44 protein-coding genes are annotated in these 46,366 nt (G+C 62.8%); 20 read left to right on the top strand and 24 right to left on the bottom strand.

Going from position 1 to position 46,366, the window contains the following annotated elements; translation table 11 throughout:
- Positions 1-19 precede the first annotated feature (19 nt).
- Positions 20-232: a DUF3077 domain-containing protein gene (locus ACQZ2L_RS15680; RefSeq protein WP_340612699.1), complete on the top strand. Its 213-nt coding sequence runs from the start codon at positions 20-22 to the stop codon at positions 230-232.
- A 52-nt stretch (positions 233-284) separates the two neighbouring features.
- Here ACQZ2L_RS15680 and ACQZ2L_RS15675 read toward each other — a convergent pair whose 3' ends face one another.
- Together ACQZ2L_RS15675 and desA are read right to left on the bottom strand one after the other, a co-directional pair.
- Positions 285-1,262: a GGDEF domain-containing protein gene (locus tag ACQZ2L_RS15675; protein ID WP_430326872.1), complete on the bottom strand. Its 978-nt coding sequence runs from the start codon at positions 1,260-1,262 to the stop codon at positions 285-287.
- A 138-nt stretch (positions 1,263-1,400) separates the two neighbouring features.
- Entirely contained in the window at positions 1,401-2,582 is a 1,182-nt protein-coding gene (desA, locus tag ACQZ2L_RS15670) for a delta-9 fatty acid desaturase DesA (protein WP_101322580.1), read from the bottom strand.
- 145 nt (positions 2,583-2,727) lie between these two features.
- On the opposite strand from desA, the gene dibA reads away from it, so the two are divergent.
- A complete protein-coding gene (gene dibA / locus ACQZ2L_RS15665) occupies positions 2,728-4,623 on the top strand; it encodes a phosphodiesterase DibA (RefSeq protein ID WP_430326871.1) in 1,896 nt (631 codons plus the stop codon).
- Positions 4,624-4,686: 63 nt separating this feature from the next.
- On the opposite strand, the gene ACQZ2L_RS15660 is transcribed toward dibA, so the two are convergent.
- From ACQZ2L_RS15660 to tcyJ, 9 genes are all read right to left on the bottom strand, one after another.
- A complete protein-coding gene (locus tag ACQZ2L_RS15660; RefSeq protein WP_101322578.1) occupies positions 4,687-5,331 on the bottom strand; it encodes a methionine ABC transporter permease in 645 nt (214 codons plus the stop codon).
- Entirely contained in the window at positions 5,321-6,430 is a 1,110-nt protein-coding gene (locus ACQZ2L_RS15655) for a methionine ABC transporter ATP-binding protein (protein ID WP_430326870.1), read from the bottom strand. The genes ACQZ2L_RS15660 and ACQZ2L_RS15655 overlap by 11 nt, the downstream gene beginning before the upstream one ends.
- 1 nt (position 6,431) lies before the next feature.
- A complete protein-coding gene (locus ACQZ2L_RS15650; RefSeq protein ID WP_181089013.1) occupies positions 6,432-7,232 on the bottom strand; it encodes a MetQ/NlpA family ABC transporter substrate-binding protein in 801 nt (266 codons plus the stop codon).
- A complete protein-coding gene (locus ACQZ2L_RS15645; protein ID WP_430326869.1) occupies positions 7,225-8,619 on the bottom strand; it encodes an LLM class flavin-dependent oxidoreductase in 1,395 nt (464 codons plus the stop codon). Before ACQZ2L_RS15645 ends, ACQZ2L_RS15650 begins: the two co-directional genes overlap by 8 nt.
- A complete protein-coding gene (locus ACQZ2L_RS15640) occupies positions 8,619-9,809 on the bottom strand; it encodes an SfnB family sulfur acquisition oxidoreductase (protein ID WP_430326868.1) in 1,191 nt (396 codons plus the stop codon). The genes ACQZ2L_RS15645 and ACQZ2L_RS15640 overlap by 1 nt, the downstream gene beginning before the upstream one ends.
- 129 nt (positions 9,810-9,938) lie before the next feature.
- On the bottom strand, positions 9,939-11,180 hold the full coding sequence (locus ACQZ2L_RS15635; RefSeq protein ID WP_430326867.1) for an SfnB family sulfur acquisition oxidoreductase: 1,242 nt from the start codon (positions 11,178-11,180) through the stop codon (positions 9,939-9,941).
- A 387-nt stretch (positions 11,181-11,567) separates the two neighbouring features.
- Positions 11,568-12,323, bottom strand: coding sequence for an L-cystine ABC transporter ATP-binding protein TcyN (tcyN, locus tag ACQZ2L_RS15630; protein WP_430326866.1), 756 nt, complete (start codon positions 12,321-12,323; stop codon positions 11,568-11,570).
- 2 nt (positions 12,324-12,325) lie between these two features.
- Positions 12,326-12,994: a cystine ABC transporter permease gene (tcyL, locus tag ACQZ2L_RS15625; protein ID WP_101322571.1), complete on the bottom strand. Its 669-nt coding sequence runs from the start codon at positions 12,992-12,994 to the stop codon at positions 12,326-12,328.
- Positions 12,991-13,785 (bottom strand): cystine ABC transporter substrate-binding protein, encoded by a 795-nt coding sequence (gene tcyJ / locus ACQZ2L_RS15620; RefSeq protein ID WP_430326865.1) that lies wholly within the window; start codon positions 13,783-13,785, stop codon positions 12,991-12,993. Before tcyJ ends, tcyL begins: the two co-directional genes overlap by 4 nt.
- 452 nt (positions 13,786-14,237) lie before the next feature.
- Here tcyJ and epsC point away from each other — a divergent pair, with 452 nt between their 5' ends.
- The gene (gene epsC / locus ACQZ2L_RS15615) at positions 14,238-15,170 is read left to right on the top strand and encodes a serine O-acetyltransferase EpsC (protein ID WP_430326864.1); all 933 of its coding nucleotides are present in this window, start codon (positions 14,238-14,240) and stop codon (positions 15,168-15,170) included.
- 207 nt (positions 15,171-15,377) lie between these two features.
- The gene (gene betT / locus ACQZ2L_RS15610) at positions 15,378-17,384 is read left to right on the top strand and encodes a choline transporter BetT (RefSeq protein WP_430326863.1); all 2,007 of its coding nucleotides are present in this window, start codon (positions 15,378-15,380) and stop codon (positions 17,382-17,384) included.
- A 36-nt stretch (positions 17,385-17,420) separates the two neighbouring features.
- Here the strand turns inward: betT and tauD are convergent, their stop codons facing one another.
- From tauD to tauA, 4 genes are read right to left on the bottom strand one after another with little or no spacing between them, the layout of a single operon-like run.
- Positions 17,421-18,254, bottom strand: a complete 834-nt coding sequence (tauD, locus tag ACQZ2L_RS15605; protein WP_430326862.1) for a taurine dioxygenase — start codon at positions 18,252-18,254, stop codon at positions 17,421-17,423.
- Between the two features lie 47 nt (positions 18,255-18,301).
- Positions 18,302-19,132, bottom strand: a complete 831-nt coding sequence (tauC, locus tag ACQZ2L_RS15600; protein WP_430326861.1) for a taurine ABC transporter permease TauC — start codon at positions 19,130-19,132, stop codon at positions 18,302-18,304.
- The gene (gene tauB, locus ACQZ2L_RS15595) at positions 19,129-19,923 is read right to left on the bottom strand and encodes a taurine ABC transporter ATP-binding subunit (RefSeq protein ID WP_101322565.1); all 795 of its coding nucleotides are present in this window, start codon (positions 19,921-19,923) and stop codon (positions 19,129-19,131) included. The genes tauC and tauB overlap by 4 nt, the downstream gene beginning before the upstream one ends.
- A gap of 13 nt (positions 19,924-19,936) precedes the next feature.
- A complete protein-coding gene (gene tauA / locus ACQZ2L_RS15590) occupies positions 19,937-20,908 on the bottom strand; it encodes a taurine ABC transporter substrate-binding protein (protein WP_430326860.1) in 972 nt (323 codons plus the stop codon).
- Between the two features lie 601 nt (positions 20,909-21,509).
- On the opposite strand from tauA, the gene ACQZ2L_RS15585 reads away from it, so the two are divergent.
- The 8 genes from ACQZ2L_RS15585 to ACQZ2L_RS15550 all read left to right on the top strand — a co-directional run bounded on the left by ACQZ2L_RS15585 (position 21,510) and on the right by ACQZ2L_RS15550 (position 28,716).
- On the top strand, positions 21,510-22,841 hold the full coding sequence (locus tag ACQZ2L_RS15585; RefSeq protein WP_430326859.1) for an OprD family porin: 1,332 nt from the start codon (positions 21,510-21,512) through the stop codon (positions 22,839-22,841).
- 158 nt (positions 22,842-22,999) lie between these two features.
- A complete protein-coding gene (locus ACQZ2L_RS15580; RefSeq protein ID WP_101322562.1) occupies positions 23,000-23,638 on the top strand; it encodes a peroxiredoxin in 639 nt (212 codons plus the stop codon).
- Between the two features lie 364 nt (positions 23,639-24,002).
- Positions 24,003-24,596, top strand: a complete 594-nt coding sequence (gene ssuE, locus ACQZ2L_RS15575) for an NADPH-dependent FMN reductase (RefSeq protein ID WP_430326858.1) — start codon at positions 24,003-24,005, stop codon at positions 24,594-24,596.
- Between the two features lie 81 nt (positions 24,597-24,677).
- Positions 24,678-25,643, top strand: coding sequence for a sulfonate ABC transporter substrate-binding protein (locus ACQZ2L_RS15570; RefSeq protein ID WP_314874821.1), 966 nt, complete (start codon positions 24,678-24,680; stop codon positions 25,641-25,643).
- 60 nt (positions 25,644-25,703) lie between these two features.
- The gene (gene ssuD, locus ACQZ2L_RS15565) at positions 25,704-26,852 is read left to right on the top strand and encodes an FMNH2-dependent alkanesulfonate monooxygenase (protein ID WP_430326857.1); all 1,149 of its coding nucleotides are present in this window, start codon (positions 25,704-25,706) and stop codon (positions 26,850-26,852) included.
- Positions 26,853-26,862: 10 nt separating this feature from the next.
- Positions 26,863-27,660: an aliphatic sulfonate ABC transporter permease SsuC gene (gene ssuC, locus ACQZ2L_RS15560; RefSeq protein ID WP_101322558.1), complete on the top strand. Its 798-nt coding sequence runs from the start codon at positions 26,863-26,865 to the stop codon at positions 27,658-27,660.
- Complete coding sequence (gene ssuB / locus ACQZ2L_RS15555; protein WP_430326856.1) at positions 27,657-28,469, top strand: aliphatic sulfonates ABC transporter ATP-binding protein; 813 nt, start codon at positions 27,657-27,659, stop codon at positions 28,467-28,469. Before ssuC ends, ssuB begins: the two co-directional genes overlap by 4 nt.
- Positions 28,470-28,500: 31 nt before the next feature.
- Positions 28,501-28,716 carry a TOBE domain-containing protein gene (locus ACQZ2L_RS15550; protein ID WP_101322556.1) on the top strand — a complete coding sequence of 72 codons (216 nt, stop codon included), beginning with the start codon at positions 28,501-28,503 and terminating at the stop codon, positions 28,714-28,716.
- A gap of 129 nt (positions 28,717-28,845) precedes the next feature.
- Here ACQZ2L_RS15550 and ACQZ2L_RS15545 read toward each other — a convergent pair whose 3' ends face one another.
- The 4 genes from ACQZ2L_RS15545 to ACQZ2L_RS15530 all read right to left on the bottom strand — a co-directional run bounded on the left by ACQZ2L_RS15545 (position 28,846) and on the right by ACQZ2L_RS15530 (position 33,910).
- On the bottom strand, positions 28,846-29,472 hold the full coding sequence (locus ACQZ2L_RS15545) for a TetR/AcrR family transcriptional regulator (protein ID WP_312387853.1): 627 nt from the start codon (positions 29,470-29,472) through the stop codon (positions 28,846-28,848).
- Positions 29,472-31,049, bottom strand: a complete 1,578-nt coding sequence (gshA, locus tag ACQZ2L_RS15540) for a glutamate--cysteine ligase (RefSeq protein ID WP_430326854.1) — start codon at positions 31,047-31,049, stop codon at positions 29,472-29,474. The genes ACQZ2L_RS15545 and gshA overlap by 1 nt, the downstream gene beginning before the upstream one ends.
- 153 nt (positions 31,050-31,202) lie before the next feature.
- Entirely contained in the window at positions 31,203-31,589 is a 387-nt protein-coding gene (locus tag ACQZ2L_RS15535; protein WP_314874808.1) for a PaaI family thioesterase, read from the bottom strand.
- Positions 31,586-33,910, bottom strand: coding sequence for a Tex family protein (locus ACQZ2L_RS15530; RefSeq protein WP_430326853.1), 2,325 nt, complete (start codon positions 33,908-33,910; stop codon positions 31,586-31,588). Before ACQZ2L_RS15530 ends, ACQZ2L_RS15535 begins: the two co-directional genes overlap by 4 nt.
- A 230-nt stretch (positions 33,911-34,140) precedes the next feature.
- Between ACQZ2L_RS15530 and ompR the strand changes: the two genes are divergently transcribed.
- Together ompR and ACQZ2L_RS15520 are read left to right on the top strand one after the other, a co-directional pair.
- Positions 34,141-34,881, top strand: a complete 741-nt coding sequence (ompR, locus tag ACQZ2L_RS15525; protein WP_103435320.1) for a two-component system response regulator OmpR — start codon at positions 34,141-34,143, stop codon at positions 34,879-34,881.
- Between the two features lie 118 nt (positions 34,882-34,999).
- Entirely contained in the window at positions 35,000-36,313 is a 1,314-nt protein-coding gene (locus tag ACQZ2L_RS15520) for an ATP-binding protein (protein WP_178080802.1), read from the top strand.
- A gap of 148 nt (positions 36,314-36,461) precedes the next feature.
- On the opposite strand, the gene rimK is transcribed toward ACQZ2L_RS15520, so the two are convergent.
- A complete protein-coding gene (gene rimK / locus ACQZ2L_RS15515) occupies positions 36,462-37,367 on the bottom strand; it encodes a 30S ribosomal protein S6--L-glutamate ligase (protein WP_314874798.1) in 906 nt (301 codons plus the stop codon).
- Complete coding sequence (locus ACQZ2L_RS15510; RefSeq protein WP_314875494.1) at positions 37,364-37,813, bottom strand: ATP-dependent zinc protease; 450 nt, start codon at positions 37,811-37,813, stop codon at positions 37,364-37,366. The genes rimK and ACQZ2L_RS15510 overlap by 4 nt, the downstream gene beginning before the upstream one ends.
- 142 nt (positions 37,814-37,955) lie before the next feature.
- Between ACQZ2L_RS15510 and ACQZ2L_RS15505 the strand changes: the two genes are divergently transcribed.
- The 6 genes from ACQZ2L_RS15505 to ACQZ2L_RS15480 all read left to right on the top strand — a co-directional run bounded on the left by ACQZ2L_RS15505 (position 37,956) and on the right by ACQZ2L_RS15480 (position 42,304).
- The gene (locus ACQZ2L_RS15505; protein WP_430326852.1) at positions 37,956-38,357 is read left to right on the top strand and encodes an RNA-binding S4 domain-containing protein; all 402 of its coding nucleotides are present in this window, start codon (positions 37,956-37,958) and stop codon (positions 38,355-38,357) included.
- Positions 38,358-38,458: 101 nt separating this feature from the next.
- On the top strand, positions 38,459-39,361 hold the full coding sequence (gene hslO, locus ACQZ2L_RS15500) for an Hsp33 family molecular chaperone HslO (RefSeq protein WP_430326851.1): 903 nt from the start codon (positions 38,459-38,461) through the stop codon (positions 39,359-39,361).
- A 179-nt stretch (positions 39,362-39,540) separates the two neighbouring features.
- Positions 39,541-41,085: a phosphoenolpyruvate carboxykinase gene (locus ACQZ2L_RS15495; protein WP_430326850.1), complete on the top strand. Its 1,545-nt coding sequence runs from the start codon at positions 39,541-39,543 to the stop codon at positions 41,083-41,085.
- 191 nt (positions 41,086-41,276) lie between these two features.
- Positions 41,277-41,561: a type II toxin-antitoxin system Phd/YefM family antitoxin gene (locus tag ACQZ2L_RS15490; protein WP_430326849.1), complete on the top strand. Its 285-nt coding sequence runs from the start codon at positions 41,277-41,279 to the stop codon at positions 41,559-41,561.
- Positions 41,527-41,835: a Txe/YoeB family addiction module toxin gene (locus tag ACQZ2L_RS15485; protein ID WP_430326848.1), complete on the top strand. Its 309-nt coding sequence runs from the start codon at positions 41,527-41,529 to the stop codon at positions 41,833-41,835. The genes ACQZ2L_RS15490 and ACQZ2L_RS15485 overlap by 35 nt, the downstream gene beginning before the upstream one ends.
- Before the next feature lie 34 nt (positions 41,836-41,869).
- Positions 41,870-42,304: an acyl-CoA thioesterase gene (locus tag ACQZ2L_RS15480; RefSeq protein ID WP_430326847.1), complete on the top strand. Its 435-nt coding sequence runs from the start codon at positions 41,870-41,872 to the stop codon at positions 42,302-42,304.
- Between the two features lie 69 nt (positions 42,305-42,373).
- Here the strand turns inward: ACQZ2L_RS15480 and ACQZ2L_RS15475 are convergent, their stop codons facing one another.
- From ACQZ2L_RS15475 to fdhD, 3 genes are all read right to left on the bottom strand, one after another.
- The gene (locus ACQZ2L_RS15475; protein WP_430326846.1) at positions 42,374-42,856 is read right to left on the bottom strand and encodes a glycine zipper domain-containing protein; all 483 of its coding nucleotides are present in this window, start codon (positions 42,854-42,856) and stop codon (positions 42,374-42,376) included.
- Positions 42,857-43,078: 222 nt separating this feature from the next.
- A complete protein-coding gene (locus ACQZ2L_RS15470; RefSeq protein ID WP_430326845.1) occupies positions 43,079-45,418 on the bottom strand; it encodes an FdhF/YdeP family oxidoreductase in 2,340 nt (779 codons plus the stop codon).
- On the bottom strand, positions 45,415-46,254 hold the full coding sequence (gene fdhD / locus ACQZ2L_RS15465) for a formate dehydrogenase accessory sulfurtransferase FdhD (protein ID WP_430326844.1): 840 nt from the start codon (positions 46,252-46,254) through the stop codon (positions 45,415-45,417). Before fdhD ends, ACQZ2L_RS15470 begins: the two co-directional genes overlap by 4 nt.
- Positions 46,255-46,366: the final 112 nt, after the last annotated feature.

Genomic DNA, 46,366 nt, shown 5'->3' with positions numbered 1-46,366 from the left:
GGGCGCGCAGGATCAATGTCTGGCGTTGTTTGCCGTACAGGGCGATGTGCCGTTCGAGCAGGCGTTTTCGGAGTTGTCGGTCATGCTCGGCTGCATCCGTCATCTGACCACCGAGGCCGAGATGGAAAATGACCGGCAGGCGGGCAGTGCGGCGCGCATTCTCAGCGGTTTGGCCAAAGCACTGATCGACGATATGGAGCTGGGGCTGCGCAAGGCAGTGACCACGCGCTGACTGTGTCGGCCCATCTCGGCTGTACGCTGCGATGGGCTGGCAGACAGCTAGGTCAGCCGCAAATGATCTGATTCTTGCCCATCCGCTTGGCCTGATACATCGCCGCGTCCGCGCGGGCGAACAGGCTGTCCAGGCTGAGGTCTTCGTCGCGCAGGCTGGTCAGGCCCTGGCTGATGGTCACGCCGAAACGTTCCTCGCCATGGCTGAAGCTCAAGCGCTGAATCTCGCGCTGCAGGCGTTCGGCGATCTGCTCGGCGACCTCGGCTTCGCAGCCGGGGAACACCGCAGCAAACTCCTCACCACCAATCCGCCCGAACACGTCGCCGCGGCGCAGCACGGCCTTGCCGCTGTCGGCGATGTGCTGCAGCACCTGGTCACCTTGCTGGTGGCCGTAGGTGTCGTTGATCAGTTTGAAGTCATCGATGTCCAGTAGCAGAAACGACAGCGGCGTGCCGTCTTCGCGGGCGGCGGTGAAGGCCTGGTTGGCACACTCGAAGAAGTGCCGGCGGTTGCTGCTCTGGGTCAGCACGTCGGTGGTGGCCAGGCGCTGCAGTTCGCTTTCGAGCTGCTTCTTTTCGGTGATGTCTTCGGCGATGCCGACCACGATCACGCGGTCGCCGTCTTGCTGCTGGTTGATGTAGCACTTGTCGCTCAACCAGCGGATTTCGCCGGCTGCGTTGATGATGCGGTACTCGCGGTCTTCGACGGCGCCCTGTAGCAGCACCTGGGCCAGGCTGCGCTCGGCGTACTCGAGGTCGTCGGGGTAGATGCTGTCGCGCCATTCATTGAAGTCGGCCAGCACCCGGCTGACCTGGCGGCCGAAGATACGCTCGAAGGCGGGGCTTACATAGAGCACCTGGCGGGTTTCCCAGTCGAACGCCCAGAGCACCGCGTTGACGGTTTCGAGCAGGGAACTGAACAGCTGCTCGCGCTCGCTCAGGCGCGCCACTTCACCTTGCGCATGAAACAGCGCGAGCAGGGTTTGCGCAGCGGCAGGTGGCGGGTCGCGGGGCTGTATGGGTTTGGCCATGTGCACGGAGCGATTCTCGGCTGAGGGCGTGCGGCCACGATCCGGCCCGCCACGCGGGCGATGTGCGGGTTTGAGTAAGCAGGTGGGGTGAAGTTCCGCTCGGCACGCCCCAGAACAGGGCGTGCCGATCAACGGGGATCAGGCGGTTGGGCGCAGCGAGTAGGTTTTCAGCTGGCTGGCAAAATCGCGCAGCGATTGGATACCACTGGCCTCGGCTTCGTGGACCCAGTCTTTCATCGCGGCGAGCATGTCGTGGCCATTGGCGCTGGTGCGGGCCCAGATCTGCTGCAGCGCCAGGCGCTTCTCGTAGATGGTCTTGAGTGCCTGGCTGTGGGCGAGCATCGACTCGATCCGCACGTGGTGGCGGTCCTGCAGCAGGCTGGTTTCCCGCGAGAGCAGACGCTTGGCGCGGCGGAAGCGATGGCGCAGCGAGGCGTCGACCACGTCCAGCTCCTGCTTGACCAGTGGCGCGATGACCAGCTTGCGGTACTGGGCCATGATCTGGAAGCGGTTGTTGAGGATCGCCATGGCCGTGTCCATGTCCAGGCTGGCTTTGCCCTCAACGCGGTGGGCAATCGGCGCGACCCGTTGCACCTTGGCCAGGCGCAGCAGGCTCAGCACCCGTATCCACGCCCAGCCCATGTCGAACTCCCAGCGCTTGACCGACAGCTTGGCCGAGTTGGGGTAGGTGTGGTGATTGTTGTGTAGCTCTTCGCCGCCAATGATGATGCCCCACGGCACCAGGTTGGTGGCGGCGTCGCGGCATTCGAAGTTGCGGTATCCAACGGCGTGGCCAAGGCCGTTGACCACGCCTGCGGCCCAGAACGGGATCCACATCATCTGGATCGCCCAGATGGTGATGCCGATGGTGCCGAACAGCAGCAGGTCGAGCACTGCCATCAAGGCAATGCCGCCCAGTTTGTAGCGCGAGTAGAGGTTGCGCTCGATCCAGTCATCCGGGCAGTTCTTGCCGTAGATGCGCAGGGTTTCGGGGTTTTGCGCCTCTTCGCGGTAAAGCTCGGCGCCTTTGCGCAGCACGGTGCTCAGGCCTTTGATGACCGGGCTGTGCGGGTCATCGACGGTTTCGCATTTGGCGTGGTGTTTGCGGTGGATGGCGGTCCACTCGCGGGTGTTCTGCGCCGTGGTCAACCACAGCCAGAAGCGGAAGAAGTGTTTGAGGCCGGCGTTCAGCTCAAGCGAGCGGTGCGCCGAATAGCGATGCAGGTAGATCGTGACGCTGATGATGGTCACGTGGGTCATCAGCAGGGTGACCGCGACCAGTTGCCAGGCCGACAGATCGAGTAAGCCGTAGTACCACATAAATGTAAAAGCCCTCGGAAACGCGGGGGGGAACTGCGCTTTGCATTATCCATTGACCGGGAAATAAAACCAGAGCGGGAATGCATCAAGACATGTTTCGAGCCGTATAATGCCCCACTTTTTTTTAAGGGCATTAGTACCCGACATGACTGGTTCTGTTCGCGACGCCTTGCGCATGGCCGCGCTATACGTGGTGTTATCGATCCTGTGGCTGGTGCTCAGTGAGCAGCTGTTGCAACAGTTGTCCGATGATCCGCTGGCGTTGTACCTGGGGCGCTGCATCAATGTGCTGGTGTGGGTGCTGCTCAGTGCGCTGGTGATTTTTATCTCACGGGCGCGCCTGCTCAACTTCATCGGTATCGGCGCGCGCCTGCGCAGTGAGGACCGCGAGCGCCTGCGCATGGCGGCGGCGGTGTTCGACAGCACCCTGGAGGGTGTGCTGGTGACGGACCGGCAGGGCCTGATCGTGCACGTTAACCGCGCGTTCATGCGTATCACCGGCTATCAGCAGGACGAAGTGATCGGCCAGCGCCCGAGCAAGTTCAAGTCGGGGCGCCATGGGGCGGACTTCTATCAGCAGATCTACGCCACCTTGCGCGAGCAGGGGCAGTGGAGCGGCGAGATCTGGAACCGGCGCAAAAGCGGCGAAATCTACCCGCAATGGCAGACGATTTGCGCCGTACGCGACGACAGCGGCGAGCTCAGCCATTACGTGGCGGTGTTCAGCGATATCAGTGCGATCAAGCATTCCGAGCAGGAGCTGGCCTACCTCGCCCACCACGACCCGCTGACCGGTTTGCCCAACCGCCTGCTGTTCAACGACCGCGCTGAGCAGGCCCTGGCCGCGGCGCAGAGCCACAAGCGCGGCTGTGCGCTGTTGCTGCTCGACCTGGATCACTTTCAAAGCATCAACGATGGACTTGGCCACCCGGTTGGCGACCAGTTGCTCAAATTGGTCGGCGAACGCCTGCGTGCGGCCTTGGGCAAGGGCCTGACCCTGGCTCGGTTGGGCGGCGACGAGTTTGCCGTGCTGCTGGAGAACTGCCAGCAGGTCGGCCAGGCGGCGACTCTGGCGCAGACGCTGATCGAGCAGATGCGCGAGCCGTTCAGTTGCGAGGGGCACAGCTTGTTCATTGGGGTGAGCGTCGGCATCAGCCTGTTCCCCAGCGATGCCCTGAGCGCCGCGCAGTTGCTGCGCAATGCCGATGCTGCGCTGTTCAAGGCCAAGAGCAACGGCCGCGGTGGTTATGCGTTGTACACCGAAGAGCTGACTGCTCATGCCCAGCAGCGAGTGGAGATTGCCACTGAGCTGCGCCGCGCCCTGGAGCAGGAGGAACTGCGGCTGTTCTTCCAGCCGGTGCATGACCTGGCCAGCGGCAAGATGGTTGGGGTTGAAGCGCTGGTGCGCTGGCAGCACCCCGAGCGCGGGCTGGTGCCGCCGGGTGAGTTCATCCCGGTTGCCGAGGCCAGCGGGCTGATTGCCGAGATCGATGGCTGGGTCCTGCGCCAGGCGTGTCGGCAGATGGTCGAGTGGCAGGCCGCGGGGCAGTTGCTGGACTTTATTGCGGTGAATATCTCCAGCCGGCTGTTTGCTCAGCGGGATTTGTACCTGCAAGTGGCCAGGGTGCTGCACGACACCGGGCTGGACCCGGCGCTGCTGGAGTTGGAGGTGACCGAGAGCGCGGTGATGGAAGATCCCGAGGTGGCGCTGGAGCAGCTGCATCGCTTGCGCGAGCTGGGCTTGCGTTTGGCGATTGATGATTTTGGTACGGGGTATTCGTCGTTGCTGCGGCTCAAGCGGCTGCCGGTGCAGAAACTCAAGATCGACAAGGGATTTGTCTCGGGATTGCCGCAGGATGAGGACGATGTGGCGATTGTGCGGGTGATCATCGCCCTGGCTCGGAGCATGGGTATGCAGGTGCATGCTGAAGGGGTCGAACAGGCGGAGCAGGCGCTGTTTTTGCTGGCGCAGGAGTGTCAGTTGGGGCAGGGCTATTGGTTTGGGCGGCCGGTGCCGGCTGCGGATCTGGGGTGGGGTTGAGATTTTTGGGCCCGCTTTGCGGGCCTTGTGTCGCGAAAGGGCTGCAAAGCAGCCCCAATCCGATCACCGCTTATTCAAGCCACGCGCCAACCGATCCCCGCCCAGCTGGATCACCGCCACCAACACCACCAACATGGCAATCACGGTCAACATCACCTGGCTGTCAAACCGCTGATAGCCATAGCGATAGGCAATATCGCCCAACCCTCCAGCACCAATCGCGCCGGCCATGGCCGAAGAGTTGATCAACGCCACCACGGTGATGGTGAACCCGCCAACAATCCCCGGCAGCGCCTCGGGCAGCAATACATGCCAAACGATATGCCAGCGCCGGCAGCCCATCGCCTGCGCCGCTTCGATCAAGCCATGGTCAACCTCGCGCAAACTGACCTCGGCAATCCGCGCAAAAAACGGTGTGGCGGCAATGGTCAGCGGCACTACGGCAGCCCACACGCCATAGGTGGTGCCGACCACCAGCCGGGTGAAGGGGATCAACGCCACCATCAGAATCAGAAACGGGATCGAGCGGAACAGGTTAACGAAAGCGCCCACCACCCGGTTGAGCAACGGCGCCTGGTAAATCCCGCCCTTGTCGCTGGTAACCAGCAGCACCGCCATCGGAATACCCAGCAGCAACGCCACCAGCGATGACACGCCCACCATCAGCAAGGTGTCCCACAAGCCTTGCAGCAATCGCTCAGTCCACATAGCCCAGTACCTCCACATCATCCGCCCAACGCCGTGCGCGTTCGAGCACGCCATGGGTGTCATGCACTGAACCGCGCACTGACACGATCAACCGCCCCAGCGCATGTTCACCGATGGTTTCAACGCCGCCCTGGAGCAGGCTGACCTGGCCTCCAAGGTCGGCGAACAAGCCAGATAACTGCGGCTCGCCAAACACCACCAATTTGAGTACCAGGGCCGCATCGCGGCTGCTTGCAGTCGACAGCAAACTGCCTTGCAATGCTGCCGGCAACTTGCCCTGCAACGGCGCGAGCAAGGTGCGGGTCACGGCATGCTGCGGGCTGCCGAACACCTGCCAGACTTCACCTTGCTCAACGACCTGGCCGCGCTCCAGCACCACCACGCGCTGGCAGATATCACGGATCACTGCCATTTCATGGGTGATCAGCACTACGGTGAGGCCAAGGCGCTGGTTGATGTCGCGCAGCAGTTCGAGGATCGACGCGGTGGTTTCCGGATCGAGGGCCGAGGTGGCTTCATCACACAGCAGAATTTCCGGGTCATGCACCAGCGCCCGGGCGATGCCCACGCGCTGTTTCTGCCCGCCGGACAGTTGCGCCGGGTACACCTGATGCTTGTCGGCGAGGCCGACCAGATCGAGTAACCCACGGACCTTGCGCTGGCGTTCGGCCTTGGCCACGCCGGCGACCTTGAGCGGCAGCTCGACGTTGTCCCACACGGTCTTCGCCGACATCAGGTTGAAGTGCTGAAAGATCATGCCGATGCGCCGACGCAGGGCGACCAGGCGGTCTTCATCGAACGGGGCGATGTCGACCTGATCGATCAGCACCCGGCCCTGGCTCGGCTGTTCCAGGCGGTTGATGGTACGCAGCAGCGACGATTTGCCGGCGCCGCTGCGGCCAATGATGCCGAAGATCTCGCCCCGGCGGATGTTCAGGTCGATGCCTTGCAGGGCAGGCTGCGCCTGGCCGGGGTAGGTCTTGCCCAGGCCGATGAAGCGCACATGGGCCTGATTGACCTCGGGCCGCAACGCCTGCTCGCGGGCGGGCGCCGGTACGGCTGGGGCAGTGGGCACCCTGAGGGCGCTGGCGCTGCTCATGTCAGCCTTCCCAACCGGCCTGGTAGAGGCTGCCGTGAGCCTTGTCCAGCGCAGCTTTTACGGCAGGCGAGTGCTGGTAGATATCAACGAACTTGGCCAGGCGTGGGTCGTCCTTTTCCTGCGGGCGGATGACGAACTGGATCACGTATTCCTTGTTTTCCAGGCCATCGAACAGCAGCGCCGAGGTGGCATCGAAGGTGTTCGCCAGGCGGATATAGGCCGGGTAGCCCTGGACCAGATCGGCATCGTCGTAAGCGCGCACCAGCTGCACCGCTTCAACCTGCAGAATCTTCAGTTTTTTCGGGTTGGCGACGATGTCGTCTTCGGTGGCCTTGTAGCCAACGCCGGGTTTGAGCGTGATCAGCCCGGCCTTGGCCAGCAGCTGCAAACCACGGCCGCTGTTGATCGGGTCGTTGGCGATGGCCACGCTGGCGCCGGTCGGCAGCTCGGCGAAGCTTTTGTACTTTTTCGAGTACAGGCCAACGTTGTTGATGATCCCCGGCTTGTACGGCACCAGGTCAAAGCCGGCTGCGGCCTTGGCGTTTTCCAGGAATGGGATGTGCTGGAAGTAATTGACGTCGATATCGCCGCTGTTGAGGCTGACGTTGGGCGCGATCCAGTCGCTGAACTCGATCAGCTTCACTTCCAGGCCTTGCTTGTGCGCCTCTTCGACAGCGGCTTCAAGCGGAATGGCAAAGGCTGCAGTGGTGCCGACCTTGAGCGGCTCGGCAGCGAACACGTTGGCGCTGATGGCCAGTGACAGTACGGCGGCCGCGACGGGCCGGAACAGTTTATCAAGCATGGTGCAGGGCTCCAGTCGGGGCAGGGGTTGGGTGGGTGTTGCGATAGCGGGCGCCGGGGTGGTCGGCGGGCAGGTGCGGCAGGTCGCTGGCGAACAGCTTTTCGCGCAGGCTGCCGTCCTGGTAAGCGGTCTTGTAGCGGCCGCGGCGTTGCAGTTCGGGGACGACCAGGTCGATGAAGTCTTCGAAGCTTTCCGGGGTGACGGTGCGGGTCAGGTTGAAGCCGTCGAGGCCGGTTTCGTCGATCCAGGCGATCAGCTCATCGGCGACCTGTGCGGCGGTGCCGATCAGGGTCACGTAGCGCCCGCCGAGGGAGTGCTGATCGAGCAGGCGACGGCGGGTCCAGGCACTGTCCTGCAACTGACGGGTTGCGGACTGGATGGCGTTGCCCTTGGCGAAGCCGATCGGCTCGTCCAGCTCGAAGGCGGCAAAGTCGATCCCGGTCGAGCTGGCAAAGTGGGCGACGCCGGCCTCGGGGCTGGCGTAGCGCACATATTCGGCATGCTTGGCCTGGGCTTCGGCTTGGCTGGCGGCGACGATCACGGTAATGCCCATGAACACCTTGATGGCCTGCGGATCACGCCCGGCCGCCTTGGCTGCGGCACGCACCTTGTCGACTTGAATACGGGTGGAGGCTTTGTCCTGGCCGCTGATGAACACGCATTCGGCGTGGTTGCCGGCAAAGCTCAGGCCCCGCGGTGAGCTGCCAGCCTGGAACAGCACCGGCGTGCGCTGCGGCGAGGGCTCGCAGAGGTGGTAGCCCTCGACCTTGTAGAACTCGCCGTGGTGCTCGACCTTGCGCACTTTGTCGGGGTGGGCGTAGACCCGCTGCTCGCGGTCGGCGACCACTGCGTCGTCATCCCAGCTGCCTTCGAGCAGCTTGTACAGCACCTGCAGGTATTCATCGGCCTGGTCGTAGCGGCGGTCGTGCTCGGGCTGTTGCTCCAGGCCCATGGCGCGGGCGGCGCTGTCGAGGTAGCCGGTGACGATGTTCCAGCCGACCCGGCCGTTGCTCAGGTGGTCAAGGGTCGATAGCCGGCGGGCGAACAGATACGGCGCCTCGTAGGTGAGGTTGGCGGTCAGGCCAAAACCTAGGTGGCGGGTGACGGCAGCCATGGCCGAGACCAGCAGCAGCGGGTCGTTGACCGGCAGCTGGATCGACTCCTTCAGCGTCACATCGACCGACTGGCCATAGACGTCGTAGGTGCCGACGATATCGGCGATGAACAGGCCATCGAACAAGCCGCGCTCGAGCAGCTTGGCCAGGTCGGTCCAGTAGGCCAGCGTCTTGTACTGGGTCGAGGTGTCGCGTGGGTGAGTCCACAGGCCATGGTTGATATGGCCGACGCAGTTCATGTTGAAGGCGTTGAGGAGGATCTGCTTGCTCATCAGATCGTCCCCCGGCGCGGTGGGTTGATGTCGTTGAGGTAGTAGTTGCCGATGGCGTGGTACTTCCAGCGCACCGGGTCGTGCAGGGTGTGCACGCGGGCGTTGCGCCAGTGGCGGTCGAGGTTGTGCTCGGCCAGGGTGGCCTGGCTGCCGGCCAGCTCGAACAGCGTGGTGCTGGCGGCGAGGGCAATTTCGGTGCTGATGGCGCGGGCTTCGGCGACGGCAATCGAGGCTGCGGCCACTCGCTCGGCGGCTATCTCCGGCGTAGCTGCCGCGGCCTGGTCGAGGAATTCGCCAGCACGTTCCAGCAGTGCTTCGCTGGCATGCAGGCGGATCGACAGTTGGCCGAAGCTCTTCAGGGTCAGGGGGTCGTCGACGGCCTTGTCGTGACCCGAGTCGACCCACGGCCGGCTGCGGGTACGGACGAAGTGCAGGGCGTCTTCGAAGGCGGCGCGGGCGATGCCGGTGTCGATTGCAGCGTGGAGGATCTGCGCCAGTGGGCCAACCGGTGTCGGCCGCTCGAATGCGCTCTGGAATGCCACCACGTCAGCAGCGGCTACCCAGACGTTATCGAACACCACCGAGCCGCTACCAGTGGTGCGCTGGCCAAAGCCGCTCCAGTCGTCGATCACTTGCAGGCCTGGCGCATCGGCCGGCACGAAGGCCAGCCGCTGGATGCCGTCGTCATCGATCACCGAGGTCGGGATGCGCTGCGCATACAGCGCGCCGGTGGAGTAGAACTTGCGGCCGTTGATGCGATAACCGTCGCCGTCGCGGCTGAGCCGGGTGGTGCGGTCGTGGGCGGTCTTGGTACCGAGTTCGGCCAGGGCATTGCCGAAGCGCCGCCCGGCCAGTACTTCGGCGTACAGCCGCTGCTGTTGCTCGGGCGTGCCGTTTACCCGCAGCACTTCCAGGGCGTAGAAGTGGTTCTGCGGGATCTGCCCCAGCGAGCCGTCGGCCTGGGCAATCCGGGCGATGACCTGAGCCAGGGTGACATACGATACGCCGGCGCCACCAAAGGCCTTGGGCACGCTGATGGCCCACAGCCCGGAGCGGCTGAACAGCTCCAGCTCGGCGTGCGGCAGGCGCCGTTCGCGGTCGCGCAGGGCGCTGTCGCGGCGCAGGTGCTTGGCGAGTTCGTCGGCGACGGCCAGGGCCTCGCCGTCGGTGCGGATGACAGTTGCGTTCATGTTGTTCTCCGGGGCCTTTGGGGCCGCTTTGCGGCCCTTCGCGGGTAAACCCGCTCCCACAAGGTTCAGCGCTATTCCCTGTGGGAGCGGGTTTACCCGCGAAGGGCTGCAGAGCAGCCCCAGAGGCGCTCAAATCCAGGAATGTCGGGCGGGCCGGGTGCCGTTGAGGTGCCAGGCGCCTACGGCGTGGTACTTCCAGCGCACCGGGTCGTGCAGGGTGTGCACGCGGGCATTGCGCCAGTGCCGGTCGAGGTTGAACTCGGCGAGGGTGGCGCGGCTGCCGGCCAGTTCGAACAGCTTCTCGCTGGCCTGCAGGGCGATCTCGGTGGTGAGCACCTTGGCTTCGGCCACGGCAATCGAAGCGCGCGCGGCGGCGTCAGCGTCGATAGCCCCAGCGTTGACCTCGTCGAGCACCCGCGCGGCCTTGCGCAGCAGCGCCTCGGCGGCGTGCAGTTCGAGCTTTAGCCGGCCGATGTCGGCGATCACGTAAGGGTCATCGCTGGCGCGCTCGACATTGGCGTCGATAAACGGCCGGGACTTCTCCCGCACAAAGCTGATCGCGTCATCGATGGCTGCTTCGGCGATACCTGCGTCGATGGCTGCCTGAATCAACTGCGACGCCGCGCCCTGGATGTTGGGCAGGTCGCGCTGGCGCCAGTTGTCGATTACCAGCTCAGCCTCCACCGGTACTTGGTCGAGCAGCACAGTGCCGCTGGCGGTGGTGCGTTGGCCAAAGCCGGACCAGTCGTCAACGATGCGCAGGCCCGGGCTGCCACGACGGACAAAAGCCAGGCGTTGGCGGCCTTCGTCGTCCAGCGCCTTGACCGCCACCCAGTGGGCGAACAGTGCGCCAGTGGAGTAGAACTTCTCGCCGCTGATGCGATAAGCATCGCCGTCACGGCTGATCCGCGCCTTCAAGGTGAGGGTGTCTTTGCTGCCGCGCTCGGGGCCGGCATTGCCGATCCGCCAGCCGTTCAGCACCGAGCCGAAAATCAGCGCCTGCTGGGCATCGCTGGCGGTCAGGCGCAGCAGCTGGAGCATGCCGAACTGGTTCTGCGGGATTTGCCCCAGCGCCGGGTCGGCAGCACTGATGACGCGAAACACCTCGGCGACCGTGACAAACGACACGTCGGCACCACCGAAGGCTTTGGGGATGCTGATGCTGCCGAGCCCGCTGCGGGTGAACAGCTCGATCTCGGCCCACGGCAGCTTGCGCTGCTGGTCGCGTTTGGAGGCGTTGGCGCGAGCGACTGCGGCCAGCTCATGGGCGGCTTGCAGGGCTTCGGCATCGTTGCGCAGGACCTTGGCCGGCAGCAGTGCTGGCGGGCTGTCGAGGTCGCTGGCGTGAAGGGTTTGTGCCTGGCTGGACATTAGTACCGCTCCTTGGCTGTACTCAATGCCCTGGCGTTATGCACTGGGGTGATTGCATTCCTGACCATTCCTGACCTCACAAAAAAGTGGCGGCGGCGCTTGGTGGTTGCGCTGCGCGTGTGCTGGTCCGGTGGTCCGGTTTATATACCCTAAAGGCTTATTAAATAATTTAGAACTATCATTTGGGAATATGGATAGAAGTGCTGGGGCGGGTGGGGGATTTGAGTACGTCGGGGGCTGCTTTGCAGCCCTTTCGCGACACAAGGCCGCTCCTACAGGGAACCGCGCATGTCGATGGTACGCGGTCTCTGTAGGAGCGGCCTTGTGTCGCGAAAGGGGCGCAGAGCGCCCCCAGCAATTTCGAACAGCGCCACGAAAGTGAAAGTGCTAAGAGGCACCAGTCCCAAGAAACTTGCGCAAAAACTGCCGCGTCCGCTCTTCCTTGGGATCGGCAAACAACGCCTTGGCCTCCCCCTGCTCAACAATCACCCCCTTGTCGAAAAAGATCACCCGGTTAGCAACATCCCGGGCAAAGCTCATCTCGTGGGTAACGATGATCATGGTCCGCTGCTCTTCGGCCAGGCCACGAATGGTCTCCAGCACTTCGCCCACCAACTCCGGGTCCAGCGCTGAAGTCGGCTCGTCGAACAGGATCACATCCGGCTCCATGGCCAACGCCCGAGCAATCGCCACGCGCTGTTGCTGGCCACCGGACAAGCGCCGAGGGTAGGCGTCTTCTTTGCCGGCCAGGCCGACCTTGGCCAACAAGCGTCGGCCCAGCTCCAAGGCTGTCGCACGCGGGGTCTTCTTGACCACCAGCGGCCCTTCGATGACGTTTTCCAACGCCGTGCGATGGGGGAACAGGTTGAAGTTCTGGAAGACAAACCCAGCCTGCTGGCGCAAGCGGCGGATGGCGCTCTGCTGGTTACCCAGCGAGCGGTTGGCGTCGATGCTGATGTCGCCGATCTGGATCCGTCCAGCGTCGGGCGTCTCGAGCAGGTTGAGGCATCGCAGAAAGGTGGTCTTGCCCGAGCCGCTGGGGCCGATGATGGCGATCACTTCACCGGGCTGGACGGTCAGATTGATGCCGTCGAGCACGGTCTGGCCGTTGAACCGCTTGGTCAGGCCTTCAACTACGATCATGCTCAACGCTCCTGGTCATGCTGGTTGACCCGCGCTTCCAGGCGGTTCTGGAAGTGGGCGAGGATGCTCGCCAGGATCCAGTAGATAACCGCAACGGCCAGGTACATGGTGAACACTTCGAAGGTGCGCGCGGTGACCAGCTGCGCCTGACGGAACAGCTCCGGCACCTGAATGGTGGCCGCCAGCGCGGTGTCCTTGACCAGCGAAATGAAACTGTTGCCCAGCGGCGGCAAGGCAGTGCGCATGGCTTGCGGCAGGATCGCCCGGCGCATGGCCTGGGCGCGGGTCATGCCGATGCTGGCGCAGGCTTCCCACTGGCCGCGCTCGATCGACGAGATCGCTGCCCGCAGGATTTCGCAAACGTAAGCCGCCATGTTCAGTGACAGGCCAATCAGCGCTGCCGGGATCGGGTCGAGCTCAAGGCCGATCTGCGGCAGGCCGAAGTAGATCACGAACAGTTGCACCAACAGCGGCGTGCCGCGGAAGAACGACACATAAATGCGCGCCAGCCAGTCCAGCGGCAGCACCTTGGACAAGCGCATCAACGCCAGGGCAAAGCCCAGCAGCAGGCCAAAGAACATACCGCCGACACTGAGCAGGATGGTGTAGCCAGCGCCCTTGAGCAGAAAGGGCGCGGAGTCGGCTACCAGTTGCAGGCTTTCTTCAATCATTTAGTCACGTCAGCGCCGAAGTACTTCTCGGACAGCTTGGCCAGGCTGCCGTCGGCGCGCAGCTTGTCCAGGGCCTGGTTGATGGCCGCGAGCAGTTCTGGCTCACCCTTGCGCAGGGCAATGCCCGACTCCAGGCGCGAGAAGGCGTCGCCAGCGGCAACGGTGTCTGTGGCTTTTTTCGCGTACTCAAGCGCCGCCAGGCGGTCGATCAGGATGGCGTCGGTGCGGCCCACGCGCAGATCCTGGAACTTGGTCGGGTCGTCTTCATAGGTGCGCACGTCGGCGGTCGGCACGTTGGCCTTGACCCATTGCTCGTAGTTGGTGCCCAGACCAACACCGACCTTCTTGCCGGCCAGGTCAGCTGCGGACTTGATGTTGAGATCTTTTTCTTTCTTCTTCAGCACCAGTGCCTGAATGCCGGACACGGTGTACGGCTCGGAGAAGTCGTACTTCTTCTTGCGCTCGTCGGAGATGGTTACCTGGTTGACGACTACGTCCAGGCGCTTGGATTCCAGGGCCGCGAGGATGCCGTCCCACTTGGTCGGTTGGACCTTGGCCTTGACCCCGAGCTCTTTGGCGATCAGCTCCGACAGCTCTACCTCAAAGCCCGACAGCTTGCCGCTGTCATCGACAAAGCTGAACGGCGGGTAGGTGCCTTCGACGCCGACGTTGAGTACGCCCTTGTCCTTGATGGTCTGCAGTTGCTCGCCAGCAAACGCCTGGCTGAACAGACCGGTGCCGAGCACGATGGCAAGGCTGGCATTGAGTAGCGGTTTGGCAAAGATCGACATGGCAGGGCCCCGCGCTGTGGTGAGAGTAGTGGGTGGAGACGAGTTTGGTACGAGTCAGAAATGCTGGGGGCGCTTCGCACCCCTTTCGCGACACAAGGCCGCTCCTACAGGGACCGCGTACGACATTGCGGCGCGGTCCCTGTATGAGCGGCCTCGCCGGAGCGCCGGACCGGTCGGAAAGGGCTGCAAAGCAGCCCCGGCATTCTCAAGCCAGGCTCGATTTGCACAAGCCCAAAAGGCCAAGACTATAAATCCAAGCCGCTTAGCTCATGAAATAATAAAAACCTATTTTGTTATTCCATTTGTATAAATTTGGCCCTCGGCCGGCTGCGTTGAGGGTAGCCCGTCAGCGCGGCTTATGCCCGACTTAGCGCAGGATGGAATAAAGCGTTGTTTTTTCCAAGGGCTGGATTTGTCGTAGAGTGCATCTATACGACAGACAGGAGTACATCGTGAGCGAACAGACATCCCCCGGTAAATGGCAGTTGCAGTCAATTGTGACCGGCCTGCGCGGCGCCCGTGAGCAGTGGCGCACGCAAAATGGCCGCAGCAGCGGCGAGAAGGGCGGCCGCGAGTTGCCGTCGCGCGACGCCATGCAGCGCATTCTCGAGCAACTGTGTGGGGCGTTGTTCCCGATGCGCCTGGGCCCGGTCGACCTGCGTGAAGAAAGCGAGGATTTCTACGTCGGTCACACCCTCGACACCGCCCTCACTGCACTGCTCGCGCAAGCGCGGTTGGAGCTGCGCTATGCCGCACGCCAGAGCCAGACTGACCAGGCCAATGCCGACAGCGAGGCCTTGCGCCTGATTCAGGGCTTTGCGGCGGCCCTGCCAGAGATGCGCGTGCTGCTCGACACCGACGTGCTCGCCGCCTACCACGGCGACCCGGCCGCGCGTAGCGTGGACGAAGTGCTGCTGTGCTACCCGGGGATCCTGGCGATCATCCACCACCGGCTGGCCCACCACCTGTACCTGGCCGGCCTGCCGTTACTGGCGCGGATCAGCTCGGAGCTGGCGCATTCGGCCACTGGCATCGATATCCACCCCGGCGCACGGATTGGCCCGAGCTTCTTCATCGACCACGGTACTGGTGTGGTGATCGGCGAAACCGCGATCATCGGCGAGCGCGTGCGCATCTATCAGGCGGTGACCCTGGGCGCCAAACGCTTCACCGCCGACGAAACCGGCAGCCTGCACAAGGGCCAGCCGCGCCACCCGATCGTCGAAGACGATGTGGTGATCTATGCCGGCGCGACCATCCTCGGTCGGATCACCATCGGCAAGGGTTCGACCATCGGCGGCAACGTGTGGCTGACCCGCAGCGTGCCGGCCGACAGCAACATCACCCAGGCCAATCTGCAGCTCGACTGCCAGGCAAAAAAATAGCAAAAGCGGCGAGCAAAAGCCGTTGTCAGCTCCTCTATATACCTGCCCCGCTCAGCGGGGCAGGTCGCATCGAAGGCCGATCCATGTTTAACTTGAACGCTTGTTCAACATAAAAACGCTGGTCGCTGCCGGTGTTCAACAGGAGGATATGCCTTTGCTGAACCCGTTAAATCCTATGCCTGATTCCCACAGCGGGGTGCAGGCTGCATGAGTACTCCCACCCCTGAACTTGCTGACAGCAAGATGCGCATGAACGCCCCGGTGTTCTACTTCGCCGCCAGTTTTATCCTGCTCTTCGGGCTGGTGGTCATCGTCAACCCCGAGGCTGCCGGTGCCTGGTTGCTGGCCGCGCAAAACTGGGCTGCCAACACGGTGGGCTGGTATTACATGCTGGCCATGACCCTGTATCTGGTGTTCGTGGTGGTCACCGCCGTGTCGGGCTACGGCAAGATCAAACTGGGTGCCGACCATGACGAACCCGAGTTCAGTTACCTGTCCTGGGCCGGCATGCTGTTCGCCGCCGGTATCAGCATCACGCTGTTCTTCTTCTGCGTCTCCGAGCCGCTGACGCACATGCTGCAACCGCCCCAGGGTGAGGGCGGCACCGCCGAGGCGGGGCGCGAAGCAATGAAGCTGCTGTTTCTGCACTGGGGCCTGCATGGCTGGGGCGTGTTTGCCTTTGTCGGCATGGCGCTGGCCTACTTCGCCTATCGCCACAACCTGCCGCTGGCACTGCGTTCGGCGCTGTACCCGCTGATCGGCAAGCGTATCAACGGCCCGATCGGTTACGCCGTGGATGGCTTCGGCATCATTGCCACGGTGTTCGGCCTGGGCGCCGACATGGGCTTTGGCGTGCTGCACCTCAATTCCGGCCTGGATTACCTGTTTGGCATCCCGCACAGCCAATGGGTGCAGGTCGCGCTGATCACGCTGATGATGGGCGCTGCAGTGGCGGTGGCCGTGGCTGGGGTCGAGAAGGGCGTGCGGGTGATGTCCGACATCAACCTGTTCCTGGCCTGTGCGCTGCTGCTGTTCGTGCTGTTTGCCGGGCCGACCCAGCACCTGTTCAACACCCTGATTCAGAACCTCGGTGACTACCTTGGCGCCTTGCCTGGCAAGAGCTTCGACGTCTATGCCTACGGCGAGAACCGCGACTGGCTGGGTGGCTGGACGGTCTTCTACTGGGCCTGGTGGATTGCCTGGGCGCCGTTCGTGGGCCTGTTCATCGCGCGGATTTCCCGTGGCCGGACCATCCGTGAATTCGTCTTCGGCGTGCTGTTGATCCCGCTTGGTTTCACCCTGGCGTGGATGTCGATCTTCGCCAACAGCGCGATGGACCAGGTGCTCAACCATGGCCTGGTCGCGCTCGGCCAGTCGGCGCTGGATAACCCGTCGATGAGCCTGTACCTGCTGCTCGAAACCTATCCGTGGAGCAAGACGGTGATCGCCGTGACGGTGTTCATCAGCTTCGTCTTCTTCGTCACCTCGGCCGACTCCGGCACCGTGGTGTTGTCGACCTTGTCGGCCAAGGGCGGCAGCCCTGACGAAGACGGCCCGAACTGGCTGCGGATCTTCTGGGGGGCGATGACCGCGCTGATCACCAGCGCCTTGCTGTTCGCCGGCAGCATCGACTCGCTGAAGTCGGCAGTGGTGCTGACCTCATTGCCGTTCTCGCTGATTCTGCTGTGCATGATGTGGGGCCTGCACAAGGCGTTCTACCTCGAGTCGCAGCGGCGTATTGCCCAGTTGCATTCGCTGGCACCGGTCGCGCAGAGCCGCCGCCGTGGTCGCGGGGGCTGGCGTCAGCGCTTGAGCCAGGCTGTGCACTTCCCGTCGCGCGATGAGGTGTACCGCTTCATGGATGACGTGGTGCGCCCGGCAATCAATGAAGTGCGCGAGGTGTTCGAGCAGAAGGGTCTGGTGCTGATCACTCAGGACGACCCGAGCCATGACAACGTCAGCCTGAAAGTCGGCCATGGTGAAGAGCAGCCGTTCATCTACCAGGTGCAGATGCGTGGTTACTTCACGCCGTCCTTCGCCTTGGGTGGGTTGGGCGCGCAGGAGCTGAAAAACCGTCGTTATTACCGCGCCGAGGTGCATCTGTCCGAGGGTAGCCAGGATTACGATCTGGTCGGCTACAGCAAGGAGCAGATCATCAACGACATCCTCGACCAGTACGAACGGCACATGCAGTTCCTGCACATGGTCAGGTAGTGGCCTTAGGGGCTGCCGGGCAGCCCCTTGCCTTTGCTAGAACGGCGCGTCGCCAAGGATGGTGGCGCGGTGCATGACCCGCCGCTGCGGGCGGTAGTCATCGACGGCGTAATGCTGGGTGACGCGGTTGTCCCAAAAGGCCACGTCGTTTTCCTGCCAGCGCCAGCGGATGCTGTACTCCGGCCGGATCGCATGGGCAAACAGCAGCTTGAGCAGGGCCTCGCTTTCCTGTTCGTTGAGCTCGTTGATCCGCGTGGTAAACCCTTCATTGACGAACAACGCCTTGCGCCCGCTGACCGGATGCGTACGCACCACAGGGTGCGTCAGCGGCGGGTTGTTGCGCCGGGTCGCTTCCCAGCGGGCAAGGTCTTCGGCAGTGGTGCCGAAGCGCTCCAGCGGGAATGACTTGGTGAAGTCATGGGTGGCGGTGAGGCCGTCGAGCATCGTCCGTAGTGGCGCCGACAAACCCTCGAATGCCGCCACGCCACTGGCCCACAAGGTATCGCCGCCATAGGCCGGCAATTGCTTGGCACTCAGTACCGCGCCCAGCGCCGGGGTCGGCAGGAAGGTCACGTCGGTGTGCCACACGGCATTGTCGCGCACGTCGGTGACGGCGGTGTCGAGGATCAGCACTTGTGGCGTTTCCGGCACATTGGGGTAGATCGGGTGGATATGCAGGTCGCCAAAACGCGCAGCGAAGCGGGCTTGCTGCTGCGGGCTGAGCGGCTGCTCGCGGAAGAACAGCACCTGATGCTTGAGCAGTGCCTGCTCGATGGCGTTGCGTTGTTCGGCAGTGATCTCACGGCTGATGTCGACGCCAGTGATCTGCGCGCCGAGGGCCGGGCTTAACGGAGTGATGGTCAGGCTCATGGCAGTCTCTATGTCAGGCGCCGGAGTGCCGGCGTGGTCAGTCGTGATCAGTGGCTCTGGCCGTGCCAGGGCACCAGCTTGCGTTGCAGGGCGCGCAGGCCCATTTCCAGGGCAAAGGCGATCAGGGCGATCAGCAGAATCCCCAGCACCACCACGTCGGTGACCAGAAACTGCGCCGCCGACTGGACCATGAAGCCGAGGCCGCTGGTGGCCGCGATCAATTCCGCAGCAACCAGGGTCGACCAGCCCACGCCCAGGCCGATACGCACGCCGGTGAGGATGTCGGGCAGGGCGCTGGGCAATATCACATGGCGAATCAGTTGGGCTTTGCTGGCGCCCAGCGACTGCGCGGCGCGCAGTTTGGCCGGGTCGACGGTGCGCACGCCGGTAGCGGTGGCGATGGCTATCGGTGCGAAGATCGCCAGATAGATCAACAGCACCTTGGACAGCTCACCAATGCCGCACCAGATCACGATCAGCGGCAGATAGGCCAGCGGCGGGATCGGCCGGTAGAACTCGATCAGCGGGTCAAAAATGCCCCGGGCAATGCGGTTGGAGCCAATGGCAATACCGATCGGGATCGCCGTGAGGATGGCCGCGCCGAGCGCCAGGCCGATGCGCCCAAGGCTTGCGCCCAGGTGCTGCCACAGGCTTGCGTCCATGTAGCCCTGGGTCAGCAGCACCCAGGCCTTGCCGAGGATGTCTGCCGGTGGTGGCAGAAACAGCGGTTCGACCAGCTCGGCGGCGGTCACCGCCCACCACAGCAGCAACAGGCTGGCCAGGGTCAGGGCGCTGATCCAGCGGGTCGACAGTGGCTTGCGCGACAGCGGTTTGAGGCTGGCCGGTTTGGCTGCCAGCGGCAGGTCGACAGTGCTCATGCTGAGTGCTCCCGGCGGGCGTCTTCGCGTTGCGAGAAGACTCTCGCCAGCACGTGTTCGCGGGTTTCGATAAAGCGCGGGTCGGACTTGATCGCCCGCGCCGATTCACCGGCGGCATAGCGTTGGCCGAAGTCCAGTTGCAGCCGTTCGACGACACGTCCTGGGTTGGGCGCCAGCAGTACCAGTTCGCTGGCGAGAAACACTGCTTCTTCGATGTCATGGGTAATCAGGAACACCGGCTTGGCGGTGCGCTGCCAGACCTGCAGCAACAACTCCTGCATCTGCTCGCGGGTAAACGCATCGAGGGCGCCGAACGGTTCGTCCATCAACAGCACACGCGGATTGGCAGCCAGGGCACGGGCCAGGCCGACGCGCTGCTTCTGGCCGCCCGAAAGCTGCCAGATGCGTCGTTCGGCGAAACCTGCCAGATCGACCAGGGCAAGCATTTCGCGGGCCTTGGCTTCGCGCTCGGCACGGCTTACGCCGGCCAGCTCGAGGCCGAAGGCGACGTTGCCGAGTACGTTCTGCCAAGGCAGTAGGGCGTCGTCCTGAAACACCACGCCGCGCTCGGCACTCGGGCCTTGCACCGGCACGCCGTCGAGGCTGATACGGCCAGCGCTGGGCGGCACGAAGCCGGCGATCAGGTTGAGCAGCGAGGTCTTGCCGCTGCCCGATGGCCCAAGGGCCACCAGCAGCTGGCGCGGGCCCAGGCTCAGGTTGATATCGGCCAGCACCGGGGTGTCGGCGCCGGGGTACTGTGCGCTGATGCGCTCCAGCTCGAGCAAGGCCATGACGGGCTCCGGATCAGTTGGGCAGGTATTTGGCGGTGACGTATGGGGCATAGTCAGGCAGCACGGCGTCGACCTTGCCTTGCTCCTTGAGGAAGGCTGCGGTGTTGCTCAGGGCCTGGGTGGTCGGCGCGCCGAGGGCGCTGGCCTGGTCGGCGGCCAGTGGGTAGACGTTGCCTTGCAGCAGCACCGGGATATCGCTGCTCTTGGCGCCCGAGAGCTTGGCCAGTTTGGCGACGTTGTCCGGGTTGGCCAGCCAGGCTGCCGGGTCCTTGCGGTAGTTGGCGTAGGCATCCAGGGTGACCTTGGCAAAGGCTTTGACTACGTCCGGATGCTTGGCGGCGAAGTCTTTGCGCACGATCCAGGCGTCGAAGGTTGGCGCGCCTTTTTGTGCCAGCTCGCCGGAGGTGATCAGCACCTTGCCGTTCTCTTTGGCGACGCCCAGGGCTGGGTCCCAGACATAGGTGGCGTCGATATCGCCACGCTTCCAGGCGGCGATGATGGCTGGTGGCGCGAGGTTGAGGATCTGCACCTTGGACGGGTCGATGTTCCACGCTTTGAGCGCAGCGAGCAGGCTGTAGTGGCCGGTCGAAACGAACGGTACGGCGACCTTTTTGCCGATCAGGTCCTGCGGGGTCTTGATGCTGTCGCGTGCAACCAGCGCTTCACCGGCGCCGATCTGGGTGGCGATCAAAAAGGTTTCGACCGGCAGCTTGCGGGTGGCGGCTGCGGCCAGCGGGCTGGAGCCGAGGTAGCCGATCTGTACATCGCCTGATGCCACGGCGGTGATTACGTCAGCGCCGTTATCGAATTTGCGCCAGTCGATATCGGCCTTGCTGGCTTTTTCGTAGGCGCCATCGACCTGGGCGACCTTGGCTGGGTCGACGGTGGTCTGGTAGGCGACAGTGAGGTCGGCGGCCTGGGCCAACCAGCTGCTGCTGGCGAGGGTCAGGGCGGCGAACAGGCGCAGCGGAGCGTGCGGGATCATGGGTTTGCCTCTCGTCAGCAATCTGGGTAGTTGATGGCGAGAAGACTAAATGATCTAAGAATATTGAAATAAATAACCTTTTGGCATTAGCTTAGGTGCCTTTTGGGGGCGCTGCGCGCCCCTATCGCGACACGAGGCCGCTCCTACCCTGATCAGCGCAAGGCTCGGGCATTTTCGCGGTCCTCTGTAGGAGCGGCCTTGTGTCGCGAAAGGCCCGCAAGGCGGGCCCAGCAATCTAACTGGCGTAAAGACCGTTCACTGCTACGCTTCCCCGGCCTAGAGCAAAAGGAAATAAGGTTATGAGCAAACGTTTGCAAATAACCTAAAGCTCTTAAGGGCCCCTGCCGATACCGCAAATGGTAGTAAAGGTTCCTATGATATGCCGCAATAGTCTTAGCAATTCATAAAACAGTCATTTTGGATTTATAGGATTGTCATTATCCTGTAGCCCAGGGTGGCGGCTTAGACCTTCGTCGTGAAACGTTCGGAAATGATTGACTGGACGGTCACGCTCAGCGACTAAATCGCCAGTCCATGGTGAGTGAGGCAACAGACCTCGCCGCCACTGATATACAAAAATTAGAACGTAGAGGAGCAAAACATGTACAAGTCAAGCCTGGCTCTGGCCGTGGCACTGGGGGTTCTCGCCCAACAAGCAGGTGCTGCTGGCTTCGTCGAGGACAGCAAGCTGTCCGTAAGCTCGCGTACCATGTACTTCAACAACGACAACCGTGATGGCGGTGCTGACAACCGTGAGTCTGGCCAGGGCTTCAAGCTCGACTACATCTCCGGCTTCACCGAAGGCACCGTTGGTTTTGGTGTAGATGCTCAGGCGCTGTGGGGCATCCACCTGGACGGCGGCCGTGGCTACCACCCTGATAACAGCAGCTTCTTCCCAAGCGACTCCGACGGTTCGTCCGAGAAGCAATGGGCACGCTTCGGCGCTAACGCCAAGGCTCGTTTCTCCAAGACCGAAGCTCACTTCGGTAGCGCGCTGGCGCCAGCCTTGCCGATCCTGGTTGCCAACGATGGCCGTCTGCTGCCGCAGACCTTCGAAGGTGCCACCATTTCCTCCAAGGAAATCGACAACCTGACCATCAACGCCGGTCAGATGACTCACGCCATGGGCCGTGCGTCCAGCAACCGGACTGGCCTGTCGGTCAACGGTGCTACTGCTGACAGCAACAAGTTCCGCTACGGTGGCCTGGACTACAAGCTCACCCCAGACCTGACCCTGCAGTACTACTACTCGAACCTGGAAGACTTCTACAAGCAGCACTTCCTGGGCGCGACTCACGTCTTCAAGATCGCTGACGACCAGTCGTTCAAAACCGACCTGCGCTACTTCGACAGCAGCAGCGACGGCAAGAACGGCAACGGCGGTGGTTACAACTTCAACAACAACGGTGGCTACGCCAAGAACGTGGGCGAGGTCGACAACAAGACCTGGTCCGCGATGTTCACCTACACCCTGGGTGGTCATGCCTTCTTGCTCGGTCATCAACGCGTCAGCGATGACGGCGGTTTCGTCTGGCTGAACCAAGGTTCGGTACGTGATGGCAATGGCCGTCCGGAAGGCGCAGGTGGCGCAAGCTTCTACCTGTTCACCGACAGCATGATCAACCAGTTCGCCAAGGCCGGTGAAAACACCACCTTCGGTCAGTACTCCTACGACTTCGCGCGCCTTGGCGTGCCAGGCCTGAAGGCATCGGTTTCGTACCTGCGTGGTGAAGATGGCCGCAACGCCAACGGCAACGGCACCTTCTCTGAATGGGAACGCGACGCCCGGATCGACTACGTGATCCAGCAAGGCACCCTGAAAGGCCTGGGCGCTACCCTGCGTCACGGTATGTACCGCGGCACTGGCACCAGCTCGCTGGCTGACCAGGACCAGACTCGCTTCATCGTCAACTACACTTACGCTTTCAAGTAAGTCGTAGCTGTACCCAGAGAAGCCTCGCCTAGTGCGAGGCTTTTTTGTGCCTGCAATTTGAAATGCAATTTGGTTATAAATAAATCGATATTTATTCTTTTTAATCTTTTTGGATTGCAGGCACATTGGACCCATAACGCAGACACAGGAGCCGCACCATGAGCCTCAAACTCGGCGACATCGCCCCCGATTTCGAACAGGATTCCAGCGAAGGCAAGATTCGCTTCCACGAGTGGCTGGGCAATAGCTGGGGCGTGCTGTTCTCGCACCCTGCCGACTTCACCCCGGTGTGCACCACTGAGCTGGGCCTGACCGCCAAGCTCAAGGACGACTTCGCCAAGCGCGGGGTCAAGGCCATCGCGCTGTCGGTCGATCCGGTCGATTCGCACCACAAGTGGATCGATGACATCAACGAAACTCAGAACACCGTGGTCAACTTCCCGATCATTGCCGATGCCGATCGCAAGGTCTCCGACCTGTATGACCTGATCCACCCTAACGCCAACGACACCCTTACCGTGCGCTCGCTGTTCGTCATCGACCCGAACAAGAAGGTGCGCCTGACCATTACCTATCCGGCCAGTACCGGGCGTAATTTCAACGAAATCCTGCGGGTGATCGACTCGCTGCAGCTGACCGACAACTACAAGGTCGCCACGCCAGGCAACTGGCAGGACGGCGACGAAGTAGTGATCGTGCCTTCGCTCAAGGATGAAGCTGAAATCAAGGAGCGCTTCCCCAAAGGCTACCGCGCCGTGAAGCCCTACCTGCGCCTGACGCCGCAGCCCAACCGCTGAATATCGAATCCTCGTTGCACATGCTCTTAGCCAAGCAGGGATCTTCGGGCCGCTCATGCGGCCCTTTTTTATGCTTGTGATTTAGCTATTGGGGCCGCTTTGCGGCCCTTCGCGGCGGTCCGGCGTCCCGGTGAACCCGCTCCCACAGGTTACGGCGGCGCTGCAAAACCCTGTGGGAGCGGGCTTGCCCGCGAAGGGCCGTGCAGCGGCCCCAGTAGGGGCAACTGATTTATATGTAACCAAAAAGAATAAACAAATGAAAAAATATGATTTATAGATATATATGAACTGCTGTTAAGGTCACTTACATCAAGCGGGAGCACTACTGAACAGGCCCCGCCACGAATCGAAGGAAGCGTTGCTCATGTTGGTTGTCTCGGTAGGTGGTAGCCCAAGTACCCGTTCCCGCTCCGGCGTGTTGCTGGAGCGTTCACGCCAGTGGCTGCAAGAGCGCGGGGTCGAGGTCGTGACCTTTCAGGTCCGCGAGTTTGCCGCCGAAGACCTCCTCCATGCGCGCTTCGACAGCCCGCAAGTGCAGCACTTTCAGCAGCTGGTAGCGCAGGCCGATGGCCTGATCGTCGCCACCCCGGTGTACAAGGCGTCGTTTGCCGGCGCCCTGAAGACCCTACTCGATCTGCTGCCCGAGCGCGCCCTGGAACACAAAGTGGTACTGCCAATCGCAACCGGCGGCAGCATCGCCCACATGCTGGCGGTGGACTACGCCCTCAAACCGGTGCTGTCGGCACTCAAGGCGCAAGAGACCCTGCAAGGGATCTTCGCCGACGACAGCCAGATCGCCTACGGCGAAGGCAGCACCCCGGCGCAGCTCGCGGCCAGCCTCGAAGCGCGCCTGCTGGACTCGCTCGACACGTTTCACAGCGCCTTGGTCCGCCGGCCACAACCGGTCGCCCCCGGCGTGCTCAATGAACGCTTGATCAGTGCTCGCTGGAGCATCTGAAGCCACACGTTTTTCCACCTTACTCGCCCGTCAACGAGGCAAGCAGGTGCAACCCGAACCCTATACGTCTTGGAGAGCGCCATGCGCACAGTCTTCTTGCGTCGCGGTCTGGTCGCCCTGTTTGCGGCGGCTGTATCCTTCGGCGCCATTACTCAAGCCCAGGCCGAGAGCCTGCGCATCGGTTATCAGAAATACGGCACGCTGGTGCTGCTCAAGGCCAAGGGCACGCTGGAAAAGCGCCTGGCCGAGCAAGGCATTCAGGTGCAGTGGACCGAGTTCCCCGGCGGCCCGCAGCTGCTCGAAGGGCTCAACGTCGGCTCGATCGACTTTGGCGTGACTGGCGAAACGCCGCCGGTGTTTGCCCAGGCCGCTGGCGCCGATCTGCTCTACGTTGCCTACGAGCCACCAGCCCCGCACAGCGAAGCGATCCTGGTGCCGAAGGGCTCCACGGTACAGTCGGTAAAAGACCTCAAAGGCAAGAAAGTCGCCCTCAACAAAGGCTCCAACGTGCACTACCTGCTGGTGCGTGCGCTGGAAGATGCCGGCCTCAAGTACAGCGATATCCAACCGGTTTACCTGCCGCCATCCGATGCCCGCGCCGCGTTCGAACGTGGCAGCGTCGACGCCTGGGTGATCTGGGACCCGTACCAGGCGGCCGCCGAGCAGCAATTGCAGGCGCGCACTCTGCGTGACGGCAAAGGTCTGGTCGACAATCACCAGTTCTACCTGGCGACTCGCGACTATGCGACCCAGCACCCTGCCGTGATCAACACCTTGATCGAAGAAGTCCGCGCCGTCGGTCAGTGGTCCCAGGCCAACCCGCAGGAAGTCACCGATCAGGTCGCACCGCTGCTTGGCCTGCCGGCTGACATCACCCTGACCTCGGTCAAGCGTCAGGGCTACGGCGCAGCGCCGCTGACCCCTGAAGTGGTCGCGGCACAACAGAAAATTGCCGACACCTTCCAGGCGCTCAAGCTGATCCCCAAGCCGCTGAGCATCAAGGACGTGATCTGGACACCCCCGGCCAAGGTCGCAACTGCGCCTTGATTGATCTGCCTGCGCCGGGGCGCCGCTCCGGCTTGAGCCACCCTTGAGGAGACAACTCCAGTGAGCCTTAATATTTTCTGGTTCCTTCCAACCCACGGTGACGGCAAGTACCTGGGTACTTCCGATGGCGCCCGTGCGGTCGACCACGGTTACCTGCAACAGATTGCCCAGGCGGCGGATCGCCTTGGTTTCGGCGGTGTGCTGATCCCGACCGGACGCTCCTGCGAAGACTCCTGGCTGGTGGCTGCGTCGCTGATCCCGGTCACACAGAACCTGAAATTTCTGGTCGCGCTGCGCCCCGGCATCATCTCGCCGACCGTAGCGGCGCGTCAGGCAGCCACGCTGGATCGCCTGTCCAACGGCCGTGCGCTGTTCAACCTGGTCACTGGCGGTGACCCGGACGAACTGGCCGGCGATGGCTTGCACCTGAACCACCAGGAGCGCTATGAAGCCTCGGTCGAGTTCACCCGCATCTGGCGCAAAGTGCTCGAAGGCGAAAACGTCGACTACGAAGGCAAACACATTCAGGTCAAGGGCGCCAAGCTGCTCTACCCACCGATCCAGCAACCGCGTCCGCCACTGTACTTCGGCGGCTCTTCGGAGGCCGCGCAGGACCTGGCTGCCGAGCAGGTCGAGCTGTACCTGACCTGGGGCGAACCGCCTGCAGCAGTGGCCGAGAAAATCGCCCAGGTGCGCGAGAAGGCTGCCGCGCAAGGCCGCGAAGTACGCTTCGGCATCCGCCTGCATGTGATCGTTCGAGAAACCAACGAAGAAGCCTGGGCCGCCGCCGACAAGCTGATTTCGCACCTGGACGACGCCACCATTGCCCGTGCCCAGGCCTCGCTGGCGCGCTTCGACTCGGTAGGCCAGCAACGCATGGCCGCCCTGCACGGCGGCAGCCGCGACAACCTTGAAGTCAGCCCCAACCTGTGGGCCGGGGTTGGTCTGGTCCGCGGCGGCGCTGGTACTGCGCTGGTCGGCGATGGCCCGACCGTGGCAGCGCGGGTCAAGGAATACGCCGCGCTGGGTATCGACACCTTCATCTTCTCTGGCTACCCGCATCTGGAAGAGTCATACCGCGTTGCCGAGCTGCTGTTCCCGCACCTGAACGTACAACGCCCGGAGCAACCGAAAGCGGGCGGCTATGTGAGCCCGTTTGGCGAGATGGTCGCCAACGACATCCTGCCCAAGTCCGTGTCGCAGAGCTGAGGACCGGACCATGAGTCGTGCAACCTCATCCACCTTGGCTCAGCGCCTGGCCCCCTGGGCACTGCCGGTACTGCTGCTGGCGATCTGGCAGCTGGCGGTCAGCGCTGGCTGGCTGTCGACGCGCATCCTGCCGGCACCCAGCGCAGTGGTCAGCGCCGGTGTCGAGCTGGTGCGCAGCGGCGAGATCTGGACTCACCTGGCCATCAGCGGCTGGCGTGCGGGGCTGGGTTTTGCCATCGGCGGCAGCATCGGCCTGGTGCTGGGCTTTATCACCGGTCTGTCGAACTGGGGCGAACGCCTGCTCGATAGCTCGGTGCAGATGATCCGTAACGTGCCGCACCTGGCGCTGATCCCACTGGTGATCCTGTGGTTCGGTATCGATGAGTCGGCGAAGATCTTTCTGGTCGCGCTGGGCACGCTGTTCCCGATCTACCTGAACACCTACCACGGCATCCGCAACGTTGACCCGGCCTTGGTGGAAATGGCCCGCAGCTACGGCCTGTCCGGCTTCAGCCTGTTCCGCCAGGTGATCCTGCCGGGTGCGCTGCCGTCGATTCTGGTCGGTGTGCGCTTCGCCCTGGGTTTCATGTGGCTGACCTTGATCGTCGCCGAAACCATCTCGGCCAACGCCGGCATTGGTTACCTGGCAATGAACGCTCGGGAGTTTCTGCAAACCGACGTGGTGGTACTGGCAATTGTGCTCTACGCCGTGCTCGGCAAGCTCGCTGACCTCGCCGCTCGCGGCCTGGAACGCGCTTGGCTGCGCTGGCACCCGGCCTATCAAGTGGCCAAGAAGGAGGGCGCATGACCGTGCTCAAGGAACAACCGCCGCGCTTGCTGCGTGGCATCCCGCTGGCCACCCAGGATGTACGCAAGACCTTTGGCCAGCGTGAAGTACTGCGTGGTATCGACCTGCACATTCCGGCCGGGCAGTTCGTCGCCATCGTGGGCCGCAGTGGCTGCGGCAAGAGCACCTTGCTGCGCTTGTTGGCGGGCCTCGACCAGCCTACGGGCGGTCAGTTGCTGGCCGGTGCTGCGCCGCTGGCCGATGCCCGCGAAGAAACCCGCTTGATGTTCCAGGACGCGCGCTTGCTGCCCTGGAAAAAGGTCATCGACAACGTCGGCCTTGGCCTCAAGGGCGACTGGCGGCAGAAGGCGCTGGACGCACTGGAAGCCGTCGGCCTGGCCGACCGCGCCAATGAGTGGCCAGCGGCGTTATCGGGCGGGCAGAAGCAGCGTGTAGCGCTGGCCCGCGCGCTGATTCACCAGCCGCGCCTGCTGCTGCTCGACGAGCCGCTCGGCGCGCTCGATGCGCTGACCCGGATCGAGATGCAGCAACTGATCGAACGCCTGTGGCGCCAGCATGGCTTCACCGTGCTGCTGGTCACCCATGACGTCAGCGAGGCGGTTGCCGTGGCCGACCGGGTGATCCTGATTGAAGACGGCGCGGTCGGCCTCGACCTCAACGTCGAGCTGGCCAGGCCCCGGGTGCGCGGCTCGCATCGCCTGGCTGCCCTGGAAAGCGAAGTTCTCAACCGCGTTTTGTCTGTACCGGGCGCTGCGCCCGAGCCGGACCCTGTAGCACCTTTGCCCACGCAGTTGCGTTGGGCTCACTGAACCCCTGAAACCAGCACAAAGGAATCACTCCATGACTATCAAAGCGATCAACGTCCGCAACCAGTTCAAAGGCACTGTGAAAGAAATCCTCGAAGGTCCGGTACTGTCGGAAATCGACGTGCAGACCGCCTCCGGTGTAGTCACCTCGGTGATCACCACGCGCTCGGTAAAAGAGTTGGAACTGCAGGTGGGCAGTGAAGTGATTGCCTTCGTCAAATCGACCGAAGTGTCTATCGCCAAGCTGTGATGATTGTTGGTGTTTTGGGGCCGCTTTGCGGCCTTCGCGGGCAAGCCCGCTCCCACAAGGTTTGCAGCGTCGCCTGAACCTGTGGGAGCGGGTTCACCCGCGAAGGGCTGCGCAGCGGCCCCAAAACTATCAGCGTTTAGGCAGAAATAGCGGCAAATACAACCCCAGATACGCATCACAGACCCGCTTGCCTTCCTCGGCCATACGCGGGGTGATCTGCTCATGCAACTGCACCGAGCGGGCATAGACCCGGTCGCTCAGCTCCATCGCCAGGGCAAACACATCGACGTCGTGCGGCATTGCCGGTAACTGAAAATGCTGATCGAACAGCTTGTGCATCAGCTCGCCCAGCTCCAGATCATGCTTGCGATCCGCCTGGGTCACTTCGCTCAAGCCATGCTGGGCCAGAATCAACTGCCGCGCTGCGGCATCCTCCTGATAGATCTCCAACATACGTTGCTCGATCAGCCGCGACAGGTCATGCCAGGTGGTCAGCGCGCTACTGTCGATCGGCGCGCGCAGTGCCTCGCGAAAGGCCCGGTGCACATCCGCCGTCAGCGCTTCGAGCAGGGCCGGTACGCTGGCAAAGAAGTGGTACACCGACGACGGCGGGATCTGCGCGTGCTCGGCCACGCTGTAGATCGACAGCCCGGCCACACCGTGCGCCGCAAGCAACTCGCGGGCTGCCGCCAGAATCGTGACGATCCTGGCCTGGCTGCTGGCGCGCGGCTTGCGTGGTGTGGGCGTGCGGGTCATCAGTTGCTGATGGCCAGGATGCTGGCCTGGTAGGCACCGACGAACAGGTCGAAATCACCGACTTCGTCCTGCTCCAGGCGCGCCTGCTCGGCCAGCGACTCGCGTGCCAGCGTCTCGAAGGCTTGCTGGCGCTCGGGGCTCAACGGTTGCTCGCGGAAGGTTTCGGCATGCAGACGGCTCTGACGCATGGAGAACTCGACAAAGCTCTCATCGTGCTCGGTCATGCGCGCCAGCACCTGCGCCGATGGGGTCAGCTCGGGGTCGTCGACCTTGGCCTGCTGCGCTTCAACCGCTTTGGCGTGGGCGTCACCGCCGTTGGCCTGATCGAGCAACGCGGCCAGCGGCGCGATACGCTCGAGCAACTCGCCAGCCCAGTCCTTGAGCGTCACCGGTTGGCCATTGCGCTGCAGCTCCAGGCCTGGCTTGCGGCCTTGCTTAACCACGCTGAGGAAGTTGCTGGTGCACTGGCCGCATTCGCCGTTGCTCAGCTGCGGGCTGTCGTCCAGCGCGCACAGCAGCAGGAATGCATCGAGGAAGCGCGACTGCTGCAGGTCGATACCGACCGGCAGGAACGGGTTGATGTCCAGGCAGCGCACTTCGACGTACTGCACGCCACGCGAAGCCAGCGCCTGGATCGGCCGCTCGCCGGTGTAGGTCACGCGCTTGGGGCGGATGTTCGAGTAGTACTCGTTTTCAATCTGCAGAATATTGGTGTTGAGCTGGACCCACTCGCCATCCTTGTGCGTGCCGATCTCGACGTACGGCGGGTACGGCGTGCCGACCGCCTTGCGCAGGCTGTCGGTGTAGCTGGCGAGGTCGTTGTAGCAAGGCGTCAGGCCGGCCTGGGCGTTGCTCTGGTAACCCAGGTCGCTCATGCGCAGGCTGGTCGCGTAGGGCAGGTACAAGGTGTCGGGGTCGAGCTGTTCGAGCTGATGCGCACGGCCGCGCATGAAGCCTGCGTCCAGCGCCGGCGAAGCGCCGAACAGGTACATCAGCAGCCAGCTGTAGCGGCGGAAGTTACGAATCAGGGCGATGTACGCCGCCGACTGGAAGTCACGATCGCTGTCGGCGCCGCCTTCCTTTTCGCGCAGCAAGGGCCACAGCGCCTCGGGCAGCGAGAAGTTGTAGTGAATACCGGCAATGCACTGCATGGTGCGGCCGTAACGCAGGGCCAGGCCCTTGCGGTAGACGTACTTGAGCTGGCCGATATTGGAGGTGCCGTAATAGCCGATCGGAATATCCTCTTCGGCCGGCAATGCGCAGGGCATCGACGGGCTCCACAGGTATTCGTTGCCCAGCTTGGACTGGACGAAGCGATGCACCTCTTCGAGGTTATCCAGCACCGCAGCCGGGTCGGCCAGCGCCGGAGTAATGAACTCCAGCAGCGATTCGGAATAATCGGTGGTGATCTGCTCGTTGGTCAGCGCCGATCCCAGGGCCTCGGGATGAGGGGTCTGGGCCAGGCGACCTTGATCGGTCACGCGCAGGCATTCGCGCTCAATACCGTGCAGGCACTGCTTGAGCAAGGGGAGATTGGCACTGAGCAGGCTCAGGCGGCTGTTGAGGAGTTCGCTCAAGATGTATTCCTTCACGCGTCAGTCGCCCCAATATGGGGGTAGAAATGACGGTCTACAAGGGTAGGGACAAAGGAACTGGCGTTGTCGCCTGGTTACGCGGTTTCGGCAGTGCCATCACACTGCCGAAAAATACCGCAGATAGCGCTTTGTGAGCTAGAGAACCGCGAAGGTTCCCTGAGCTTTCGCAACCAGTTTGTCGTCTTGGACTACGTCGGCGTCGACCACCAGCGTGCGCCGGCCCGCGTGCAGCACGCGCGCGGTACATAACACCTCACCATCGCTGACCGCGCGCATGTAGTTGATCTTGCACTCGATGGTCACGCTTTGCTGGTCAAAGCCATGGCTGGCCGAGCAGGCCAGGCCCATGGCGATGTCGACCAGGCTGAAGATCGCCCCGCCGTGCAGCTTCTGGCCGCGGTTACGCAGCTGTGGCGTCAGCGTCAGGGCTACCGTCGCAACACCCTCCTCAAGGCGCTGCAGGCGGCAGCCAAGCAACTGGCTGAAGGCGCTTTCGACGTATTCGCTGGGCAGGTCGGTCATTTCTTCTTCAACTGCTTGGCATTGGCGAACAGCGAAGCCATGGCGTTGTTGGCTGGCGCGACCGTGGCCGTTTCACGCGGGCGCGCGGGCTGCTGCGGGCGGTTGCCGCCATTTGCCCGGCCACCACCGCGGTTGCCTTCGACCTTCTCGCCGGGGGTGTCGCCCATGCGCATCGACAGGGCGATACGTTTGCGCGGGATATCCACCTCCATCACCTTGACCTTGACCACGTCGCCGGCCTTGACCGCTTCACGCGGGTCCTTGATGAACTTCTCCGACAGCGACGAGATGTGCACCAGGCCGTCCTGATGCACGCCGATGTCGACGAAGGCACCGAAGTTGGTGACGTTGGTGACCACGCCTTCGAGGATCATCCCAGGCTCGAGGTCCTTGAGCTCTTCGACGCCGTCCTGGAACGAGGCGGTCTTGAACTCCGGGCGCGGGTCACGGCCGGGCTTGTCCAGCTCTTGCAGGATGTCGGTGACGGTCGGCAGGCCGAAGGTCTCGTCGGTGAAGTTTTTCGGGTCGAGGCGCTTGAGGAAGGCGCTGTCGCCGATCAGCGAGCGGATGTCGCGGTCGGTGCCGGCGGCAATCCGCTGCACCAGCGGGTAGGCTTCCGGGTGCACGGCGGAGGCGTCCAGCGGGTTGTCGCCGTTCATCACACGGAGGAAGCCGGCGGCCTGTTCGAAGGTTTTTTCGCCGAGGCGGCTGACCTTTTTCAGCGCTGCGCGGGTGGCGAACGGGCCATTGGCGTCGCGGTGGGCGACGATGTTCTGCGCCAGGGTCGCGTTCAGGCCAGAGATGCGCGTGAGCAGCGCCACCGAGGCGGTGTTGACGTCGACGCCGACGGCGTTCACGCAGTCTTCCACCACCGCATCAAGGCCGCGGGCGAGCTTGAGCTGCGAGACATCATGCTGGTACTGGCCGACGCCGATCGATTTCGGGTCGATCTTGACCAACTCGGCGAGCGGGTCCTGCAGGCGTCGGGCAATCGACACCGCGCCGCGGATCGATACGTCCAGGTCCGGGAACTCGCGCGCTGCCAGCTCCGAGGCGGAGTACACCGAAGCGCCGGCTTCGGACACCATCACCTTGGTCATCTTCAGTGCTGGGTATTTTTTGATCAGCTCGGCAGCGAGCTTGTCGGTCTCGCGGCTGGCGGTGCCGTTACCGATCGCGATCAGTTCCACCGAGTGCTTGGCGCACAGCGCGGCGAGCACGGCGATGGTGCGGTCCCAGTCGTTGCGCGGCACGTGCGGGTAAACCGTGGCGGTGTCGAGCAGCTTGCCGGTGGCGTCCACCACGGCGACCTTGCAGCCGGTACGCAGGCCAGGGTCGAGGCCCAGGGTCGTGCGCGGGCCTGCCGGGGCAGCCAGCAGCAGGTCGTGCAGGTTGTGCGCGAAGACGTTGATCGCTTCGCTCTCGGCGGCTTCCCGCAGCTCGCCGAACAGGTCGGTTTCCAGGTGGGTGTAGAGCTTGACCTTCCAGGTCCAGCGCACCACTTCGCCGAGCCATTTGTCGGCCGGGCGGGCGCGGTTTTCCACGCCGAAGTGCTGGCCGATCATCAGCTCGCACGGGTGCAGGGTGCCCGGCAGCTCTTCGCCGACTTTAAGCGCGGCGCTGAGTACGCCCTCGTTGCGGCCACGGAAGATCGCCAGCGCACGGTGCGACGGCGCGGTGCGCAGCAGCTCGTCATGGTCGAAGTAATCGCGGAACTTGGCGCCTTCCTCTTCCTTGCCAGGCACCAGGCGGGCACTGAGCACGGCTTCCTGCTTGAGGTAGCTGCGCAGTTTTTCCAGCAGGCCGGCGTCTTCGGCGAAGCGCTCCATGAGGATGTACTTGGCGCCTTCCAGCGCGGCCTTGACGTCGGCTACGCCCTTGTCGGCATCGACGAAGCGCGCGGCTTCGCTTTCCGGGGTCAGCTGCGGGTCGTTGAACAGGCCGTCGGCCAGCTCGCCGAGGCCGGCTTCGAGGGCGATCTGGCCCTTGGTGCGGCGCTTTTGCTTGTACGGCAGGTACAAGTCTTCGAGGCGGGTCTTGGTGTCGGCCAGCTTGATCTCGCGGGCCAGCTCCGGGGTCAGCTTGCCTTGCTCGTCGATGCTGGCAAGGATGCTCGCGCGGCGATCATCCAGCTCGCGCAGGTAGCGCAGGCGCTCATCCAGGTGGCGCAGCTGGGTGTCGTCGAGGCTGCCGGTGACTTCCTTGCGGTAACGGGCGATGAAGGGCACCGTCGAGCCTTCGTCCAACAGGGCCACGGCCGCCTCGACCTGTTGCGGGCGAACGCCGAGTTCTGCGGCAATACGGCTGTTGATGCTGTCCATGAAAACCACCTGACAATATGTGAATACTGGAGGCCGCAGGTGGGCATTCGTGCCCGGCGGCGCTGGGTGAAAGGCGCGCATTATACCCATCGCGTCGGGCTTGCGGTGATAGCGCCGAGCCATCGGCGGCCGCGTGGAAGTGGCGCCGGGGGAAAAATCTGCTAACAATGCACACGGCACGCGCTGCAATGGCTACGCCATAATGCGCAGCGATCTCAGAGGAGTTATTGATGACCAGCACGCCTAACACAGTTGAAGGTGACAAGATTCTCATCGTCGACGACGATCCGGGGCTCAGCAGCCTGCTGGAGCGTTTTTTCACCAGCAAGGGCTACCGCACCCGGGCAGTACCCAACGTCGAACAGATGGACCGGCTGCTGGCCCGTGAGGTGTTCAACCTGGTTGTCCTCGACCTGATGCTGCCCGGCGAAGACGGCTTGTCCGCCTGCCGCCGCCTGCGCGCAGCGAACAACCAGATCCCGATCATCATGCTTACCGCCAAGGGCGACGAGTTGAGCCGGATCAAAGGCCTGGAGCTGGGCGCCGATGATTACCTGGCCAAGCCGTTCAACCCCGACGAGCTGATGGCGCGGGTCAAGGCCGTGCTGCGCCGTCAGTCGGCGCCGGTGCCGGGTGCGCCTGGCAGCGAAGACGAGACGGTGACCTTCGGTGACTACGAGCTGTCGCTGGCCACCCGCGAGCTCAAGCGCGGCAACGAAGTGCACATGCTTACCACCGGCGAATTCGCCGTGCTCAAGGCGCTGGTGATGCACGCCCGCGAGCCGCTCACCCGCGACAAGCTGATGAACCTGGCCCGCGGCCGCGAGTGGGATGCGCTGGAGCGCTCCATCGACGTGCAGATCTCGCGCTTGCGCCGCATGATCGAACCGGACCCGTCCAAGCCGCGCTATATCCAGACCGTCTGGGGCGTGGGCTACGTGTTCGTGCCGGACGGAAACGCCGGCAAATGAGTCTGCAGGCTTGCCACAATGCTGCAGGGCGACCCGAACGGGCCGCCCTGTTTGCATCTGTGGCCAGCCGGCAATCTGGCGGGCTCTGCTCGCGCCCGCTCTGCAGTAGATGTCCTCGATGAAAACCCCTGTTTGGTTCCCGCAAAGCTTCTTCGCCCGCACCCTGTGGCTGGTGCTTATCGTCGTGCTGTTCTCCAAGGCGCTGACCCTGGTCTACCTGCTGATGAACGAAGACGTGCTGGTCGACCGTCAGTACAGCCACGGCGTGGCCCTGACCTTGCGCGCCTATTGGGCAGCCGATGAAGAAAACCGCGAGAAGATCGCCGAAGCGGCCGGCCTGATCCGGGTTACCGGGGCCGGCGTGCCGGAAGGCGAGCAACATTGGCCGTACAGCGAAATCTATCAACGGCAGATGCAGGCCGAGCTGGGCGAAGACACCGAAGTGCGCCTGCGCGTGCATGCGCCGCCGGCGCTGTGGGTCAACGCGCCGAGCCTGGGCCCGGGCTGGCTGAAGGTGCCGCTGTACCCGCACCCGTTGCGTGGGCAGAAGATCTGGAACGTACTCGGCTGGTTCCTGGCCATTGGTTTGCTGTCGACAGCGTCGGCGTGGATCTTCGTCCGTCAGCTCAATCAGCCGCTCAAGCGCCTGGTGTTTGCCGCCCGTCAGCTTGGCCAGGGGCGCAGTGTGCGCTTGCCGGTCAGCGACACGCCAAGCGAGATGGCCGAGGTTTACCGCTCGTTCAACCAGATGGCCGAAGACGTCGAACAGGCCGGGCGCGAGCGTGAGCTGATGCTGGCGGGGGTCTCGCATGACCTGCGCACGCCGCTGACGCGCTTGCGCCTGTCGCTGTCACTGATGGACAACGACAACGACCTGACCGACGACATGGTCCGCGACATCGAAGACATGGACGCGATTCTCGATCAGTTTCTGGCGTTTATCCGCGATGGCCGTGACGAGCCGCTCGAAGAGATCGACTTCTCCGACCTGGTGCGTGAGGTGGTTGCGCCGTACAACCAGCCGGAAGAGCGCGTGCGCTTGTGCCTGGAGCCGATTCCGCCATTCCCGCTGCGCCGGGTCTCGCTCAAGCGCATGCTCGGCAACCTGATCGGCAATGCCTTGCACCATGCGGGGCAGGGCGTTGAAGTAGCGGCTTATGTGTCGGGCGATGACAGTGCGCCGTATGTGGTGTTGAGCGTGCTCGACCGCGGCGCGGGGATTGATGAGTCGGAGCTGGAGACTATCTTCAACCCGTTCATTCGGGGCGACCGTGCGCGGGGGGGTAAGGGTACGGGGCTGGGGCTGGCCATCGTCAAGCGGATTGCGGCGCAGCATGGGGGCAATGTCGAGCTGCGTAACCGTTCCGGTGGGGGTATTGAAGCGCGGGTGCGGTTGCCGTTGGGGTTGCTGTTGCCGCGTAATGCTGTGTGATTGTCGGGGGCCGCTCTGCGGCCCTTTCGCGACACAAGGCCGCTCCTACAGTTGACCGCGTATGGCGATGGTACGCGGTCCCCTGTAGGAGCGGCCTTGCCGGGGCGCCGGACCGGTCGGATTGGGCCGCAGAGCGGCCCCGGCAATATCAGCCCTTACCCTTGGTCCGAGTCTGATTCGGCCCGCCGTTCTTCTCCAGATGCTCGATGATCATCCCGGCAACGTCCTTGCTGGTAGTGACCTCAATCCCTTCCAGCCCTGGAGATGAATTCACCTCCATCACCAGCGGCCCATGGTTGGAGCGCAGGATATCGACCCCAGCCACGCTCAGCCCCATGACCTTGGCCGCACGAATTGCAGTGATGCGCTCTTCCGGGGTGATCTTGATCAGGCTGGCAACGCCACCGCGATGCAGGTTGGAACGGAACTCACCCGGCTTGGCCTGACGCTTCATCGAGGCAATCACCTTGTCGCCAACCACGAAGCAGCGGATATCGGCGCCGCCGGCCTCCTTGATGTATTCCTGAACCATGATGTTCTGCTTCAGGCCCATGAACGCCTCGATCACCGATTCGGCGGCCTGGGTGGTTTCGCACAGCACCACGCCAATGCCCTGGGTGCCTTCCAGCACTTTGATCACCAGGGGCGCGCCGTTGACCATCTGTATCAGGTCGGGGATATCGTCCGGCGAGTGGGCAAAGCCGGTAATCGGCAGGCCGATACCGCGCCGCGACAGCAGCTGCAACGAGCGCAGCTTGTCCCGCGAGCGGGCAATTGCCACCGATTCGTTGAGCGGATAGACGCCCATCATCTCGAACTGGCGCAGCACCGCGCAGCCATAGAAGGTGACGGACGCGCCGATCCGCGGGATCACCGCATCAAAACCCTCCAGCGGCCGCCCGCGGTAGTGGATCTGCGGCTTGTGGCTGGCGATGTTCATGTAGGCACGCAGGGTATCGATCACAACCATCTCGTGGCCGCGCTGGGTACCGGCTTCGACCAGGCGGCGGGTGGAATACAGACGCGGGTTCCGCGACAGCACAGCGATCTTCATGCAGCACCTGTGACAGGGAGAGGGTTGACCGGAAAGGCCGGTTTGTCCTGAACGTATTTCGAGCTTGGGTCCACCACCAGTTGGCCGTGGATCAATGCCTTGGAACCGAGCAACAAGCGATAACGCATGGCCTTGCGGCAGGCCAAAGTGAATTCAACCTCCCAGACCCGGTCTCCCAGCGCCAGCGGCGTGCGGATCACATAGCGGACCTGGGCATGGCCGTTGGAGCTCTTGATGCTTTTCATGGTCACCAGTGGTGCTTCACAGCGGCGATGGCGCAGCTGCACCACAGAGCCGAGGTGTGCAGTAAATCGGACCCACTGCTCACCGTCGCGTTCAAACGGCTCGACATCGGTAGCGTGCAGGCTCGAGGTGCTGGCGCCGGTGTCGATCTTGGCGCGCAGGCCGGCCAGCCCGAGCTCGGGCAGCGCCACCCACTCGCGCAGGCCGATCACACTCAGATGGTCAAATGTCTTCACTAATCACACCCTGGGGATAAGGTGGTGAACTTTAAGCACCGCGCAGAATTTTTGCATCCGTCAGTGACGGTAGTACAGTTCGGTTAAAGACAGAATTCGAGGTAAAGAGATGGCACAAAAGCCGGAAGAAGACGACAAGGTGCGCCTGGACAAATGGCTGTGGGCCGCGCGCTTCTACAAGACCCGCGCACTGGCCAAGGCGGCCATCGAAAGCGGCAAGGTGCACTGCCGCGGCGAGCGCTGCAAGCCCGGCAAGGAGCCACGGGTGGGCGACGAGTTCGTCCTGCGCACCGGTTTCGACGAGCGCACCATCGTCGTCAAGGCGCTGTCGGTGGTCCGCCGCGGGGCGCCTGAGGCGCAGCTGCTGTACGGCGAAACCGAAGAGAGCATTCGCCGCCGCGAGCAAGCGGCGCAGCAGCGCAAGGATGGCGCCCTGGGGATGACGACCGATGGTCGGCCCAACAAGAAACAGCGCCGGCAGATCCACCAGCTGCACGGCAATTTCGACTGACCTGTGCTGTTGTAAGAGGATGAGACAGGGAGCGCCTCATGCGTGGGCCGTACCAGGCCTGTTAATATGTGGACATTATTTTTCCAGATAGCCAGAACCTTATGAGCGACCTCCCTGCTACCGATTTCACTCAACGTTTCCTGTTCGACGACCGCGACGTGCGTGGCGAGATGGTCGGACTGGAGCGCAGTTACGCCGAAGTGCTGGCCAAGCACCCCTACCCACAGCCGGTCGCGCTCCTGCTCGGCGAGCTGATGGCCGCTGCCGCGCTGCTGGTCGGCACCCTCAAGTTCGATGGCCTGCTGATCCTGCAGGCACGCTCGGAAGGGCCGGTGCCGTTGCTGATGATCGAATGCTCCAGCGAGCATGACATCCGCGGCCTGGCCCGCTATGAGGCGGACCAGATCGCCGCTGACGCGACCCTTACCGACCTGATGCCCGACGGCGTGCTGGCCTTGACCGTTGACCCGATCAACGGTCAGCGCTACCAGGGCATGGTCGACCTGCACGGCAAGGACCTGTCGGAGTGCTTCACCAACTACTTCGTCATGTCGCAGCAGATCAACACCACCATCACCCTGGCTGCCGACGGCTCGCGTGCGCGTGGCTTGCTGGTGCAGCAGCTGCCTGCCGACCGTCAGAAAGACAGCGACGAGCGCGATGAAAGCTGGAACCACGTCAAGGCTTTGGCGAACACTGTTAAAGCCGAGGAATTGCTGGGCCTGGACAACGAAACCATGCTCCATCGCCTGTATCACGAAGAGGTCGTGCGTCTTTTCGACCTGCAGCCGTTGCAGTTCCGCTGCAGCTGCTCGCGGGAACGTTCAGGCAATGCCTTGGTCAGTCTCGGTCAGGAAGACGCTCAGCAGCTGGTAGTCGAACATGGTGGCCAAATCGAGGTCGATTGCCAGTTCTGCAATCAGCGTTATCTGTTTGATGCGACCGACGTTACGCAATTGTTTGCTGGCGGCGGCACAAGCGGCGCAGCAGAAACACGTCACTGAAACGTTTAATTGCAGTGGATTCTCCTGTCGTTCTGCAATAAACCGCAGTTCTGACAGGAGGGGTCTACTTTTTTTGGGCTTTTCTGGCATAATCCGGCCACTTTTTTCGCTGTAGTCGTTTTTTTCGGACCACTACAAAACGTTTGGAGCACTCGGCCTCGGGCCGGATGGGGTATCTCATGACGCAAGCCAACAACACCGTGTACACCGACCTGAGCGTCGATGAGCTGGTAAAAGAAGCGCTGTCCCGCGGTGAAGGCGAGCTGGCCGATACTGGCGCACTGGTCGTGAAAACCGGTCACCGCACCGGCCGTTCGCCAGCTGACCGTTTCATCGTCGACGAACCCAGCACCACCGAGGCAATTGCCTGGGGCCCGATCAACCGCAAGTTCCCGGCCGACAAGTTCGATGCCCTGTGGGCTCGCGTTGAAGCGTTCAACAACGCCCAGGACCATTTTGTGTCCTACGTTCATGTAGGTGCTGCCGCCGAGCACTACCTGCCAGTGCGCATGACCACCCAGACTGCCTGGCAGAACCTGTTCGGTCGTTGCCTGTTCATCAACCCGGAGCAATACAACCCGGCCGGTCGTGATGAGTGGCAAGTGCTCAACGTTGCCAACTTCGAATGCTCGCCTGAGCGCGATGGCACCAACTCCGACGGTTGCGTGATCATCAACTTCGCCCAGAAGAAGGTGCTGATTGCTGGCATGCGTTACGCCGGCGAAATGAAAAAAGCCATGTTCTCGGTGCAGAACTTCCTGCTGCCGGCCGCTGACGTACTGCCTATGCACTGCGCAGCCAACATCGGCGAAGAAGGCGATGTCACCCTGTTCTTCGGCCTGTCGGGCACCGGCAAGACCACCCTGTCGGCCGACGAAAGCCGTTACCTGATCGGTGACGACGAACACGGCTGGGGCGAAGGCGTTGTCTTCAACATGGAAGGCGGCTGCTACGCCAAGTGCATCGACTTGTCCGAGAAGAACGAGCCGGTCATCTGGAAAGCCATCAAGCACGGCGCAGTCCTTGAAAACGTGGTCATCGACGACGCTTCCAAGCACGCCGACTACGCTGATGTCAGCCTGACCCAGAACAGCCGCGCAGCCTACCCGCTGGAGCACGTTGCCAAGCGTTCCGAAGCGAACCTGGGCGGCGAGCCAAATGCCGTTATCTTCCTGACTTGCGACCTGACCGGCGTACTGCCGCCAGTGTCGATCCTGAACAACGAGCAAGCGGCCTACCACTTCCTGTCGGGTTACACCGCGCTGGTCGGTTCGACTGAGATGGGTTCGGGCGGCGGTATCAAGTCGACCTTCTCCACCTGCTTCGGCGCGCCGTTCTTCCCGCGTCCTGCTGGCGAATACGCTGAGCTGCTGATCAAGCGCATCAACGGCTTCGGCTCCAAGGTCTACCTGGTCAACACCGGCTGGACCGGCGGTGGCTACGGCGTTGGCAAGCGCTTCAGCATCCCGACCACCCGTGCTGTGATCGCTGCGATCCAGAGCGGCGCGCTGGTGGGTGCCGAAACCGAACACCTGGACATCATCAACCTCGACGTGCCGAAAGCCGTTGAAGGTGTTGATACCAACCTGCTCAACCCACGTACCAACTGGGAAGACAAGGCTGCCTACGACGAGGCTGCCAAAGGTCTGGCCAAACTGTTCATCGAGAACTTCAAGAAGTTTGACGTTTCCGGCGCAATCAAGGCTGCCGGGCCGAAGCTGTAAGCTTTAACCGGTACGCTGGATAGAGAGCCGCCCTTAGGGGCGGCTTTTTTATGCGCGGAATTTGCCTTGTTGACGTATGTACGAAGTATCGTACAATGATCCGCGTCTGATCAAGCGCTCCACGAGCGTTTGTTGAAGCGAAACACCTTCTGAAACACCTGCTCCAGGCGCTGCCTGGAAAGGATTGACCAATGCATGTATTGACCTTTAGCCAGGCTCGCGCCGACCTGAAGCAGACAATGGATGACGTCTGTCGAGATCACGAGCCAGCAGTCATCACCCGCCAGCGCGGTGAGCCCGTGGTGATGATTTCTTTGGACGATTACAACGGCATGCGCGAAACCATGTACCTATTGGGATCATCTGCAAACGCCAAGCGTCTGCGCTCCTCCATCGCTCAGATCCGTTCCGGTAAGGCGATTACCAAGGAACTGACTATCAATGAGCACGAAGTCCAAACAACGCAACAAGACTGAGGCCCGTAACACCGCAAGCATCGCATTTACCTCGGAAGGCTGGGAAGACTACAACCACTGGCTTTCGAACGATGCCGATGTCTTTCAGCGGCTGGACGCCTTGATCTCCGAGTGTCTGCGTAGTCCATTCAAAGGAATCGGCAAGCCTGAGCCGCTGAAAGGTGACCTGTCTGGGTTCTGGTCTCGGCGGATCACCCGCGAGCATCGCATGGTCTATTTTTACGAAAGCGGCACGCTCACGATCCTGCAATGTCGTTTTCACTACGATGACTGAAGCGGCTTCATGTAATCAACCTGCGTGGTAATCCATGACCGAATCCCCCCTGCGCTCCGACTTCAACCACTTCCACCCAATCCTCACCCGTCCGCAAGACAACGACGTCAACGGCCACATCGCTGGTGCCACTGTGCATGGCTTTTTCGAAACTGCGATCCAGGCGTTCTTGGTAGAGCAGGCCGAGCTCGATCTGCGTGACGGTGCCTTGGCGGGCCTGGTGATCAGTTCGGCAGCCGACTTCTACGCCTTGCCGGCGTTTCCGGATGTGCTCGAAGTGGGCCTTGGGGTGACGCGGCTGGCTGGCAGTACCGTGGAGTATCGTTTGGCGCTGTTCCGCCCGGGCGAGACCCAGGCGTGTGCGGCGGGCAGCCTGGTGCAGGTGTTCATCGAGCGCAGCTCAGGCCAGCCTGCGGTGCTGTCTGAGGCCATGCAGGCGACACTTGCAGGCCTGCGGCCCAACCTTTAAAGGGCACAAATGCAAAGGCCCCGCCGGGAGGGGCGGGGCCTTTTGATGCCTGGGCAAAGCCCTTGGCTATCAGTGACGCCAGTGGCGTTTTGGCTTGTGCTTGCGATGGCCATAGTGGTGGCCGCGGTCGTAGTGACGACGGTCATCGTAGCCGCGACGGTAACGGCGGTCGTCGCGCTCGTCTTGATCGGCCTTGTTGCCCATGTAGTTACCCAGCGCGCCACCTGCGCCGCCGCCAGCGGCTGCACCGATGTAGCTGCCGTTGGTGCCGCCTACGCTGCGGCCAATCACGTTACCGCCGGCTGCGCCCAGGGCACCACCGATTGCGGCTTCACCGCGTTGACGTTTATCGGCACCGACCGCGCTGCCGGCTGCGCCGCCCAGGCCTGCGCCAATCGCGCCGCCGGTGCTGCCGCCAAGCTGCTGGCCGACCACTGAGCCGAGTACCCCACCCAGTGCGCCGCCAATACCTGCTTCAGTTGTGCCGCCTGCCATGGCAACGCCGCTGAGCAAGCCAAAAGACAACAACAGAATCGAGGAGTACTTCTTCATCAAGAGAACCTCAGAGGGATGACGAGGGCGAATTTGAGGCTCTGCGAGCGCTCTGGCAATTGAAATCCGACGAGTAACACGAGTTGTACACAATTCTCTAAGTTACTGTTTTCAGTATGAAACTTAATCGTTTTTTGCCTGTCATACGTTACTTGAGACAAAGCCCTGACCATTGCGGACAGGGCTTTTTTTGGTCTCGAGAAAGCCGATGAGGCTAGGCCGTCAGAGGATCCGACCGGTGTCGCTGGCACGCTCCAGCTTGATCGCGATGAACTTGGAGGTCGGCGTATGGCTGCCATCACCAATGCTCTCCAGCGGCACCAGCGGGTTCACCTCTGGATAGTAGGCCGCCGCCTGCCCAGCCGGAATGTCGTAGGCCAGCAGAGTGAAGCCACGTACACGGCGCTCGATGCCATCGTCCCACAGCGAGACGATATCGGCCTTCTGCCCAGGCGCGAAGCCCAGACGAATGATGTCGGCTTCGTTGACGAACAGCACATCGCGCTGCGCCTTGACCCCACGGTAACGGTCATCCAGGCCATAGATAGTGGTGTTGTACTGATCGTGCGAGCGCATCGACTGCATGATCAGGTCTGGCAACTGGCCGCTGGCACGTACGCGCTCATCAAGCAGCGAGTCGGGCAGCAGGTTGGCCTTGAAGTTGGCGCGGCCGTTCGCGGTTTGCCACTTGCGGCTGCCAGCGCTGTTGCCCAGATAGAAGCCGCCCGGGTGTTGCAGGCGCTGGTTGAAGTTGGCAAAGCCGGGGATGGTGTCGGCGATCAGCTGACGAATCCGGTCGTAGTCAGCCACCAGCCAATGCCAGTCGACCGGGCGCTTGCCCAGCGTTGCGGCGGCAATGCCGGCAATCACTGCTGGCTCGGAGCGCATCTGTTTGGACAGCGGCTTGAGCTGGCCATTGGAGGCGTGGACCATGCTGAACGAGTCTTCCACGGTGACCGCCTGCGGGCCATCGGCCTGCATGTCGATGTCGGTACGGCCCAGGCATGGCAGGATCAACGCCTGCTTGCCGTGCATCAAATGGCTGCGGTTGAGCTTGGTGCTGATCTGCACGGTCAGGTCGCAGTTGCGCAGCGCCTGAGCGGTGCGCGCGGTGTCTGGCGTGGCTTGGGCGAAGTTGCCGCCCAGGCCGATGAATACCTTGGAGCGGCCATCGAGCATGGCGTGGATCGCTTCGACGGTGTTGTGGCCATTGGCACGTGGCACCGGGAAGGCGAAGCGTTGTTGCAGGGCATTGAGCAGCGCCGCTGGCGGCCGCTCGTTGATACCCATGGTGCGGTCGCCCTGCACGTTGCTGTGGCCGCGCACCGGGCACAGGCCAGCACCGGGCTGACCGATGTTGCCGCGCAGCAGCATCACGTTGACCATTTCCTGAATGGTCGGCACCGAGTGGCGATGCTGGGTGATGCCCATCGCCCAGCACATGATCACGCGCTTGCCCTTGCAGTACATGCGCGCAGCCTGTTCGATCTCGGCCAGTTCCAGGCCCGACTGGGCCTGCAGTTGGTCCCACGGGGTGGCATCGACCACCGCCAGGTACTCGTTGATGCCGTGGCCGTGCTCGGCAATGAACACATGATCGAAGATCGCCGGCTCGCCCTTGGCCTGCGCCTCGCGCTCCCACTGCAGGAGGAACTTGGCCATGCCGCGCAGCAGTGCCATGTCGCCGCCAAGGGCAGGGCGGAAGTACGCCGAGTTGGTGGGGCGGTCGCTGTTGGTGAGCATCTCCAGCGCATTCTGCGGGTGCTGGAAGCGCTCCAGGCCACGCTCCTTGAGCGGGTTGACGCAGATCACCTGGGCTCCGCGTTTGACCGCGTCGCGCAGCGGGTCGAGCATGCGTGGGTGGTTGGTGCCGGGGTTCTGGCCCCAGACGAAGATCGCATCGGCGTGCTCGAAATCATCGAAGGTCACCGTGCCTTTGCCGACCCCGACGCTCTGGCCCAGGGCCACGCCGCTGGCTTCGTGGCACATGTTCGAGCAGTCCGGGAAGTTGTTGGTGCCGAACGCGCGGACAAACAGCTGATACAGGTAGGCCGCTTCGTTGCTGGCCCGGCCCGAGGTGTAGAACTCGGCCTGGTCCGGGCTGGTGAGGCCGTTCAGGTGCTGGGCGATCAGGGCAAAGGCGCTGTCCCAGTCGATCGGCTGGTAACGGTCGCTGGCCGGGTTGTACAGCATCGGCTCGGTCAGGCGGCCCTGGTACTCGAGCCAGTAGTCGCTCTGCTCAAGCAGCGAGGTCACGCTGTGGCGAGCGAAGAAGGCCGCATCGACACGACGCTTGGTAGCTTCCCAGTTGACCGCCTTGGCGCCGTTTTCGCAGAACTTGACCATGCCGCTTTCAGGTGAGTCGCCCCAGGCGCAGCCCGGGCAGTCGAAGCCGCCGTTCTGGTTGGTCTTGAGCAGGGCGCGGATGTTCTTCAGCGCGTTGTCGCTGCCAACCCAGGCCTTGGCCACACTGCGCAGTGCACCCCATCCGCCGGCGGCGCCGTTGTAGGGCTTGTAGCGAGGTGGGGTTTGTTCTTGCGGAAGCTTCTGATGCGAGGTCACGGCGATTTCGACTCCGCCACGGGGCTGAACACCCGTGGTGCACTGTGTTTGGGCAGATGAATAAGGTTGAGCTGATGCTTGCGCGCCCATTGCAGGGCAAGGCCGGTGGGCGCCGACAAACTGACCAGGGTCTGGATGCCTGCGCGCAGCACCTTCTGGATAAGCTCCAGGCTGCAGCGGCTGGTGACGATGGCCAGGCCGCCCTGGGTGTCGATCTGCTCGCGCAGCAAGGCGCCGATCAACTTGTCCAGGGCGTTGTGCCGGCCGATGTCTTCCCGGCCCAGCAACAGCTCACCTTCACCATTCATGAACAATGCCGCATGGACAGCACCGCAGTGCTGGCCCAGTGGTTGAAATTGATCGATGCGCCGGCGCAGGTCGTGCAGCCACTCGACCGGCGGCAGCGGCGCACCGGGCAGGCTGGCCAGTTCTGGCAGCGCTTGCTCCAGCGCCTCGACACCACACAGGCCGCAGCCACTGGTACCGGCCAACTGGCGGCGCTGGTTTTTCAGGTTCCAGAACGCCCGGCTGGAAATCTCCAGGTCGGCGTACAGTGCCGAGCCACTGCCAGACAGCTTCACGTCGTAGATTTCATCGGTGCTTTCGACGATGCCGCTGCCGACACTGAAACCGACGGCAAAATCTTCCAGATCGGTCGGGCTGACCAGCATCACTGCCTGGCTCAGGCCGTTGTAGGCGATCGCCAGCGCGACTTCTTCGGCAAGCGGCGTGCTGGCACGCTCGGCATCGCTGAGTTGGACGTAGTCGTAGGTGTTGCTGGCGGCAGGCAGGGACAGTGCAGTGGACGCCGCGCAGACCGGAGGTTTGCTGTTCATCGGGCGCAGTACCGTCTGGCTCATTAGTGCACAAGCCTAGGCTTGTGCGTCGGCGCCGTCTAATCGCAAGGTTCTATGCCGTGATAGAGCGCGTCGATTGGTCGCACCCGGG

The sequence above is a fragment of the Pseudomonas shirazensis genome (genome assembly GCF_050496565.1).
Lineage (GTDB): Bacteria > Pseudomonadota > Gammaproteobacteria > Pseudomonadales > Pseudomonadaceae > Aquipseudomonas > Aquipseudomonas shirazensis_A.
The sequence above is the reverse complement of the archived record's forward strand: the minus strand, read 5'-3'. Positions and strand labels throughout refer to the sequence as shown.

Bases quoted from the DNA above. Each gene is read 5' to 3' on its own strand.
- ssuB (WP_430326856.1), top strand. From the start codon at position 27,657: ATGACCGTGCTCAAGGAACAACCGCCGCGCTTGCTGCGTGGCATCCCG.
- ACQZ2L_RS15480 (WP_430326847.1), top strand. From the start codon at position 41,870: ATGACCGAATCCCCCCTGCGCTCCGACTTCAACCACTTCCACCCAATC.
- tcyN (WP_430326866.1), bottom strand. From the start codon at position 12,323: ATGATCGTAGTTGAAGGCCTGACCAAGCGGTTCAACGGCCAGACCGTG.
- ACQZ2L_RS15490 (WP_430326849.1), top strand. From the start codon at position 41,277: ATGCATGTATTGACCTTTAGCCAGGCTCGCGCCGACCTGAAGCAGACA.
- ACQZ2L_RS15650 (WP_181089013.1), bottom strand. From the start codon at position 7,232: ATGCTTGATAAACTGTTCCGGCCCGTCGCGGCCGCCGTACTGTCACTG.
- ssuC (WP_101322558.1), top strand. From the start codon at position 26,863: ATGAGTCGTGCAACCTCATCCACCTTGGCTCAGCGCCTGGCCCCCTGG.
- hslO (WP_430326851.1), top strand. From the start codon at position 38,459: ATGAGCGACCTCCCTGCTACCGATTTCACTCAACGTTTCCTGTTCGAC.
- ACQZ2L_RS15545 (WP_312387853.1), bottom strand. From the start codon at position 29,472: ATGACCCGCACGCCCACACCACGCAAGCCGCGCGCCAGCAGCCAGGCC.
- ACQZ2L_RS15485 (WP_430326848.1), top strand. From the start codon at position 41,527: ATGAGCACGAAGTCCAAACAACGCAACAAGACTGAGGCCCGTAACACC.
- ACQZ2L_RS15585 (WP_430326859.1), top strand. From the start codon at position 21,510: ATGTACAAGTCAAGCCTGGCTCTGGCCGTGGCACTGGGGGTTCTCGCC.
- ACQZ2L_RS15520 (WP_178080802.1), top strand. From the start codon at position 35,000: ATGAAAACCCCTGTTTGGTTCCCGCAAAGCTTCTTCGCCCGCACCCTG.
- ACQZ2L_RS15640 (WP_430326868.1), bottom strand. From the start codon at position 9,809: ATGAACGCAACTGTCATCCGCACCGACGGCGAGGCCCTGGCCGTCGCC.
- tauA (WP_430326860.1), bottom strand. From the start codon at position 20,908: ATGATCCCGCACGCTCCGCTGCGCCTGTTCGCCGCCCTGACCCTCGCC.
- ACQZ2L_RS15495 (WP_430326850.1), top strand. From the start codon at position 39,541: ATGACGCAAGCCAACAACACCGTGTACACCGACCTGAGCGTCGATGAG.
- ACQZ2L_RS15655 (WP_430326870.1), bottom strand. From the start codon at position 6,430: ATGAGCAGCGCCAGCGCCCTCAGGGTGCCCACTGCCCCAGCCGTACCG.
- ACQZ2L_RS15475 (WP_430326846.1), bottom strand. From the start codon at position 42,856: ATGAAGAAGTACTCCTCGATTCTGTTGTTGTCTTTTGGCTTGCTCAGC.
- dibA (WP_430326871.1), top strand. From the start codon at position 2,728: ATGACTGGTTCTGTTCGCGACGCCTTGCGCATGGCCGCGCTATACGTG.
- tauD (WP_430326862.1), bottom strand. From the start codon at position 18,254: ATGAGCCTGACCATCACTCCGTTAAGCCCGGCCCTCGGCGCGCAGATC.
- tcyL (WP_101322571.1), bottom strand. From the start codon at position 12,994: ATGATTGAAGAAAGCCTGCAACTGGTAGCCGACTCCGCGCCCTTTCTG.
- ACQZ2L_RS15675 (WP_430326872.1), bottom strand. From the start codon at position 1,262: ATGGCCAAACCCATACAGCCCCGCGACCCGCCACCTGCCGCTGCGCAA.
- ACQZ2L_RS15660 (WP_101322578.1), bottom strand. From the start codon at position 5,331: ATGTGGACTGAGCGATTGCTGCAAGGCTTGTGGGACACCTTGCTGATG.
- ACQZ2L_RS15580 (WP_101322562.1), top strand. From the start codon at position 23,000: ATGAGCCTCAAACTCGGCGACATCGCCCCCGATTTCGAACAGGATTCC.
- ACQZ2L_RS15635 (WP_430326867.1), bottom strand. From the start codon at position 11,180: ATGTCCAGCCAGGCACAAACCCTTCACGCCAGCGACCTCGACAGCCCG.
- ACQZ2L_RS15505 (WP_430326852.1), top strand. From the start codon at position 37,956: ATGGCACAAAAGCCGGAAGAAGACGACAAGGTGCGCCTGGACAAATGG.
- tcyJ (WP_430326865.1), bottom strand. From the start codon at position 13,785: ATGTCGATCTTTGCCAAACCGCTACTCAATGCCAGCCTTGCCATCGTG.
- ACQZ2L_RS15550 (WP_101322556.1), top strand. From the start codon at position 28,501: ATGACTATCAAAGCGATCAACGTCCGCAACCAGTTCAAAGGCACTGTG.
- tauB (WP_101322565.1), bottom strand. From the start codon at position 19,923: ATGGCCTTGCTCGAGCTGGAGCGCATCAGCGCACAGTACCCCGGCGCC.
- desA (WP_101322580.1), bottom strand. From the start codon at position 2,582: ATGTGGTACTACGGCTTACTCGATCTGTCGGCCTGGCAACTGGTCGCG.
- ssuE (WP_430326858.1), top strand. From the start codon at position 24,003: ATGTTGGTTGTCTCGGTAGGTGGTAGCCCAAGTACCCGTTCCCGCTCC.
- ACQZ2L_RS15535 (WP_314874808.1), bottom strand. From the start codon at position 31,589: ATGACCGACCTGCCCAGCGAATACGTCGAAAGCGCCTTCAGCCAGTTG.
- ACQZ2L_RS15645 (WP_430326869.1), bottom strand. From the start codon at position 8,619: ATGAGCAAGCAGATCCTCCTCAACGCCTTCAACATGAACTGCGTCGGC.
- ACQZ2L_RS15570 (WP_314874821.1), top strand. From the start codon at position 24,678: ATGCGCACAGTCTTCTTGCGTCGCGGTCTGGTCGCCCTGTTTGCGGCG.
- rimK (WP_314874798.1), bottom strand. From the start codon at position 37,367: ATGAAGATCGCTGTGCTGTCGCGGAACCCGCGTCTGTATTCCACCCGC.
- betT (WP_430326863.1), top strand. From the start codon at position 15,378: ATGAGTACTCCCACCCCTGAACTTGCTGACAGCAAGATGCGCATGAAC.
- tauC (WP_430326861.1), bottom strand. From the start codon at position 19,132: ATGAGCACTGTCGACCTGCCGCTGGCAGCCAAACCGGCCAGCCTCAAA.
- ompR (WP_103435320.1), top strand. From the start codon at position 34,141: ATGACCAGCACGCCTAACACAGTTGAAGGTGACAAGATTCTCATCGTC.
- ACQZ2L_RS15530 (WP_430326853.1), bottom strand. From the start codon at position 33,910: ATGGACAGCATCAACAGCCGTATTGCCGCAGAACTCGGCGTTCGCCCG.
- fdhD (WP_430326844.1), bottom strand. From the start codon at position 46,254: ATGAACAGCAAACCTCCGGTCTGCGCGGCGTCCACTGCACTGTCCCTG.